Here is a 56716-nt window from a genome sequence, read left to right on the forward strand (position 1 = left end):
TCGACTTCTTATTGCTAAGAAATCGTCTTGGTCACTTCACCAGACATTGAAAATCAAAAATTGTTTTTGATGTTCGATGCTGTGAGTGCCCACACAGATTGCTTGATTCAAATTGTTAAAGAGCGACGCAACACTTCGTTGCTGCGGGAGTGGCATTCTACTCAACCGCCTTCTCGAGTCAAGCCTTATTTGCAAAGGCTTTTCGAGGTTATCGACGAGGTTGTTTGCGTTGCCGCTTGCCCTGTCGATGGAGGCGCATTATAGGGAACAGATTCTTTCTGGCAAGGCTAAATTGCATGTTTTTTTGATAAAACCTCACAACCGTTCAAACAACAAACAAAAAGAAGAAAGTTCGAGCTAAATCACACATTCTGGAGGCGGATGACAGGCAAGCCCCCTCTCAACTCATATAAGCCATTTCGGATTGTTGACGCGCCAGCCAAAGCTCCTCCATCTCCAACAAGGTCTGATAGATTTTCTCCGCCTGCTCCGGTCGGCTGAACAGATAGCCCTGTCCATACAAGTGGATATCGGTCAGGGATCGCAGCACATCCAACTGGGCCTGTGTCTCAATCCCTTCACACACCAGACTCTTGCCCAACATCGACCCCATCCGGCAAATATTGGCGACCAGTTCGGATGCCTCCAGTGAAGTGTCAATGCCCTGTATAAAGGAGCGGTCGATCTTCACCTTGCTGACCGGTAACTTTTGCAGATAACTCAAAGATGAATAGCCAGTCCCAAAATCGTCTAATGCCAGCAGTACCCCCTGCTGATTGAGATCCTGCATCAGTTGCAGCGAGTTCTTCACTTCCCGCATGGTGGTATCTTCCGTGACCTCCAAGACCAGGCTACGGGCAGGCAGGTGGTGCTCCATCAATGCCTTGGCCACCAGTTTGAGCAAATTACGTTGGTACATGCCTGGCGAGATATTCACACACATTTGCAGATCAACCATACCAAGCTGGTGCCACTGATAGAGCTGCTCACAAGCGGTGTTCAGCACCCAGCTGCCAACCCGTTCGGCAAGCTGGAACTCCTCAGCCACCATAATCACTTCGTTTGGCGGAATGAAACCGAGCTCAGGATGCCGCCAGCGCAGCAGAGCCTCGACAGCTTCGCAGCGGCCACTCTCGAGATTGACGATGGGTTGGTAATAAAGTTCCAGCGCATTGTGTTCCAGCGCCATGATCATGTCCGACGCCAGATGTTTGCGCCGCGCCGTCTCGTTGAGCAAGGAGTTATCGTAAATCACATAGGGGACATGGGTCTTGCGACTATGGAACAGGGCCTGTTCCGCACGACTCAACAACTCCTGAGTCTTGTCGCTGTCCATCGGATAGAAGGCAATCCCGATCCCGACTTCAAGCCGGAAGGGATAGTTGTCATAGACGATATCTTGCTTCAGCGCATGCAGCAATCGAGCTACCAGCTCCCTGACCTGACGCAGATCGCTGCTGCCACGCTGAATAATGGCAAATTGATCTCCCCCCAGACGTCCACTCCACTCCCCCTCTTCACAGAGCACTCTGATCCGGGTGGCAAACTCACAAAGCAGATAATCACCGGTGTCATAGCCAAACTTGCTGTTGATATCCCTGAAGTCGTTGATATCGACCAGCACCAGTCCAAACGGCACTTCCTGTGTGGCGTACAGCTCCATCCGTTCCAGTAGGGCAACCCGATTGGACAACCCGGTCAGCGGATCCCGTCTGGCCGCTCTGAAATGACGACGCCCTTCATATATAAGCAGCATGCTGAGCAGCAACACTGACATGACCAGACCGGAGACCATCAGCAACAAGGCATTGCGCAATTGGCCAAAATGGCGATCGTTCTCGGAATAGACGTTAATGTTCTTCTGCATCACAGAAGCGAGGGAGTAGGAGAGCGGCTCTTGCAGCGGGGCAAGGCGCATCATGATCTGCTGATAGTCAGATGCCCCGCTTTGCAACTTGGTGATGTCGGGCTCTATTTGGCGAATATTGGTTTCAATCAGCTGCACCAGACGCAAGGTTTTCTGCTTGTCCTGCATGCTCTTGCGCAGCTGGCCGCTCAACAGGATGGGCGTTCTGCTCCAGAGAATGTCATAACGCAACATCAAGGTGTCATGATCAATCCCGCCATAGTGATAGACCTCTACCGCATTGAGGAAACGCCCGAGCTCCAGCTGCAACTGCATCAGCGCCCAGGAGACATCATAGGTGTATTTCTCCATCGCTCTGGTCGCATTCTGGATCTGCATCAGGCAATAGAGGGTGCTCCCGGTAAACAACAGGATGGATACATACAGAATGACGAGCAGTGGCCACGCCCTGGTCTTTCCTTTCACCCCATGCTCCCGTGCTGTTTTTATCAGTGCTGAATGTCTATCAAATCCAGCTGCCAGATCATCATGTCGGTATATTCGGATCGCTTCAATTCCGGATATTGATCAAGAGGCAGCATAAACCAGACCGGCCCCTTGTCACGCACCCGCATGACAGCGCCGTTGTCTTCCCATGCAAGGATGGGCTCGTATTTGGCAACCTTGTCCCATTCAATGCGGACTTGGAAACTATTCAGCGCCGTCAACGTAATGGTCTTGCCATCCGCACCGACTGCAGCCAACACATCTGCCAGTTTTGGGCCTCTGTAGGTGTGTGGCTTATCCACCCACGGGTTGCCGGTCACTATCTCATGTTGCGGCAGAGCCTGCAGTTTGGCCAGATCAAACAACACCTTGCCATCAACTTCGTCTGCCGACCTGATGTTACCACCCACTTTCAGGATCACCGGCCCAGTCAGCGCCTCAGCAGCCATCACCGGCATGATGACCAATGAACACAGTAGTGTCAGCCAACCAAACATTTTCATATCGCCCCCAGATTTGCTGTCTCAACAGACTCAGTTTAGCCAGATATAAAAAAACGGCTCGCCTTGAGCGAGCCGTTTGTCAAACAGAGCAAGGGGGGATGATTACATCATGCCCATGCCACCCATGCCGCCCATGTCAGGCATTGCAGGGGTATCTTTCTTCGGCAGTTCGGTGACCATGCACTCGGTGGTGATCATCAGACCGGCGATGGAAGAGGCAAACTGCAGGGCGGAACGGGTTACCTTGGTCGGATCCAGGATGCCCATGGCCAGCATGTCGCCATACTGTTCGCTGTAAGCGTTGTAACCGAAGTTGCCTTCGCCGTTCTTCACTGCGTTGGCAATGACGGAGGCTTCCTCACCGGCGTTGATGACGATTTGACGCAGCGGGGCTTCCATGGCGCGCAGGGCAACCTTGATACCGACGTTCTGGTCTTCGTTGTCACCGCGCAGACCCGCCAGTTTGGCAGCAACGCGAACCAGCGCAACACCACCACCGGCAACCACGCCTTCTTCAACCGCGGCGCGGGTAGCGTGCAGGGCATCTTCAACGCGTGCTTTCTTCTCTTTCATCTCGACTTCGGTGGCTGCGCCAACCTTGATCACGGCAACACCGCCAGCCAGCTTGGCTACGCGCTCTTGCAGCTTCTCACGATCGTAGTCGGAAGAGGTCTCTTCGATCTGCTGACGGATCTGGGCAACACGGCCTTCGATCACACCGGCATCACCCACGCCATCGATGATGGTGGTGTTCTCTTTGGTGATGACGATACGCTTGGCACGACCCAGATCTTCCAGAGTCGCTTTTTCCAGCTCCATGCCCACTTCTTCGGAGATGACAGTACCGCCAGTCAGTACGGCGATATCCTGCAGCATGGCCTTGCGACGGTCACCGAAGCCAGGCGCCTTGACGGCAGCCACTTTCACGATACCGCGCATGGTGTTAACCACCAGAGTCGCCAGGGCTTCGCCTTCTACGTCTTCAGCAACAATCAGCAGCGGCTTGCCAGCTTTGGCAACGCCTTCCAGCACCGGCAGCATTTCGCGGATGTTGGAGACTTTCTTGTCAACCAGCAGGATGAACGGGTCGTCCAGTTCAACAGAACCGGTCTCTTGCTTGTTGATGAAGTAGGGGGACAGGTAGCCGCGGTCGAACTGCATACCTTCAACAACTGCCAGCTCATCTTCCAGACCCTGACCATCTTCAACGGTGATGACGCCATCGCGACCCACTTTGTCCATGGCTTCGGCAATCAGCTTGCCCACTTTCTCGTCGGAGTTGGCGGAGATGGTGCCCACCTGAGCGATGGCATTGCTGTCGGCACACGGCTGAGACAGCGCTTGCAGCTCGGCAACAGCAGCCACAACGGCCTTGTCGATACCGCGCTTCAGATCCATCGGGTTCATACCGGCGGCAACGGCTTTCAGACCTTCGTTGACGATAGCCTGAGCCAGAACGGTTGCAGTAGTGGTACCGTCACCGGCGGCATCGTTCGCCTTGGAAGCCACTTCCTTGACCATCTGGGCGCCCATGTTCTGGAACTTGTCTTCCAGCTCGATTTCGCGCGCAACAGACACACCATCTTTAGTGATGGTCGGGGCGCCGAAGGACTTGTCCAGCACCACGTTGCGGCCTTTCGGGCCCAGAGTCACCTTGACGGCATCAGCCAGGATGTTTACGCCTTCCAGCATCTTGATGCGGGCTTCGTTACCAAACTTAACGTCTTTAGCTGCCATTTTTCTTCAATCCTTAAATCAATTCGGGGAAAAGGAGGATGGATTACTCTTCGACAATCGCCAGGATGTCGGTTTCGGAGAGGATCAGGACGTCCTGACCATCCAGCTTCTCGGTCTTAACACCGTAGCCTTCGTTGAAGATAACCTTGTCACCAACCTTCACGGCCAGCGCTTTGACTTCGCCATTATCCAGGATGCGACCAGTCCCCACGGCAAGCACTTCACCACGGGTGGACTTCTGGGCCGCAGTACCAGTCAAGACGATACCGCCGGCAGATTTGGCTTCAGCTTCGATGCGCTTGATGATGACGCGGTCGTGCAGTGGACGAATTTTCATCGATAACTCTCCCAAAATGAGTCTCATTGTTGCTTTGAGGAATGGCCGTTCCAGGCCAAATTAGATATGTCCCTGATGTGGGGCAGAGTTGCTAACCCTTCAAGGGCAAATACAAAAAAAAATTTTTCACGTACTATAAACATCTTCGATGGTTCAACCATGTCCGCCCCCTGGAGCAAGCTCGCTTCAAGCCGCCCGGTTTCCATGCCAGAACCTTCAAAGCCAGCTGTAGAGACGAGCCCTTGACCCGCACCAACCCCATGCTGACAGCCCCTATTCCGGTCGTACTGCGCCAGATGACGGGCCCCATGATCTTCGGCATCATCGCCATTCTGGCCTTCAATCTGGTCGATACCTTTTTTATCGGTATGCTGGGAACCGAAGCTCTGGCCGCCATCAGTTTTACCTTTCCCGTCACTTTTGTGGTTACCTCGCTGGCGATGGGATTGGGCGCCGGATTGTCAGCGGTGATCGGTCATACCCTGGGGCAGGGCAAACACGATGAGGCGGCCCATCTCGCCACCGACAGCCTGTTTCTGGCGGTGATCATGGTGGCCCTGCTCTCCGCGGGGGGCGCTCTCACCATCAAACCCCTGTTTACTCTGCTGGGGGCCAGTGCCGAGCTTATCTCCCTCATCCATGACTACATGCTGATCTGGTATCTCACAGTCCCCATGCTGGTGCTGCCCATGGTGGGCAATGCCGCCATCCGGGCGACCGGCGATACCAAAACCCCCAGTCTGGTGATGGCCGTAGCCGGGTTGGTCAACGGAGTACTGGATCCTCTGTTGATCTTCGGCATCGGCCCCTTTCCCGAATGGGGGATCCGCGGGGCCGCCATCGCGACTTCTCTCTCCTGGTTGATGGCGATGCTTGTCAGCCTCTATATCCTGCGTCATCGGGAGGGCTTGCTGCTGTGGCGCCTCTCGCCGCGGGCTCGGTTGCTGACCCACTGGCGGGCCTTGCTCCATGTCGCCGTCCCCGCCTCTTTTACCAATATGCTCAACCCCTTGGCCAATGCGGTGCTGATGACGATCTTTGCAGGACTGGGTACCGAGGTGGTAGCCGCTTACGGCGCCGCATCGCGGGTTGAGGCGCTGCTGCTGATCGTGATGATGGCCCTCGCCTCCGTACTGGCCCCTTTCATCTCGCAAAACTGCGGCGCTGGCAATCCGGCCCGGGCCAAAGCTGCACTGCAGAGCTGCATGAGGTTTGCGTTGCTGTTCCAACTCGCCATCTATGGCCTGACCTGGCTACTGGCGCCACTCATCGCCAACCTGTTCAGCGATCATCCGCAGGTCATTCGCCTCATCATTCTCTATCTGCATCTGGTGCCGATCGGTTATGGCTTTCAGGGCATGGTGATGCTGCTGGCCTCGGCGCTAAATGGCGTGCGAGCATCCAGTATTTCGTTCTTGTTCAACGGATTGCGACTGTTTGGTTTTCTGTTGCCAGGAGCCTGGCTGGGGGCAAAGCTAGGGGGAGAACAGGGGATATATCTGGGAATACTGCTGGCCAATCTGGCGGCGGGCACCCTCGCATGGTGGTATGCCCGACACCGCTTCGAGGCCTTGTGCCATCAGGGCAAACCCTGATTCAGTCACTCGCCTCGGGTTTTCGTCTCGTCGATTACTCTTTACGCTCAAATTCGCCTTCGATAGTGGTGCCGCCCTGCTTGGCGTTCTCCAGATGATCATCGGACGGTGCGTTGCCAAACGGCGATTGAGTACGCTGGAAACCACCCATCTGCATCCGGAACTGGCTGCTGCCGATCAGCTTGTCAGCCAGTTTGTTGCGCAGCCAAGGTTGCAGCAACAGCACACCGAAAATGTCGGTCACGAAACCCGGGATAATCAGCAGCAAGCCAGCCAATGCCAGCATCATGCCCCCCATCACCTCACGGCCCGGCATCTCGCCCATCTGCATCTTTTGCTGGGCGCTGAACAGGGTCTTGATCCCTTCGCTGCGCACCAGCGAGGAGCCCAATACCGCAGTCAGAATGAGCAAGCCGACAGTCGGCAGCGCCCCGATTACCGAGCCGACCTCGATCATCACGGTAAGCTCCAGCACAACCAGACCCACCAACAACAAAAACAACTTGCCCATATCTACTCCAGCACCGGTAAATTGAGAAAAAGTGGCGCCCATCCAACGATGGTCAGAGGCGATTTTGCCGCCCCGTCATCACCACTTTCTGCCCTGAATAAATGGGGGCGGCCCCCCTCTTTTCAAGTTGGTCAACTGACTCCTACGTCATCAGCAATCTAAAAAATCAGCAAAAAGTCACAAAAACTTATAAAAATCATCATGATAAAAACTTCATAACATATGTGTACTTTCCTCAAAGTAATTTGAAAATGTCGCAAATTTAGTGATCCACCTCTAATAACCGATACCTCAATTGGAGTAGTATATTGATTAGTTTTTCGGGAGGTCATTCTCCCAACCGCCCCACTCGATGTGTGGTGCTTCAGGATGAGCTGTGCGCAAGGAACTCGCGACCACTCGGTGAGGATTTTTCCATTTATCTGATTTCTGAGGCATTACAATGAGCGACATCAAGAACGTCCGCATTGAAGAAGACCTGCTGGGCACCAAAGAAGTTTCCAATGATCTCTACTACGGTGTGCACACCCTGCGCGCTGTCGAGAACTTCAAGATCAGCTCTCAGAAGATTTCTGACGTTCCGGAATTCGTCCGCGGTATGGTGCTGACCAAGAAGGCCGCTGCGCTGGCAAACGGTGAACTGGGTACCATCCGTCCTGAAATTGCTGACAAGATCGTAGAAGCCTGCGACCTGATGCTGAACACCGGCAAATGCTTCGACCAGTTCCCGGTCGACGTTTACCAGGGTGGTGCCGGCACCTCCGTCAACATGAACACCAACGAAGTACTGGCCAACATCGCCCTGGAAATCATGGGTCTGGAGAAAGGCCGTTACGACGTCATCAACCCGAACGACCACGTCAACAAGTGCCAATCCACCAACGATGCCTACCCGACCGGTTTCCGCGTTGCTGTGGTCAACAGCACTGACGTGACCCTGCATGCGCTGGAGCACCTGATCGCGGCATTCGATGCCAAAGCGAAAGAGTTCAAAAACATCCTGAAGATGGGCCGTACCCAGCTGCAAGATGCGGTTCCGATGACCCTGGGTCAGGAGTTCCACGCGTTCGCCGTGACCCTGCGTGAAGAGATCAAGTCCATCAAGCGTTGCCAGGAGCTGCTGCTGGAAGTGAACCTGGGCGCGACCGCCATCGGTACCGGTCTGAACACTCCGCCCGAGTACTCTGCACTGGCCATCAAGCGTCTGGCCGAGATCACCGGACGTGCCTATGTGCCGGCAGAAGATCTGATCGAAGCGACCTCAGACTGTGGTGCCTACGTCATGCTGCACGGCGCCATCAAGCGTCTGGCCATGAAGCTGTCCAAGATCTGTAACGACCTGCGTCTGCTCTCCTCCGGCCCGCGCACTGCACTGAAAGAGATCAACCTGCCGGAAATGCAGGCGGGTTCCTCCATCATGCCGGCCAAGGTCAACCCGGTTATCCCGGAAGTGGTCAACCAATCCTGCTTCAAGGTATTCGGTAACGACATCACCATCACCTTCGCCGCCGAAGCCGGTCAGCTGCAACTGAACGTCATGGAGCCGGTGATTGGTCAGGCGATGTTCGAATCCCTGAGCCTGATGGAAAAAGCCTGTATTTCCCTGCGCGAGAAGTGCGTGGAAGGTATCACCGCCAACCCGGAAATCTGCATGAATCACGTGCTGAACTCCATCGGTATCGTGACCTACCTGAACCCCTTCATCGGCCACCACGAAGGGGATATCGTCGGCAAGATCTGTGCCCAGACCGGCAAGAACGTCCGCGAAGTCGTTCTTGAGCGCGGCCTGCTGAGCGCCGAGCAGCTGGACGAAATTCTCTCCATCGAGAACCTGATGAACCCGCAATACAAAGCCAAGCGTTTCACCCGCGAAGCTGCCGTATAAGCGAGTGTGGGCCGGGATCTTCCCGGCCCATAAAGTCAGTTCCCGATTGGTCTTTATCCCCAGCCCGATCGGGAATTGGCTTTTTGCCAAATAAAAACCAAAAACTAAAAAATGGAGTTATCGCTATGATTGGAATCGAGTTACTTGTCGTGCTCGCCGCTATCTATCTGGGGGCCCGGATAGGCAGCATCGGCATCGGCTTTGCCGGTGGTCTGGGGGTACTGGTCTTGACGTGGGGTCTGGGCATGCCCATCCCGAGCGATCAACTGGTCAGCTACATCCCTTGGGATGTGATCATGATCATCGCATCCGTCATCTGTGCCATCGCCTGTATGCAACTGGCTGGCGGGATGGACTACCTGGTCTTCCTGGCAGAAAAAGCGCTGCGCAAGAACCCCAAATACATCACCTTCGCCGCCCCGGTGGTCACCTACCTGATGACCATGCTGGCCGGTACCGGTCATACCGCCTTCTCCACCCTGCCGGTGATCGCTGAAGTGGCCAAAGAGCAAGGGATCCGCCCATCCCGTCCTCTCTCCATCGCGGTTGTCGCTTCCCAGATCGCCATCACAGCCTCCCCAATTTCTGCCGCTGTGGTTGCCTTCTCCGGCATGCTCGAGCCGTTCGGTGTTGACTACCTGACCCTGCTGGCCATCTGCATCCCCTCTACCTTCCTGGCCTGTATCCTGGGCGCCTTCATTGCCAACATGATGGGCAAGCCGCTGGAGCAGGACGAAGTCTATCTGGAGCGCAAAGCCAAGGGCCTGATCAAACTGCGTGGTACTACCAAGCTCGAGATCAAACCGTACGCCAAGCTGTCGGTCTGGATCTTCATCGCCGCCATCGTTGCTGTCATGGCTTATGCCACTGCCATCTCCGGTAAAGTTGGCCTGATCACCAACCCGCCGATCCCCCGTGACGGTGCCATCATGGGTATCATGCTGGCCGCGGCCACCATCATGACTCTGGTGTGCAAACTGGACGCTACCCAGGTCACCAACATGCCGACCTTCAAGTCCGGTATGTCCGCCTGTATCTGCGTACTGGGTGTGGCCTGGCTGGGTAACGTCTTCGTGAAAGGCAACATGGACACCATCCAGCTGATCGCTGGCGACCTGCTGAACCAGTACTCCTGGCTGCTTGCCGTGGTGCTGTTCTTCGCCGCCATGCTGCTCTATTCACAAGGTGCCACCACCAAAGCACTGATGCCTGCCGCACTGGCACTGGGTGTCAGCCCGCTGACTGCGATTGCCTCTTTCGCAGCCGTAAGCGCCCTGTTTGTACTGCCGACCTACCCGACCCTGCTGGCCGCGGTAGAGATGGACGACACCGGCTCCACCCGTATCGGTAAGGCGGTCTTCAACCACCCCTTCTTCGTACCGGGCACCGCCACCATCGCCATCGCCGTGGCGCTGGGCTTCTTCTTCGGCGGCATCCTGCTGTAATCCTATCGCCTGCCGATGACCAAACAAAAATCCCCGCCAGTTGGCGGGGATTTTTTTATCTCTTTACTCTGTACTTGGCTTGGCTGTCTGGCAGCGAGAGACCTGACGTATTATCCGGATGGCTCAACCACGGCGACAGCAGACACCACAACAGCGTGCCTGCGGCGGTATAACCACCGCTGCCTGATTGCAGGAGCTGTAGGCCACCATGGTACTCACCACCACGCCAGAAGGCGGGATCCGTCGGATCAGACCGGATCCAGGGTATCCAGCGGCCAGCGCGGCACGGCTTTGACCGCCAGCGGTTCGAACACGCCCGCTTTCAGGCGCTGCATACCGGCATAGGCAATCATGGCGCCGTTATCGGTGCAATATTCAGTGCGTGGATAGAACACCTCGCCCTTGAGGCTCTCCATCAGCTCGGCCAGCTGGGCACGCAGATGACGGTTGGCACTGACGCCACCGGCAACCACCAGACGCTTAAGACCGGTCTCTTTCAAGGCACGACGGCACTTGATGGCCAGGGTATCGACCACCGCATCTTCAAACGCCCGAGCGATATCGGCACGGGTCTGCTCATCATCACCATTGGCGGCGATGGTGTTGGCAGTGAAGGTCTTGAGGCCGGAGAAGCTCATGTCGAGCCCTGGGCGATCAGTCATGGGACGGGGGAAGTGGAAGCGCCCAGTGGTGCCCTTCTCGGCCAGACGGGAGAGCAGCGGACCACCCGGATAGTCCAGCCCCATCAGCTTGGCGGTCTTGTCGAACGCTTCGCCAGCGGCATCATCAATGGATTCCCCCAACAGCTGATAACTGCCGATGCCATCAACCCGTACCAACATGGAGTGACCACCGGAGACCAGCAGCGCCACGAAGGGGAACTCGGGAGCTTTCTCTTCCAGCATGGGAGCCAGCAGGTGCCCTTCCATATGGTGGACAGCGATAGCAGGCTTGTTCCATGCCATCGCCAGCGAACGACCAATAGTGGCGCCTACCAGAATGGCGCCAACCAGACCCGGACCCGCGGTATACGCGATGCCGTCGATGTCATCTTTGCCCAGTCCCGCCTCTTGCAATGCGGCCTGGATCAACGGGATCGTCTTGCGAACATGATCCCGGCTGGCGAGTTCGGGGACGACGCCACCGTAGTCCGCATGCAGCTTGACCTGGCTGTATAACTGATGGGAAAGGATCCCTTTTTGATCGTCGAAGATCGCGATCCCGGTTTCGTCACAGGATGTCTCTATGCCCAATACACGCATTGCTAAAAAATTTCACTGCTAAAATGAGACGGCTATGGTAACCTTCGCGGGTTTTTTAAACCAGAGCGATCTCTGCGGGTTTACTTTCATTCCCTGTCCAGAGTATAATTTCGCACCATTTTAAGACATGCTGATCGATTGAAGGTCAGCTAACAATTTATCACTGAGGTGAAAGGCACATGCCAGTAATCAAAGTCCGTGAAAATGAGCCGTTTGACGTTGCTCTGCGTCGTTTCAAGCGTTCTTGCGAAAAAGCCGGTATCCTGTCCGAAGTTCGTAGCCGTGAGTTCTACGAGAAGCCGACTACCATTCGTAAGCGCGCCAAAGCGTCTGCAGTCAAGCGTCACGCCAAGAAGCTGTCTCGCGAAAACGCACGTCGTATCCGCCTGTACTAATCGGGAGATATTGCCGTGTCTCTGAAGGATCAACTCAAGGATCAGCAAAAGCTCGCCATGCTTGCCAAAGATAAGGCACGTCTGGGAGCGATCCGCTTGTTGATGGCAGAAATCAAGCAACGTGAAGTCGATACCCGTATCGAGCTGAATGATGAGGATATCCTCGCTGTCGTGACCAAAATGGTCAAACAGCGCCGCGATTCCATCAGCCAATTTGAAGCTGCCGGTCGCCAGGATCTCGCCGACAAAGAGTCCGCCGAGATCGTTGTGTTGCAGGAATTCCTGCCGCAACAGCTGACCGCAGATGAAATTGCTGCCCTGATCGAGCAAGCCATCACTGAAAGTGGTGCTGCCGTCATGGCTGATATGGGCAAGGTCATGGCTGTCTTGAAGCCGAAAATTCAGGGGCGTGCCGATGTCGGCGCCGTCAGTGCTCAGGTGAAAACCCGCTTGGCGTAACAGGCAACTCTCTTGTTTGGTCGAAGAAGCCGTGCTTCCCTTGGAATGCGCGGCTTTTTTATTTTCTCCGCAATGAAACAGGACGGTTATGGCAGGCAGGATCCCACAATCCTTTATCGACGATCTGCTCGTACGCACAGACATAGTCGAGCTGATCGACTCGCGAGTGCGGCTGAAAAAAGCCGGTAAGAACTACCAGGCTTGCTGCCCTTTTCATAACGAAAAAAGCCCCTCTTTTACCGTCAGCCAAGAGAAGCAGTTCTACCACTGTTTCGGTTGTGGCGCCCACGGTAACGCCATCGGCTTTGTCATGGAGTACGACGGTCTCGAATTTCCCGATGCCATCGAAGAGCTCGCCAGCATGCAGGGCATGCAGGTACCTCGCGAGCAGAGCATCGGCGGCTCGGCCAATAGCCAACCCGCCGTCAGCAAGGATCTGTTCGAGCTGATGAACCAGATCGCCCGCTTCTACGAGAGCAACCTCAAGAGTGCCCCTCATGCGGTGGAGTACCTCAAAGGCCGCGGTCTGACCGGTGAAGTGGTCAAGCGATTCAACATTGGCTATGCACCCAGCGATTGGGATCAGGTGCGCCGCCGCTTTGGTACCAGCCGGGATCACGAACAGCTGCTTATCTCGGGCGGCATGCTGATCACCCGTGACAATGGCCCGGGCAGTTATGACCGTTTCCGCGATCGCATCATGTTCCCGATCCGCGACAAGCGTGGCCGGGTTATCGGTTTCGGTGGCCGGGTGCTGGGTGATGGCACCCCCAAGTACCTGAACTCGCCGGAAACTCCCATCTTCCATAAAGGGCGGGAGCTGTTCGGTCTCTACGAGGTGAAGCAGGCACACAAGGATCCACGCCGGATCCTGGTGGTGGAAGGCTACATGGATGTGGTGGCACTCGGTCAGTACGACATCGACTATGCGGTGGCGGCGCTGGGTACTGCAACGACCAGCGACCATATCCACACCCTGTTTCGCACCACCGCCGAGGTAGTCTGCTGCTACGACGGTGACAACGCCGGTCGTGAAGCCGCCTGGCGTGCGCTGGATAATGCCCTCCCTCATCTGCAGGATGGCCGCGAGCTGAAGTTCGTGTTCCTGCCCGATGGCGAGGATCCCGACTCGCTGGTACGCCAGATCGGCAAGGAGGGCTTCGAAGCCCTGCTCGATGAAGCCCAACCGTTCGCCGACTTCATGTTCGAGCGTCTCGGTCGCGATGCGGCGCTCTCCGGTGAGGCAGGCAAGTTCGAAGTGGCCAACAAGGCCGCCGAGCTTATTCGTCGCGTACCGGAAGGGTTTACCCGCGAAGGGCTGATCACCCGCCTCTCCAGCATGATGCGCTGGGGTGAGAACAAGCAGCGCATCGCCGAGCTCTTTGCCCGCAACAGTCAGCCCAAGGCCGAGGTCAACAAACCCAAGGCAGCCAAGCTGACGCCACTGCGGCGTGCGCTGGCACTGATGGTGCAATATCCGGCAGTAACGGCTGAGCTTCCCCCCATGCCGGAATTGGCCGGGCTACGCGTACAGGGCATCAAGTTCCTGCTGCAACTGCACCAGCAAATCCTGGCACAGCCCGGTATCACAACCGGTATCCTGCTGGAACACTGGCGTGGTACCAAGGAGGGAGAAATCCTTGCTCAGCTGGCCATGCACGACCTGTTCGAGGAGATCAAACTCGATCAGGAGCCAGATATTCTGGGAGAATTGCAGGACACCTTCGTCGGCTTCATCAACCAGTTTCTGAAACAGCGGATCGAAGAATTGCAGGCCAAAGTGGCTCAGGAAGGACTAAGCTCCGAAGAAACCCAAGAGCTGATGATGCTGATAAGAGAGGTGCAAATTGAGAAAAGAAATGAGAGTGGGGCTTGATATTTGAGTGATTAGTCCCAATATGGATAGCGTTGCCCGAATCGACGGGATGAAAAGCAAAAATTTTATAACCGCCTGGCCCCGACAATACTGCGGGCAGGGGTTTCTCATGACCGACGCCGCAACCAGACATAGCATGTCTGGCGGTTTTCTATTAGAATTGGCTATTTGCGCAGCAGCGCACTGTACGCGCAACCTAGCAACACCAACCGGATGAGTTCTATGGAGCAAACCCCGCAGTCTCAGCTTAAACTCCTCGTTGCCAAAGGTAAAGAACAGGGCTACCTGACCTATGCCGAGGTGAACGATCACCTCCCGCAAGACATTGTCGATTCAGACCAGATCGAAGACATCATTCAGATGATCAACGATATGGGCATTCAAGTGGTTGAAAACGCTCCGGATGCCGATGACCTTATCATGGCTGAAGGTGGTACCGCCGATGAGGACGCTGCCGAAGCAGCGGCCCAGGCTCTGGCATCTGTTGAATCTGAGATTGGTCGCACGACCGATCCCGTCCGCATGTACATGCGGGAAATGGGTACCGTCGAACTGCTGACCCGTGAAGGCGAAATCGACATCGCCAAGCGGATCGAAGACGGTATCAACCAGGTACAAAGCTCCGTAGCCGAGTACCCTGAAGCAATTACTTACCTGCTCGAACAGTACGACAAGTATGAAGCCGAGCAGCTGCGTCTCTCTGACATCATCTCTGGCTTTATTGACCCGAACGAAACTGAAGATATGGCGCCTACCGCCACGCATATCGGTTCCGAGCTCGGCGAAGACGATCTGGCCGACGAAGATGAAGAAGACGAAGAAGACGAAGACGAAGATGGCGACAGCTCTGACGACGACGGTGACGGTGGCCCGGATCCGGAAGTCGCTCGCGAGAAGTTCGGCGAACTGCGTGCCCAGTATGAAGTGACTCGCCTCTCCATTCAGAAGAATGGTCGCGCGCACGAAGATACCCAGGCCGCCATCGCCCAGCTGGCCGATGTATTCCGTCAATTCCGCCTGATGCCCAAGCAGTTCGATCGCTTGGTCAACAACATGCGTGAAATGATGGAGCGCGTCCGCGTGCAGGAACGCATCATCATGAAGCTCTGCGTTGAGCAGGCCAAGATGCCGAAGAAAACCTTCGTCGCGGCCTTCACCAACAACGAGTGTGAAACTGCCTGGTTCGAATACCAGAAGCAGGCTGGCAAAGCCTGGTCTCCCCGTCTGGTTGAAATGGACGAGGATATCCAGCGAGCCATCGGCAAGCTGCAGCAGATTGAAGAAGAGACAGGTCTGTCGATTGCCCAGATCAAGGATATCAACCGTCGCATGAGCATCGGTGAGGCCAAAGCCCGCCGTGCAAAGAAAGAGATGGTTGAGGCCAACTTGCGTCTGGTTATCTCTATCGCCAAGAAGTACACCAACCGTGGTCTGCAGTTCCTGGACCTGATCCAGGAGGGCAACATCGGTCTGATGAAGGCGGTAGACAAGTTTGAATACCGTCGTGGCTACAAGTTCTCGACCTATGCTACCTGGTGGATCCGTCAGGCCATTACCCGCTCCATCGCGGATCAGGCCCGTACCATCCGTATCCCGGTACACATGATCGAGACCATCAACAAGCTCAACCGTATCTCCCGTCAAATGCTGCAGGAGATGGGTCGTGAACCGAACCCGGAAGAGCTGGCCATGCGCATGGGCATGCCGGAAGACAAGATCCGCAAGGTACTGAAGATCGCCAAAGAGCCTATCTCCATGGAGACGCCCATCGGTGATGATGAAGATTCCCACTTGGGCGACTTTATCGAAGATACCACCCTGGCTCTGCCAGCGGATGCGGCGACCAGCGAAAGCCTGCGCAACGCCACCCGCGAAGTGCTGGCTGGCCTGACCGCCCGTGAAGCCAAGGTACTGCGGATGCGTTTCGGTATCGACATGAACACTGACCACACCCTAGAGGAAGTGGGCAAACAGTTCGACGTCACCCGTGAGCGTATTCGTCAAATTGAAGCCAAGGCACTGCGTAAACTGCGCCACCCGAGCCGCTCGGAAGTGCTGCGCAGCTTCCTGGACGAATAGTCCTGACCTGTGTCAAACTGCTCTGCCAAAGCCCCGCCATGCGGGGCTTTGTTTTGTCTGGCATTTACCCTTGCGACCCGCTTTGCACCCTCTATCGACCTGGACAATTAGTCGCCAAGTGGTTGATATGCCTATAGACTGCCCTTTCCTCTTCCCCTATAATCCACGCCGCTAAACGCACAATTTGGCCCCTTAGCTCAGTTGGTCAGAGCAGTCGACTCATAATCGATTGGTCGTGGGTTCAAGTCCCCCAGGGGCCACCAAATTGAAAAAGGCCGCTCATCATGAGCGGCCTTTTTGCATCTGCCGAACGGGCAATATCCAGTGATGAGCTCGAGGAGGCCATAGAAAAGACCCGCCATGGGCGGGTCTGGGCAGGGTCCGGATCAGGCGCCTCACTCAGAGACAAGGAGCCTAATGCTGAGCCTCAGGTTTGCTCGTTACTGCCGCTCTGGATGGATGATCGCCGCCCGGCGGGCAACATCCGGGTAACCAGATTGCTGCGCTGACGCCAGGAGGTGAAGACGATGGCCAGCAGGTGCAGACCTATCAGCCCCTGTAGCGCTACCACGCACCACTCATGCCACTCGTCAGCCCCCAGTTCAAATCCCGTCTCGGTATTTTGAAACCAGCCGCTGCCAGCAGTGGCCAGCACAACCAGCCAGAGCGCCCACACGGCCAGCTTGCCGCTACCGTGATGACCCGGTGCCGGAGGCTGCCGCTCACGCATCTCGCGCGCTTGCTGGCGAAAATCCTCACCGCTGGGGATGAGGGCACCAAGGCGGGCGTAGCCACGGGCAAAAGTGAGCCCCCAGAGCAGACGCAAGGAGACCAGCCCAATGGCGCCGTAACCCAGCCACTCGTGCCACTCCTCCCCCGCTTCGTTAACCCAGAGATTGCTGATGCAGACCGCCGCCAAGCCCCAGTGGGTCAGGCGAACCAGCGGATCCCAGCGAAAGGGCTCACCCTTTTTGCTTGGCATATTTGTGGTACTCCTTCTTCAGGTCGTTGACCTTGGCCAGATGTTCGCGCGCCTTGGCCTCATCACCCGCCTTGAGTGCGGCCAGGCTGGCGTCCAGCTCGGTCTGTACCTCGTTCATCCCTTCAAGGAATTTCTCTTTCTTGGCGGCCGGCATGTTCTTCTGCTTGGCCACATCAAGCTGGGCTTTCATCTCGTTGATGTGCTTCTCCATGGTGGCTGCATCATCAGCCTTGACGGCCTGCTTGTAGTTGAAGCCAATCTTCTTCATCGGCTGTTCCAGATCACCCGCCACGGCAGGCAGGGTCATCAGGCCAAACATCAGGGGCAGCAGCAGGGGGCGGACGGTTTTCAACATGGGATTTCCTTATATAACGACATGCTCGAATTGTTAGGGGTACTTATGAATCCAAACAAGAATTCATCACCAGCATGATGCCATGACTCATGGTGAAACGTTTGTGAAAAATGCTGTTTTTTGTGGCAAATAGTGACAGATATACCGCGCTTGTTTGCGCTTGGTAACTGATTGAACGCTGGTGACGCGCATCATGAGGATGGTTGAAAGCGGTAAACAGCGACAAAAAACCCCGCCGTAGCGGGGTCTGAATCAACTAGCCATTTGCTGGCGTCAGTTACTCCTGTTCGCGAGCAATGGCGCGCCAGCCGATATCCTTGCGGTAGAAGACGCCATCCCACTTGATGCGGCCAGCGAGCTGATAGGCACGCTGCTGAGCCTCTGCAACCGTATGGCCCAGCGCCGTGGCGCACAGTACACGACCGCCAGCGGTCAGGCTGGTATCGCCCTCCAGGCGGGTACCGGCATGGAACACCTTCTCTCCTGCCACTTCATCCACCGGCAAGCCGCTGATGGGGTGATTGGTACTGTAATCGCCGGGATAGCCTCCCGCCGCCAACACCACGCCGATGGCGGCGCGGGGATCATAGATGGCCTCTTTCTGATCCAGCTTGCCTTCGCAAGCGGCCAGGCAGAGCTCCACCAGATCGGATTGCATCCGCAGCATGATGGGCTGGGTCTCGGGATCACCAAAGCGGCAGTTGAACTCGATCACCTTGGGATTGCCTGCACCGTCGATCATCAGACCGGCGTAGAGGAAACCGGTGTAGACGTTGCCCTCGGCCGCCATGCCGCACACGGTCGGCATGATCACCTGCTCCATCACCTTCTGATGTACCTCGGCGGTCACTACAGGCGCCGGGGAATAAGCCCCCATACCGCCGGTGTTGAGGCCGGTATCACCGTCGCCAACCCGCTTGTGATCCTGACTGGTGGCCATCGGCAGCACGTGCTCGCCATCGACCATGACGATGAAGCTCGCCTCTTCCCCCTCCAGAAACTCCTCGATCACCACCCGGGAGCCCGCTTCGCCAAAGGCATTGCCGGAGAGCATGTCGCGCACCGCGTCTTCCGCTTCCTGCAAGGTCATGGCGACAATCACCCCCTTGCCCGCCGCCAGACCATCGGCCTTGATGACGATGGGGGCGCCTTTCTCACGCAAGTAAGCGAGTGCTGGCTCCACTTCGGTGAAGTTCTGGTACTCGGCGGTCGGAATGGCGTGACGGGCCAGGAAATCCTTGGTGAAAGCCTTGGAGCCTTCCAGCTGGGCAGCGGCAGCGGTCGGGCCAAAGATGGGCTGACCGGCGGCGCGGAAGGCATCCACCACCCCTTTCACCAGCGGCGCTTCCGGCCCGACGATGGTGAGGCCGACCTGCTTCTCTTTGGCAAAGACCAGCAACCCTTCGATATCGGTCGCCTCGATGGCGACGTTCTCGACACCCGGCTCAAGCTGGGTGCCTGCGTTGCCCGGCGCTACAAAAACGTGACGTACCAGTGGGGAGTGTTTGGCCTTCCAAGCCAGGGCGTGTTCGCGGCCACCGTTGCCAATGATCAGTACTTTCATCGTATCGCTCGCTTCTATTTGTGGTCACTGGACGGCCTCTCTGGCCGTTAGTCAGCGGAAATAGTCAGTTGAAAAGAGACAACAAAAGGGCCGCCATCGGCAGCCCCTGACCCATCAATGACGGAAATGGCGCATGTTGGTGAACACCATGCACATGCCGTGCTCGTCGGCGGCATCGATCACCTCCTGATCGCGCATCGAGCCACCCGGCTGGATCACGCAAGAGATACCGGCCTGCGCGGCAGCATCGATACCGTCGCGGAACGGGAAGAAGGCATCGGAGGCCATCACGGAGCCCGCCACGGTCAGCCCTTCATCCGCCGCCTTGATACCGGCGATTTTGGCCGAATAAACACGGCTCATCTGGCCTGCGCCGACGCCGATGGTCTGGCCATCTTTGGCGTAGACGATGGCGTTGGATTTGACGAACTTGGCCACTTTCCAGCAGAACAGCAGATCTTGCAGCTCGGCCTCGGTCGGCTGGCGCTTGCTGACCACGGTCAGGTCGCCCAGCGTCACCATGCCGAGATCCCGCTCCTGTACCAGCAGGCCGCCGTTGACGCGCTTGAGGTCAAAGCCTTGCGCCGGTGCCGTCCACTGACCGCATTCGAGCAGACGCACGTTCTGCTTGGCGGCGACCGCATCGCGGGCCTCCTGGCTGACGGTCGGGGCGATGATCACTTCGACAAACTGGCGGGCAACGATGGCAGCGGCAGTGGCACCATCCAGCTCGCGGTTGAAGGCGATGATGCCGCCAAAGGCGGAGGTGGGGTCGGTCTGGTAGGCGCGATCGTAGGCACTCAGCAGGTCACTACCAATAGCCACACCGCAGGGGTTGGCATGTTTGACGATGACGCAGGCCGGCTCGTCGAACTCCTTCACACACTCCAGCGCTGCATCGGTATCAGCGATGTTGTTGTAGGAGAGCGCCTTGCCCTGCAGCTGGACAGCGCTGGAGACGGAACCCGGCGCGGCATGCTCTTCGGCGTAGAAGGCGGCGGCCTGATGGCTGTTTTCGCCGTAACGCATGTCCTGCTTCTTGATGAACTGGCTGTTGAAGGTACGCGGGAAGCGGGACTCCTCGTCACCCTCCTTGTTGTCACCGTAAGAAGGAACCATGGTGCCGAAGTAGTTGGCGATCATGCCGTCGTAGGCGGCGGTGTGCTCGAAGGCTGCGATGGCAAGATCGAAACGGGTCGCCAGTTTCAGGCTGTTGCCGTTGGCATCCATCTCGCGAATAACCCGATCATAGTCAGCAGCTTTGACGACGATAGCGACATCTTTATGGTTTTTGGCGGCAGAGCGCACCATGGTCGGGCCGCCGATGTCGATGTTCTCGACCGCATCGGCCAGGGTGCAGCCCGCTTTGGCCACGGTTGCAGCAAAGGGGTAGAGGTTGACGACAACCATGTCGATGGGGGAGATAGCGTGCTGGGCCATGATGGCGTCATCCTGATCCCGACGGCCGAGGATGCCGCCATGAACCTTGGGATGCAGGGTCTTGACCCGGCCATCCATCATTTCAGGGAAACCCGTGTAGTCGGAGACCTCGGTCACCGGCAGACCCGCCTCGCCAAGCAGCTTGGCGGTACCGCCCGTGGAGAGCAGGGCAACACCACGCTCGTTGAGTGCCTTGGCAAATTCCAGAATGCCAGTTTTGTCAGACACACTCAGCAGTGCACGGCGAATGGGTCGAGCTTGTTCCATCACACTATCGTCCTCAACATAACGGGGACCGTTCCATGGGAGGCGAGGCTCAACACAGAGAGTCCCCAAATAAATGGAAGTGGGGGATTTCGCAAACCACTCTCGCCCCGATATCCGGCAAAAGCGTTTTAGGAAATGCCCGCTTGGTGCGGCGCTCTGTTATGGGCGCGTATTCTACACAAAAAATGTGACCTGTGGTGGATTTTTTGAAACAGCAAAGCCTTATTTGGCGCGGCGTTAAACGTTTTCCACTTGATTTTCTCGAAACGTTTGCACTTTCAGTGTTTTATGGGAAAAAGGGTCGCCAGGAGATGTTTATCTGCCCCTTTTATGCCCTTGGCTGGCAATCCATGGGCAAAGGGGTGATAGTGGATTCCGGTTTTTGTGGCGGCATACATTCAAGGGGAGAGAGAGCATGTATCGGATCGGTGAACTGGCCAAGGTGTGCGGGGTCAAGGCAGATACCCTGCGTTTTTACGAGAAGAACGGGCTTATCTCACCGGGGATCCGCAACGAATCCGGCTACCGCCTCTACAGTGAACAGGACAAGCGGCGGCTGGAGTTCATCATTCGCGCCAAGTCGGTGGGATTCTCGCTGGCCGATATTGGCGAGCTGCTCGACCTCGATACCAACAAGGCCAAAGTCACCTGTCAGGAGGTGAAAGCGGTGGCCGACACCAAGCTGGCCCAGGTGGAGCAGAAGATCATCGAACTGACCCGCTTTCGCGACAACCTGCGAGAGCTCTCCAATATCTGCTGCGGCGGGCCGCGCTCGGCGGAGCACTGCGCCATCCTCGAGACGCTGGAATCTGGTGCCCCGGCCCATCACGAGCATCATAGCCACGACCAGCATGACCCGGTTCACGGCTGACATGGTATGCCTGACTGAGCGTGCCTGGCTCAGTGTGACTGACTCGGCGCCGCCGACGCATTGCTCTGGCGGCAATTTGGTGACAAAATCGCCGCGTTTTTAACCGGTGCCAGTGCATCCGGTTGCCGGGCGCTCAGCTGAACAGGCGCTCGCAGCGAAAACCACCATCCAGACACAAGAATCAACACACCAAGAGAAAAGAAGAGGAGCCATCATGGCCAAGATCCGGGTCGACCAACCCGTCCTCCCCCGTGAGGAAGATGCGCAAGGGGGCCGCTATGCCCATCAGCGCGGCGAGATAAAGGATAACCATCTGCATGCCCTGCTTTCCGATCCGCTGTTTCGCAGCCGGGTCGAGCGCAACAAGAAGGGCAAGGGGAGTTACCAGCGCAAGGCCAAATTTGGCAAGCGGTGGGAGCCCGGCCAACAGCAGATGATCCGCGTCTGCTACTGAGCGGGTTTCTACCGACCATAAACAATCAGGGCACCATAGGTGCCCTGATTGTTTTTACTGAAAACGAGGTCTGGCAACGCCAACTCACCACCTCAAAGTTGCGCCTCAACAGGCCACTCACTCATCCATAAACAGTTCGAGCAACACGTTGAGATAACGGTGGCCGAGAGAAGTAAGCTGCCAGCTATCCCCCAGATCCTCGATAAGCTCCTTGCTTTGGGCGATGGCAAGCACCGTCTCCACCCGTTCCAGCGACAAGCCGGTATAGGCCTCGAACTCCGCCTTGGGGGCCGGTTCAAACAGGCGGAAGCGGTTCATAAAGTATTCGAGCGGCAGATCGTCTGCCGTCACCTGCCACTGCTCGTCCAGATAGGGACGGCTCTTGTCCAGATACCCTTTCGGATGCTTCACTTTGGCTGTGCGCAGGATCTGCTGATCCGCGAGATCAGTCACCTTGCCGTGGGCGCCACAGCCGATTCCCAGATAGTCACCAAAGCGCCAGTAGTTGAGATTGTGATGGCACTGGTAGCCCTCTTTGGCATAAGCCGAGATCTCGTACTGGCGATAACCGCTGGCGGTAAGCATGGCGTGGCCCTGCTCGTAGATGTCCCACAGGGTGTCATCTTCCGGCAGCTTGGGCGGTTTGGAGGCAAATGCCGTGTTCGGCTCTATGGTGAGCTGATACCAGGAGAGGTGCGGCGGGGCGCAGTCGATCGCCTGCTGCAGGTCATAAAGGGCGTCATCCAGACTCTGATCCGGCAGACCGTGCATCAGATCCAGATTGAAGGTAGGCAACTTGATGGCATGGGCCAGTGCCGCGGCCTTGCGCGCTTCTTGCGGGCCGTGAATGCGGCCGAGGCGGGTCAGCTTCTCCTGCTGGAAGCTCTGCACGCCGATGGAGATACGGTTGATGCCGGCGCGCTGGAAACCGGCAAACTTGTCCGCCTCCACCGTGCCCGGGTTGGCCTCCATGGTGATCTCGCAATCCGCGGTGAGCGGAATGCGGGCCCGCACCCCGTCCAGCAAGGTTTGCATCGCCTCCACCGTCAGCAGGCTGGGGGTGCCGCCGCCGATAAAGATGGAGGAGAGCGGCCGCCCTTGCGCCCACTTCAGATCCTGATCCAGATCCTCCAGCAGGGCGGCGACATATTCGAGGTGAGGCAACTCCCCCTTCTGGGCATGGGAGTTGAAGTCACAGTAAGGGCACTTCTGGACGCACCAGGGCACATGAATATAGAGAGAGAGCGGCGGCAGTTGCAGCATGGGGCTTCCAATAAAACGGGGGCTCAAGGCCCCCATTGTAGATGACTATGTGTAATTGACCGTGTGTAACCAACAAGGTGGCGAAGTGACTCAGTGCGCCGCAGCCAGCGCCGCTTTGAGCTTGGCCAGCGCCTGGCCGCGATGGCTCAGCTGGTTTTTCAGCTCGGCGGGCATCTGGGCGGCGGTGCAGTCGTGATCCGGCACAAAGAAGATGGGGTCATAGCCAAAACCGTGCTGACCGCGCGGCTCGTCGATGATCATCCCTTCCCAGCTCGCCTGACAGATGATGGGAGTGGGATCGTCGGCGTGGCGCATATAGACCAGCACACACCAGAAGCGGGCGCTCTTCAGATACTCGGGGGCACCTTGCAGCTCGCCGAGCAGCTTCTCGATGTTGGCCTTGTCGCCGGCACCCACACCGGCAAAGCGGGCGGAGTAAACGCCGGGGCGCCCTTGCAGCAGATCGACTTCCAGACCGGAGTCATCGGCCACGGCGGGCAGACCGGTAATGCGGGCGGCGTGGCGGGCCTTGATGATGGCATTCTCGACGAAGGTGGTGCCGGTCTCATCGGCATCGGAGACCGCAAACTCGCTCTGTGGGAACACCTGGATCTTCATATCGGCCAGCATGGCGGCCAATTCCTTCACCTTTTTCTGGTTACCTGTTGCCAGGACAAGCTTGTTCATCGAGCACCTCCGCAAAAATAATCTGCGCATTCTATGCGGCGCAAGCGTTTAGTAAAAGCGTCAATTACACCCGCTGTGATGGGGTTGCGGGGGATTTGCCGCCATCGAATAACCAGCTTTTTAATACATGTTTCCATAATGGAATAACCAAAGTGATTAAATACCATTTCTATTCATTACTGTGAGTCAGTAGACTCGCGCCCCAATTCATTAACCTGGCTGACTAAAGAGGTGACAGATGCCATTGATACTTTTACTCGTACTACTGGTGCTGTTCAGTCCGCTGGCTATCGACATCTACCTGCCCGCCATCCCGCAGATGGCCGAGCAGCTGGGCGCCGAAGTAACTCTGATGCAGGGCACCATCACCTGGTTCCTGTTCAGCATGGGGCTGGGGCAACTGCTTGTTGGCCCGCTCGCAGATCGCTACGGTCGCAAGCCCATCGCGCTGGGCGGCGTGCTGCTCTATGGCCTGAGCGCGCTGGGGGCCGGTTTTGCCGCCAGCCTCGGCGAGCTGATGCTGGCGCGAGTGCTGCAGGGCTTCGGCGCCTGCGCCACTTCGGTCGCCGCCTTCTCGGTGGTGCGTGACAGCTACGGCCCGAAAAAGAGCGGCCAGATGATCTCCTATCTCAATGGCGCCATCTGTTTTATTCCTGCGCTGGCCCCCCTGCTCGGTGGCTGGCTCACCGCCAAAGCGGGCTGGTCTGCCAACTTCTGGTTTATGGCCGGTTATGCGCTCATCGTCGGCAGCTGGCTGATGTGGCGGATGCCGGAGACCCGCCCGGAGGAGACCCGCAGCGAAGGGGCCCTCATCAGCTGGTCTCGCTACAGCCCGGTGCTGCGCTCCCCCAGCTTCCTGTTCAATGCGGCGCTGTGCATGCTGGCGATGGCGGTGATCCTCGCTTATGTCACCGCCGCACCGGTGCAGCTGATGGTGAAACTGGGGCTGGATATGAGCGGCTTTAGCTACTGGTTTACCGCCAACGCCGCGCTCAACATTCTGGCCTGCTTCATGGCGCCGCGCTTTATCGCCAAGGTGGGGCCAAGACGCACCCTGCGCATCGGCCTGCTGGTGTTGATGCTCTCGGCTATCATCCTGACTTTGGCCATGCACATCGAACATCCGCTGGCGATGATGGGGCCGGTATTCCTCTCCAGCATCGGCTTTGCCATGATTCTGGGCTCGGCCGCCGGGATGGCGCTGGCACCGTTCGGCCACTGCGCCGGTACCGCAGCGGCCCTGCTCGGCCTGTTCCAGATGAGCGGCTCCGGCGCGTTGGTTGGCCTGACCGGTGCCCTGATGCACGACCCGCTCAGCCAGCTGGCACTGCATATGTGGCTGCTGCTGCCGCCTCTGGTGATGCTGATGACCCGACGCGGTCGCCGCTTGTGTTTGCAATAAATCCTGTGCTCTGATGGGCACACTCAGGGGGCCATCGGCCCCCTTCTCGTTTGTATCGCCTTTACAGCATATGGCCATCCGGCAGATTGCCTGCGATGGCAACCCCACTCACTCGATGTCAGCGGAGAACTCCCGATGAGCCACACTCTCAACGCAGCCCTGGTGGGCTATGGCTTTGCAGGCAAGACCTTCCACGCCCCCTTCCTCTCCACCACGCCGGGCTTGTCCCTGAGTTGGGTAGTGAGCCGCGATGCCGCCAAGGTGCAGGCCGATCTGCCCGGCTGCCGGGTCGGCTCACTGGAGGAGGTACTGAGCGATGAGACCGTCGATCTGGTGGTGATTGCCACCCCCAACGACACCCATGCCCCCCTCGCCCGCCAGGCGCTGCTGGCAGGCAAACATGTGGTGATCGACAAGCCCTTTGCACTGGATCTGGCCGAGGCGCAAGCGCTGGTCGAGCTGGCCGAAAAGCAGCAGCGGCTGCTCAGTATCTTCCACAACCGTCGTTGGGACGGGGATTTCCTTACCATGCGCCGTTTGATTGCCGAAGGGACGCTGGGGCAGATCGCCCAGTTCGAATCCCACTTCGATCGCTATCGCCCCGAAGTGCGCCAGCGCTGGCGCGAAGCGGGTGGCCCGGGTTCCGGCCTCTGGTTCGATCTCGGCCCCCATGTACTGGATCAGGCGCTGCAGCTGTTCGGCCAGCCGGACTGGCTGCAGGCCGATCTGGCCGAGCAGCGCCCCGGCGCACTGGCGGACGACTACTTCCATGTGGTGCTGGGTTACGGTGCTCTGCGGGTTATTCTGCATGGCAGCTGTCTGGTCTCGGCCACCATGCCGCGCTTTGTCATTCACGGCAGCCAGGGATCGTTCGTGAAATTCGGTATGGATGTGCAGGAAGATCAGCTCAAGCAGGGCTTGCGGCCACCGGCGGCGGATTGGGGCATGGATAGTGAACCCGGTCAGCTCAGCCGCATTGTCGATGGCCAGTTACAGCAGCAGAGCGTGGTGGGTGAGGCGGGGGATTATGGCGCCTACTATCGCGGTGTCTGCGCCGCCATCAAGGGCGAGGGAAGCAACCCGGTGCCAGCAAGTGAAGCGCTGGCGGTGATGGCGCTGCTGGATCTGGCCCGTCAGAGCCACCTTGAGGGAAAACGGCTGCCCTGTCAGAAGCTGTCTGACTAAGGTGCGGGTCATCGGCCGCTATTGACCAACCTTGACCTTGTCAAACCGCCACAAGATGGCAGTAAAGTGGTGTTTTATTGTGCAATTAGTGCCATTTAACGGCATCTTGTATTGATATCAGTCGTTGCAGTGGAGCTTTTTATCCACGGCACGAAAAAATGTCATTGTGATATCCGTTTTCATCGGTAACTAATGGGGCTATATTGCGCCCGCCTGCTGCCTCCCGGCTTCTTGTTTCAATACCGGGCAACGGTGGGCGCTGTGATGGTTGCACAGACCATCTCTCCATCTTTTTTTGAGGGAATGCACATGAACAAAGTACTGGTAGCCGGTATCCTGGGTCTGATGTTGACTGCTTGCGGTCAGAAAGAAGAAAAAGCTGCCGCTCCTGCTGCTGCTCCGGCCGCCGAAGTTGCTGCCACTGTAGAAAAAGCCGCTAGCGAAGCCACCTCTACCGTAGAGAAGGCCACCTCCGAAGCGACTGCAACCGTAGAAAAAGCTGCTACCGAAGCCGCTACCAAGGTTGAAGCTGCAGTGAGCGATGCCAAGGCCAACTAAGCCTGCACCTCATTCGAAGACGGGTCCGAAGGCAACTTCGGGCCCGTTTTTTTATCTGACGATCAGGGAGCCGGATTAATCAGCGAGGTGAGGATGTGATCCTCCCAGCGGCCATTGATCATCAGATACGCCCGTGCAAACCCCTCCCGCTCGAAGCCGAGCCGCTCCAGCAAGGCGCCACTACGCTGATTGGCAGGCATATAGCAAGCCATGATGCGATGCAGATCGTGCTCCCGAAACAGGTAGTCGATGGCGGCTGACAGCACCTCTCTCATCACCCCCTGTCCCTGATGCTGCTGGTCGATGGCGTAGCCCAGATGACACGCCTTGAAGACCCCCATCAGGATATTGCTGAAGTTGCAGGTGGCGATCACCCGCTCGCCAGCCGGATCGAGGGCCACCAGATTGACGCCGGTGCCGTTGAAAAACTGGCTGTAGCTGTCCTGCAGCCGGGCATGCCAGTAAGAGAGGGTGTAAAAGTGCTCGTCCCGCAGCGGCTCCCAGGGGGCGAGATGGGCGCGGTTGCGCCGGTAGAAGTCGAGCATCATGGGGGCCTGATCCGGCGACAGTATGGTCAGGTGGGTGCGGGCCGTCTTGATATGTGGCAGCGCCATCAGGACTCCCTCTGTCTTAGCCACTCATCGCGCAGCAAGCTGTAGTGGGCATGGTCCACAATCCGGTTGCCCAACCGCTCTGCGCGCCGGGTCACCCCCTCCAGCTGCATCCCGAGCCGTTCACAAACAGCCCTGCTGGGCTCGTTATCGGTGGCGGCGCTGATCTCCACCTTCTCCATCCCCATCTCCTCGAAGGCGTGGTGGATCAGGGCCTGACAGGCACGGGTGATGATGCCGTTACCCTGCCAGCGCTCCGCCAGCCAGTAACCGATGACCACCTTGCCAAGGTCATGATCGATGCTGTTGTAACCTATGACCCCCACCACCTCCCCCTGATACTCGATGGCAGTGGTGAGCCCCTCACCCCGGGCGAACTTCTCGATGGCACTGCGAATGAAGAGGGCGCTGTCGACGGGGCGCTGGATCAGTGGCGGCCAGGGTAGCCACTGGGAGAGGTACTCCCGGTTGTCATTGCAGAGGGCAAACAGTTCGCTCGCCATATCGGGCTGCAAGAAGAGCAGCGCAAGCTCGTCGTCCAACTGCCATGAAAACATGGGATTCTCCTTTCAAATCAGTGATCAAATCGCGAACCAGCACCCAATGTAGCCAATCGTCACTGGCCGCGCCAGCCACTTTTACGCCTCCCCTCCGGCAGGTATCGCAGAGGGTCACAGCGTGCGTTCTCTCCTCCCTCAAAAGAGGAGGGTGGGTGTCTGAAACCGGATAATGCTCTCCACATGGCGCCGAAGAATGCCCCCAAACGGCACTTTGGCAGATCCTGCTACCCCTTTGTGCTGCGCTGTCACTTTTGACAGGGGGCACTTTCCCCCACCGGCACTAGCTTCAAAACGCCCGACCTTCGGTCGGTTTATCAACCTCATCGATTTAAGGAAAGAAGAGATGAATAAAATTTATCTGGCCGTTGCGCTGGCCTGCTGGGGAAGTGCCGCACTGGCGGCACAAGAGGTAGAGATCAACGTAACGGCAAACGGCATCCGGGCCATGACCGGCCTCAGTGCCGCGAGTGGTACCTTGCAGCTGGAAGATGGCGAGTTTCGTCAGGTGCGGGTGGTCAAGCTGCCCAACGGCCAGCAGCGGATCCGCTACGAGCAGGTCTGGAACGGCATCCCGGTAATGGGTCAGGTCATCGTGGCTGACAAGAGCCTGAACGGCCAGCTGCAACAGGCCAGCGGGCGCATGCTGCGCCAGATCGATCAGGATTTGGCAAGCCCGGCCGCCACCCTCTCGCCACAGGATGCAACCAGCAAGGCCAAGGCGGGCAGCAAGGGGAGTAACGAGCAGGTCAAACTCTATGTGATGCAGGATGAGAACGGGCTGGCCCGGCTGGTTTATCAGGTCTCCTTCATCGCCGAAGGTGACAAGCCAAGCCGCCCCTTTGTCATTCTTGATGCCCAGAGCGGTGAGGAGCTCAAACGCTGGGAGGGGATCAACCACAAGGACGCCACCGGCCCGGGGGGCAACATCAAGACCGGCAAATATTTCTACGGCACCGATTTTGGCCCACTCATCGTCGATGACAACTGCCGGATGACCAGCCCCAACGTCGATACCATCAACCTCAACCACGCCACCTCCGGCGGGGCCATCCACCAGTTCACCTGCCCGGAGAACCGGGTCAAGGAGATCAACGGTGCCTACTCGCCCCTCAACGACGCCCACTACTTCGGCAACGTGGTGTTCGACATGTACCGCAACTGGTACAACACGGCGCCCCTCACCTTCAAACTGAAGATGCGGGTTCACTACAGCAAGAATTACGAGAACGCCTTCTGGGATGGCAGCCAGATGACCTTCGGTGACGGCGCTACCACCTTCCACCCGCTGGTGAGCCTCGATGTGGCGGCCCACGAGGTGAGCCACGGCTTTACCGAGCAGAACTCCGGGCTGATCTATTCAGGACAATCCGGCGGCATCAACGAGGCCTTCTCCGATATGGCGGGGGAAGCGGCCGAGTTCTACATGAAGGGGAGCAACGACTGGCTGGTCGGGGCGCAGATATTCAAGGGCAACGGCTCCCTGCGTTACTTCGAGGATCCGACCCGGGATGGCAGATCCATCGGCCATGCCGCGGATTATCAGGAGGGGATGGATGTACACCACAGCTCCGGGGTCTACAACCGCGCCTTCTACCTGCTCGCCACCAGCAGCGGCTGGAACACCCGCAAGGCATTTGAAGTGTTCTTGCTGGCCAACCGCCTCTACTGGGGCGCCAACACCAACTACCAGCAAGGGGCCTGCGGCGTCAGCCGGGCGACCGCCGACCTGGGTTACAGTCAGGCGGATGTGGCACGGGCCTTCCAGACCGTCGGGGTCGATGCCAGCTGCGGCACCACGCCGCCACCAAGCGACAACGTGCTGCAAAACGGCGTGCCGGTGAGCAACCTCGCCGCCAGCAAGGGTGGCAAGCTCAACTACACCCTGAACGTACCGGCGGGCACCAGGTCGCTGCAGATCAGCAGCAGTGGCGGCACCGGAGATGCCGACCTCTACGTCCGCTTTGGCAGCGCCCCCACCAGCAGCAGTTACGACTGCCGCCCCTACAAGGGGGGCAATAACGAAAGCTGCTCGTTCACCAATCCCAAGGCGGGCACCTGGCATGTGCAGCTGTCAGGGTTTTCCGCGTTCAGTGGCGTGACCCTCAAGGCCAGCTACTGAGCCACCCGATGCGGGCCTTGTCCCGCATCGTTCTACTCATTGCGCCACCGTTTCGCCAGCGTGCGGGCGGTGGCCAACACGGTTTCCCGAGCCAGGTTGGGCCGCTTGCCACCGCGCCACGCCATCATCACATCCCAATGCTCCTGCGGCAGATTGCGCACATCGAGCCTGACCAACCGCCCCACCTCCAGATCCCGCTTGATGGCCAGCTCCGGCATCAAGGTGATAAACCCGTGTTCCAGCGCCAGATCCCGCGCTGCACTGGCGGGCTGCACCGCATGCAGGGGGCTGGCGTCCCGCCGCAGCCGCCGCAACTGCTGGATAAAGACGTCACACCCCGGCCCCCATACCTGAGGCGCCAGCCGCTGGTCGGCAATATCCTCCAGCGTGAGGCCGTGACAACCGGCCAGCGGATGCAATGGCGAGGCGATAGCGATGATAGGGGAGCAGCAGAGCAGCTCCATCTGCAGGCCAGCAACCGGCGGGCGCTTGAGCACAAAGCCGATATCGGCCTCCCCGGTCAGCAGCGACTGCATGATCTCGCCGGAGTGATCCGTGGTGCAGCGGATTTCGAACGGCTCATCCACCAGCTCCATCAATAGCGAGCCAAACACCACCGAAGTGAGGGATGGCAGGCTGGAGAGACGGATACAAGGCAGCGCTGGCGCCCCCTGTAGTGCCAGCCGCCCTTCGCTCAGAGTGGCCAGCGCCGAGCGGGCGGCAGGGAGAAACTCCTCGCAGGCACGGGTCGGCGTCACCCCGCGTCGATGACGCTGAAACAGCGGCGCCCCGAGGCTCTCCTCCAGCTGGGCAATCCGCTGGCTCACCAGCGGCTGTGACCAGCCACGAATGGCCGCCGCCTGACTGAAGCTGCCCAGCTCGGCCACATCCAGCAGCAGTTGCAGATCGTCCAGATCCATAGACATAAATAATCCTGATATGAAATATAGGTAGTTGTCGTCTACCACTATATCTAAACCCTCTCCAGAATGAAGGTATCTGTGAATGAGAGGGCGTTATGGTCGATAGGGCGAGGTTTTGGGGACGCTGGTTTCTGGCGCTGGATACCACACTGGTGATCCTGGGTTTCTTTGTGGTGATGCCGATGATCAGCCTGCGCTTCGTCGATCAACTCGGCTGGGCGGCCGGTCTGGTGGGGCTGGCCCTCGGCCTGCGCCAGCTGACCCAGCAGGGGCTGGGGATCTTCGGCGGCTCGCTGGCCGACCGCTTTGGCGCCCGCCCGCTCATTGTCACCGGCATGCTGCTGCGGGCGGTGGGCTTCGCCACCCTGGCCTGGGCCGACAGCGGCGCCATGCTGATCTTCTCCTGCTTCCTCTCCGGACTGGGCGGTTGCCTGTTCGACCCACCCCGGGCCGCACTGGTGATCAAGTTCACCCGTCCCCATGAACGGGGCCGCTTTATCTCCCTGCTGATGATGCTGGAGAGTGCGGGAGCCGTCACCGGTGCCCTGCTAGGCAGCTGGCTGCTGCGCTTTGACTTCACCTACGTCTGCCTGCTGGGTGCCGGGCTCTTCACCCTGGCGGCCCTGTGCAACTGGACCCTGCTGCCCGCCTACCGCCTCTCGGTCAAACCCACTCCGATGCGGGAAGGGTTGGGACAAGTACTGGCAGATCGCGCCTTCTGCCGACTGGTGCTGATCTTAAGCGGCTATTACATGCTGTGGGTACAGGTGATGCTGATTTTCCCCATTCTGGTCAAACAGCTCTCCGGCACCACCACGGCAGTGGGCTGGATGTACAGCCTGGAAACGGCGCTGTCACTGGCGCTGCTCTACCCTATCGCCCGTTTCAGCGAGCGGCGCTATCGGCTGGAGAGCCGGCTGATGGCGGGTATCCTGCTGATGACGGTAGGGATCGGGCTGGTCGCCTTCGTCAGCACCCTCTCCGGCATCTTCGTACTGCTGGCCTGCTTCTATCTGGGGATCATCATCTGTGAACCGGCCCGGGAGACCCTGATGACCCGGCTTGCCAACCCCACAGCCCGCGGCAGCTACATGGGCTTCAGCCGCCTCGGACTGGCGCTGGGAGGCATGACCGGCTACGTGGGCGGTGGCTCCCTCTATGACTTCTCGCTGCAACAGGGACAACCGGCCCTTCCCTGGCTGGTGCTGGGCACCATAGGTGTCGCCACCATGTTGCTGCTGGCCCGCTGCTTCTCCCGCCGCCCGGAGCTGGCTATCAGAGCCGCCGCCTGACGACCGCCCCACCTGCGGCAGCCCAATCAACGGGGCTGCCGCTCACCTCATATTCTGCAAGTCATCACAGCAAAAGGTTGCGAATTACAACTTTTACGCTATTTTAGTTGTCATGCACAACTAAAAAGGAACCCACGATATGGATCCCCGTCCCCTGCGCGCCCTGTCGCGCGATCTGGTTCGCGAACTCGGCATGCTCTCCCAGCAGTGCGGCAATCTGGCCCTCACCCCCATCGAGGCTCACCTGCTGATCGAGCTGGAAAACGCCCCGGCCACCAACCAGCAGCTGGCAGAAAAGCTGCACATCGACAAATCCAACGCCAGCCGTCCGCTGGCACGCCTCGCCGAGCGGGAGCTCATCAGCTGGCACCCGCACCCCTCCGACGGCCGCAGCAAGGAGGCCCGCCTCACCGTCAACGGTCAGGGGATGCTGCTGGAGTTGCACCGGGAGATGGACGGGGCGATGGAAGAGATGCTGGCGCAGTTGAGCCTGCCCGAGCGGGAGCAGTTGTGGCAAGGGCTGCGGCTCTATCGCAGCGCCCTCTCCCGCGCCCGCCGCCAGCGGGGTTACCAGATCCGCCCCATCACGGCGGCGGACAATGCCCAGATCGCCTTGGTGATCCGCGCCGTATCGGCCGAATATGGTCTCACCGCAGACAAGGGCTATGGGGTCTCGGATCCCAATCTCGATACCCTCTCCCAGAGCTATAAGGGGGAGAAGAGTCGCTACTGGGTCATCGAAGGACCTGACGGTTCCATCCTCGGCGGTGGCGGTATCGCGCCATTGGCGGGAGAAGAGGGAGTCTGCGAGCTGCAGAAGATGTACTTTATGCCCGCCCTGCGCGGACTGGGCCTTGGCAAGCGGCTGGTATTGCAGGCACTGGATGCCGCTCGTGACTTGGGCTATCAGCGCTGCTATCTGGAGACCACCGAAGTACTGCGCGAGGCCACCAGCCTCTACGAATCACTGGGCTTTGAACACCTGCCCAGCCCCCTTGGCTGCACCGGCCACGGGGATTGCGAGATCTGTATGGTGCTGACACTGGGGTAGCCCCCTCATCCCCAACCCTTCTCCCGCAAGGGGAGAAGGGGGTAAAAACACTTCCGCGATCTTTCAGGCTGACCTCTGATGGTTCCCTCTCCCTCTGGGAGAGGGCTAGGGTGAGGGCTGCTTGCGACTGGTATATGCTGAACCATTACCCCCTGCATCCCTCCTTAAACAGGCAAAACGGCACAAAACAAGAGACCCCGCCGAAGCGGGGTCTCTTTGATTATCTGCCAACAGGCAAACAAACCATTATCAGTGCTCGCGAGTCTGGCGGAACTCAACGTCCGGATGGCGCTCCTGGGCCAGGCGCAGGTTGACCATGGTCGGTGCGATATAGGTGAGGTTGTCACCGCCATCGAGGGCCAGGTTGACCTCGTTCTTGCGCTTGAACTCTTCGAACTTCTTGACGTCGGTCCCTTCCACCCAACGGGCGGTGGAGACGTTGACCGCCTCGTAGATGGCCTCGACGTTGTACTCGCTCTTGAGGCGCGAAACCACCACGTCAAACTGCAGCACACCGACCGCACCAACGATGAGATCGTTGCTAATCAGCGGACGGAACACCTGCACCGCGCCCTCTTCGGAGAGCTGGACCAGCCCCTTGAGCAGCTGCTTCTGCTTGAGCGGGTCGCGCAGGCGGATGCGGCGGAACAGTTCCGGTGCAAAGTTCGGGATACCGGTGAACTTGAGATCTTCACCCTGGGTGAAGGTGTCACCGATCTGGATGGTGCCGTGGTTGTGCAGACCGATAATGTCACCAGCGAAGGCGTCTTCCGCCTGCTCACGGTCACCGGCCATAAAGGTCACGGCGTCGGAGATGTTCACATCCTTGCCGATACGCACATGGCGCATCTTCATGCCCTTGGAGTAAGTTCCTGACACGATACGCATAAAGGCGATACGGTCGCGGTGCTTCGGATCCATGTTTGCCTGGATCTTGAACACGAAGCCGGAGAACTTCTCCTCGGTTGCCACCACTTCGCGGCTCTCGGCCTTGCGCGGCATGGGAGACGGCGCCCAGTCAGTCAGGCCATCCAGCATGTGGTCAACACCGAAGTTACCCAGTGCGGTACCGAAGAAGACCGGGGTCATCTCGCCAGCGATAAAGGCATCGTGATCGAACTCGGGAGAGGCGCCCTGCACCAGTTCCAGCTCGTCACGCAGCTGCCGGGCCAGATCTTCGCCGACGGCGGCATCCAGATCCGGGTTGTTCAGCCCCTTGACTACACGCTTCTCCTGGATGGTGTGGCCCTGACCGCTCTGATAGAGATAGGTCTCATCCTTGTAGAGGTGATAGACCCCCTTGAAGGATTTACCGCAGCCGATAGGCCAGGTGATGGGGGCGCACATGATCTTCAGCTCGCGCTCCACCTCGTCCATCACTTCCATCGGATCGCGCACTTCACGGTCCAGCTTGTTCATAAAGGTGAGGATGGGGGTATCACGTAGACGGGTCACTTCCATCAGCTTGCGGGTCCGGTCTTCAACACCCTTGGCGGCATCGATGACCATCAGGCAGCAGTCGACCGCGGTCAGGGTACGGTAGGTATCTTCGGAGAAGTCCTCGTGACCCGGGGTGTCGAGCAGGTTGACCAGACAATCGGCATAGGGGAACTGCATCACCGAGGTGGTGATGGAGATACCACGCTGCTTCTCCATCTCCATCCAGTCGGATTTGGCGTGCTGGCCCGAGCCACGGCCCTTGACGGTACCGGCGCGCTGAATGGCCTGTCCGAACAGCAGGACTTTCTCGGTGATGGTGGTTTTACCCGCATCCGGGTGCGAAATGATCGCAAAAGTGCGTCTCTTGGAGACTTCACTCAGAAATTCAGCTGACATAATTCAACGTTCTTCTATTGAGCGGTGGCATCAGCCACCGTGGGAATAAATCCGGAATGCCGCTCACGGCACATGTATACGCAACGAAAGCCACGCCAGCTGGCGTATTGCCAACCTGGTGGAGAGAGGGAGGAGGGTTGCGTTACATGGGTCTTCTCGCCTGAGTCAAAGCAAAATTGCGCGACATTATACCCGCGCGAGTGAAAAATACCCAGCCTGACAAGAGATGATAATTTGGCCGCTCATCCGTTCCACAGGTTCCAACTGAACAGAAAATCAAACACTCCGAATCGGATGGCAGCATCCGGACCACGTGGACTTGGCCCCCTCCCCATGCCAGCAACAACCACTCTTGATAAATTTTCATACTTGGACTTTCCCTATCCAGCTACAAATATGTAAATCGTATCTACATAATGGAGAGGTCATTACATGAAACATTCCACCCTGCACAATCAACAGATCGTCATTATCGGTGGTACCTCGGGTCTTGGCCTGGCCACCGCCCAACAAGCGATCGAGCAAGGCGCCAAGGTCATTATCGGCGGTTCCAGCCGTGAGCAGCTTGCCACTGCACTGGCTGAACTGGGCCCAAATGCCAGTGGCCATCAACTGGATATTCTCGACGTCGACTCCGTCAATCACTTTTTCAGCCAGCTGGATTCGCTGGATCATCTCGTCATCACCGCCGCCGTCATGCGACCAGGCAGCTTTCTCACCGCAGCCATCGAGGACTTGAAAATCAACATGGACAGCCGCTTCTGGGGAAGTGTTCATGCGATCCGCGCCGCAGCACCCAAACTGTCCGAACGCGGCTCCATCGTGCTCACGTCCGGGATGGTGACGCGCCGCCCACAACTAGGTAAGGCACTCCCTGCCGTTGCAGCTGGCGCGGTTGAAACGCTGGCTCACAGTCTGGTGACTGAGCTGACCCCCCGTCGGATCAACGTCATCAACCCGGGCCCCATGCGCACTCCCATGCTGCTTAAAGCGCTGGGCAATGACCCACAAAAAGTGGCGGCCGTGGCGCAAAGCCTGCCGTTGAAGCGCTTGGGAGAGGGAGAGGATTATGCACAGGCCGCGCTGTTCCTGATGAGCAACAACAACATGAATGGTGAGGTGCTTCACCTCAATGGCGGCAGCGCCTGGGCATAACGCCCTTCTAACTGTCTTCTGCGCTCGCGCTTGCCAATCTGCCATCTCAGGCAAGAACGAGCGCAGGGGACGAGCATCATCGCCGTATCAGTGTGCTCCCGAATAGCGATGACACCCTGGTGAATGACAATACCCAGCCCGTCAGTTATCTGTTTCCACCCGGTTGCGCCCCGCCTCTTTCGCACGATACAGCGCATTGTCGGCACGCTGGATCAGGGCCGCCAGATCCTGATCATCGTCTCGCAGAGATGCACATCCGATACTGATGGTTACCGGGTACGACATGCCGGGCAGCGCCCGGTTGGCGACCGAGTGACGGATCCGCTCTGCCACCCGGCACGCCTCTTCAAGGCTGGTATCCGGCAGCAGGATCAAGAACTCCTCTCCGCCGGTACGCCCCAATTGATCCTGGTGCCGCAGCTGTCGATCTGCCGCCCGAGAGACCCATTGCAGCACCCTGTCTCCTTGATGATGTCCCAGGGTATCGTTGATCCGCTTGAAGTGATCGATATCGAACACCAGCAGACAAAATGGCGTGCCCTGCCTGCGAGCCAGCGCCAACATATCACTGCCCTGCCGCAGCACCCGACGGCGGTTGTTGATGCCGGTCAGCTCATCGGTAAAGGCCAGACGACGCATCCGACGGTTGCGATCAAGCAGCCATCCCATCGTCAGCAGCGCCAGTACCCCGCAAAGCACCATCACCACCAGCAGCCAGAAACGACGCTCCTTGACCTGCTCCAGCTCCTGCTGCTGCAGTCGCTGCTCGACTCGCAGTCGCTCGTTCTCCCCCTCCTGACGGGCCAGCTCGAACTCGCCGCGAACCCAGGCCGTGCTCTGTTCCCGTAACAGCTGATCGAGCCGCTGCTCCTGCACCAGATGCTCCCGCAATGCGGCCAGCGCCGCCGGATAATCGCCTTGCAACTCGAGCGCCCGGCTGCGCACCCAGTAGAGCTCGAGCAAAAAGCGTACGTGCCCTTCTACCTTCAAAATCGGCTCAATCTTCTCAAGCGCACGCAAGGCTGGCGCCGGTTCCTGCTGTTCGACTCTCAGCCTCGCCCGCACCAGCTCGAGATGCGCATGGAGGATGGGGTCAACGTCGGGAGAGAGCACCTTCGCCGCTTGTGCCAGCAAGCGTCCCGCATCAGCGGGGCGATCCAGCCCGAGCAAAGCCTCGGCCTGCATCACCATGCGTTCGGCATGCTCAATTAGATATTGAGGCTGATTATAAAAGGCCGCACTGCGTTCAAGCTCGCCCAGCGCATCCTGATAACGCCTGGTCTGCAGATAGACCATAGCCAATTGATCACTTAACCTTGCCGAGCCAAACCCGTCGTGACTTCTGGCAAAATGCTCGCTCAACCGGTTGAGGGTGGCGAGCGCTTCGGCATAGAGGCCCATACGACGAAATGTGGCTGCAATCTCGAGCTGCGCCTGGTGATACCAGGTGGGCAACCCCAGCTGCTCATAGATATTGTGCGCCTTGGTGAGATCCATCAGCCCCTGGCCTGAGACCCCCTGAAACGACAGCATGGCCCCCCGGCGAGCCAGCGCCAGCGCCTCCAGCTTTGGCAAGGCGGCCTCTCTTGCCAGCCGCAGCCCCTCATCGTAATCGTGACGAGCCTTCGCTACCTCGCCGAGCAGCTGATTGAACCAGCCGCGGCAAATCGTCAGCTCCGCCACGGCGGCGTCATCACCCTGCTCGCGCGCAATGGCCAGCATCCGCTCCGCATTGGCGATGGCGGTACGGGACTCCTGCATGTCATCGGCCGATTGAGCCCAGCAAGCCAGACGACTGATCCGCATCTGCTGCGACGGCGGATAGGCGTTGCCGTCCCGCTGCAAACGGGCAAGGCGCTCCCGCAGCAACTCGATCGGCTGATAGACCCGCTCCATCCCTCCCAGTTCATTTTCCAACTGCTCGGGGGACAAGGGTTTGGCTGCCAGCCCGAACGCCGCCAGCAACAGCAGCAAGGCAAGTCGGCTCATACACACTCCGGATCAATGGGAAAGATCATCGGGCAAGCCGATGCCGGAAAATCACCATCTTTCCCCTGTAACAATGGTTGTAAAGGCTATCACCCGGACAGAGAGCCCGAATGGCAGGCTAGTCACATTTTACTGCGATATCATCGCGTTGGAATAAAAGCGGGGATGCACAGCGAAAAAGAGGAGGCGGGATAACAACCAAGAGGGGTTGCCCCCTCCCGGTCACTAGTGATGCTGCCAGCGCCGCAGCAGCCGGCCGCGCAGGCCGCAATCGAGCAGCCAGCTATTGTCAAAGACCCGCAGCAGCGCCTGCTTGGCGTGGCGGGACATGGCGACGGCGTGAAAACGGGTCTGGCGCTGGCGATAGCGGTTCATCTGATCGAGCAGGGGATGAGGCAGGCTCTGGGCGATAAAGTCGGAGATGACCAGCACATCCGCCTTGGCAAAGGCGGGATCATCGAGCTTGGCCAGCGCTTTTTCCAGGCAGGGCACCAGATCGGTACCGCCGTGAAAACTCATGGAGAGGAAGCGCTCCGCCTTGTCCAGACCGGTATCCGCAGTGATCTCGAGGGTCGCCACCTCGGTGGAGAAGAGCATCAGGTAGCAGCCGCGCTTCTCATCCATCGCCACCTTGAGCAACGCCAGAAACAGCGCCTTGGCACACTCCTCGGGATATCCCCCCATGGAGCCCGAAGTATCGACGCAGACGATAAAGGGGCCCCGTTGCTGCAACTGCTGCCCCCCCTGCTCCGGAGTGCGCAGCATGATGCGTTGACGCGGCAAGGTGCCACGTGACTGGTAGCTGAGCAGACGCCGCTCCAGATAGCGGCGGTAGAACTCCAGCTCCAGCTCCGGCAGCCCCAGCATCACCGCCTCGCTTGGCAGCAGCCGCATCAGATCGCTGGCCTGATGGATCCCCACCAGATCGTCCGGCACATCGTCGCTGGGGGCGGATTCCAGCTCCAGCACCTGAACCGGCGGCACAGGTTGCTCCTGCGCCCGCCGATCCCGCTCGCTGCGCCCGAGCAGACCGGCAATCTCCGCCAGCAAAGGCTCGCGCAGCAACATGCGGGCGTACTGCTTGACCAGCACCAGACTGCGCTTGTGCCAGTGTCCCTGCGCCAGATCCCACAAACCACCGGCGGAGATCTGGTTGGGGTCGAGGGCATCGGCCAGGGTGCGGCTCGCCAGCAGCTGATCTTCAATCTCCTGACGCTGCTTCTCCCGCTCCGCTTCGGCGATCTGCTGCTGCAGTTGCAGCAGGCTCCCCACCAGACTGGCGCGCCACTTGTCGATAAAGAGCTGGCGCAGCCCCTCGGTGGGGTGGGCCGTCAGCTGACGCACCAAGGATCTGGCCTCACCGGCGAAGGGGCTGTACTGTTCCAGCGACTCCAGCAAACCGGGCAGGCGACCAATCAGCTCGGTCATCGGCAGTTGCCGGTGCGCCTGATAGAGCAGGTACTCCTGCTCCAGCGCCACCGGCACCGGCTTGTGACGGATCTCCTCGCCAAGCTGCTCACCCCAGCTATGCAGGCGCTTTTTCAGCAGCTTGCCCTGTAGCGGGGAGCGTTTGATAAATTCGGAAATCTTGGGCGAGGCCGCCAGCAGGAGCGCCACCTCACCCGCAAGCTCCCCTTCGCCAATCAGGAGCCCCAGATCCAGCATGCCGATCTCAAGCATGAGCGCTCCTTACTCGTCCAGCCTTGGCAACCGCTCGCGCCACTGGGTCATCTCGCTGCGCAGCAGTTCGAGATCCCGGTTCAGCACGAAGAAGCTGTCTTCCACCTGCTGCAACCAGCGTGAGTCGATAAAGAGGTGTTGTTGGTGACGTTCGAACAGGCTGCGCTGCTGCTTGAGCATCTGCATCACCTTGCCGACCTGAACCAGCTGCTCGTCGAGCGACTGCAACCAGGGCGCCAGCACCACCTCGGGGATGGCATTGCGCTCCATCAACACCAACGGGATCTGCTGGCGCTGGATATCGAGCACCTGCAGCCGCAGCTCATCGTCCAGTACCAGCTCGTAATGGCCCTCTTTCGGGTTGCCAAACTCATAACCTACCAGTGCCTCACCGGTGGGATGCCAATGGGAGAGCAAGGTGCGATCGAACACCAGGGTGCGGGTGAGACGCTCGGGATCGCCGCCATCCAGCGGCGCCGGGGTGAGCAGATGGAAGTGCACTTGCTTGCCAAAGGGTCTGGCATTGGCAAGCGGGATCTCGATACCCCGGGCCCGCCGGCCAAACCACTGCTTGCGTTGCCGGGCCTTTGTGCAAAGGCGCTGGGCCACGCTCTGTTTGAGCTGTTTGAACTGATCCCGAAGGGCGAGAAGCTGACGGGTCATCGCCAGTTGCTGATAGCCGTAAAGGCGGGAAAACTCGGTCATCATCTCCAGCAGGGCGGTGCGGGACTCCTCGTCATGCCAGAGACAATCCTTGAACAGCAGCAGATCTACCGGTGCAACCTCATCGCGGCCATTGAAGAAGGCGCTCGCCTTGATGAGCCGTACCGCCTTCTTCCAGCGACGATCCGACACATAGCAGCGATGGGCCAGCTGGCTGTCTAGCTGCTGGCGCAGCTGATAGATAAGTTCGAAACAGGCATCCGGCAGGCGCACCTGTTCAATCTGGCTCTGCCACTGCTCGTACTCATCCCCCCGGATCTGCAGGGATTCCGGCAGATTCTGGTGGGCGTGACCATCGCTGGCCAGCATGGATTGAAAGTTGGCTTTCTCCTGCACCCGGTCCATCCAGATCCGCACCAACATCCGGTCGTAGAGCGCTTCCAGCCCGCTGTCCTGCGCCGGCAGCTCGTTGGAGGCGGTCACCAGCAAGCGCATCGGGATGGGGTGCTGGCTGTCGCCATTGCGAAACTGTCGCTCGTTGATAGCGGTGAGCAGGGTGTTGAGAATGGCGGGACCCGCCTTCCAGATCTCGTCGAGGAACACCACCTCAGCCTCCGGCAGATAGCCAGCAGTGAGGCGAAGGTATTTGCCATCCTCTTTCAGCGCCTGAATGGAGAGGGGGCCAAATACCTCCTCCGGTGTGCTGAAACGGGTCATCAGATATTCAAAGTGGCGGGCGTCGTGAAAGGCCAGCTTGAGGCGACGGGCAATCAGACTCTTGGCGATACCGGGTGGCCCCAGCAAGAAGACACTCTCACCGCTGAGGGCCGCCAGCAGACCGAGGCGCAAGGCATCCTGCCGTTCGTAGAGCCCCTCACCGAGGGCGGCCAGCAGCCGGGGCAGCCGCTCCTGGATGGGAATAAGACGCGCAGGATTCTGGGCTTGAGCTAAAGACGACATAGAGAGTGTTCCGAAGCTGGGATGATGTTAGCCCCAAGGCGCGATATCCATTTGCTCGACCTTGGGTTTTGTCTTGTTATGATGTTTATTCTGGTATCTCTTGCCGCACAATACCCGCCTCTGGCAGGAAAAAACGCAAGGGCAGTGCGATACCGTATCGGCAGCGTGCTGCGCTCATGCATAGCCAGTGTCGTGATGGCACCATGCCCGCATGCGCCAGATGATGCGTTGCAAAGGGTGCAGCAAAAGCGGTTCGAGTGTACCCTGCGCAACACAATTTTCCCCAATGCAGATCAAGAGTGAGTCGCCCCAGATGCAAGATCCCGTTCGTCAGAGCATGTTGGCCCGCATGGGCATTCAAAGCTGGCAACTGCGTCGTCCGGCATTGCTGGGCGCAGCACCCGCTCCCGAGCTTGAGCAAAACGCCACACAGCCGGGCCAGACGGCACCGGCCACCAGCGCTCCGCTGCCCAGCGGCAAACTCTGGCTGCTGGCGCCTCAGCTGCCTGCCACCACGCTGCTGGCGGATATCTGCCAGTTGCTCGGCATGACTCCCGACGAGGTCTCACTGCTCAGCGAGCTGCCGCCTGCCGATCTGCAAACGGCGGGCGCCTCCCCTCTGCTCTGGCTGACGGAGGCCAACCCCGCGCGGCCAAATGCGCTGATCTGCCCGCTCGCCCCCAGCGCCGCGCAAAAGCGCGCCCTGTGGCAACAGCTGCGCCAGCACCTTGCGGCCAGCGCGGCGTGATCCTGCATCATGCCGCCAAGTCCCACTGTGATGCCGCTCTTTTTACCTGATTTTACAAATGCCGCCTCTGCAACCTCTGCTAACCCCAGTGCCCAACATCTTGCCATCCGGAGCCCCCATGCCTGAGTTTCGTCCCCTGCTCGAGAGCGATTTCGACCTTGTCTACCCCATCGAGCAAGCCGCCCACAAGGAGCCGTGGAGTGAGGCCAACCTGCTCTCCTGCTTCGGTCCTCGCTATCTCAACGGCTTGATGCTGGTCGATGGTCGCCCGGCGGGCTTCTATATCTCGGATCTGGTGGCCGGTGACAGCTCGCTGATGAATATCTGCGTGCATCCGGCGTTTCAGGGCAAGGGGTTGGGACGGGCGCTGTTGCAGGCCTATCTGGCGCGCAGCAAGCAAGCCGGGGCAGAGGCCTGGTTTCTCGAGGTGCGGGCCGGTAACCAGACCGCCATCAACCTCTACGAGAGCGCCGGTTTTGCCGAATATTGCCGCCGTGCCGACTACTACGGCACCGGCAATGACAGGGAAGATGCGGTGTTGATGTCGCGACTGTTCGATTTCGGCTGATCCAGCCTGTTCGTCGCGCCCAAGCCTTTTGTCCCCCTCAATCGAGGGGGGCGTTGTCCAGCGCGGGATCCTGCAAGGCCAGGGTGGTATGCACCACCGCCTCGAATCCGGCACCGGAGAGCGGCATATAGAAGCCACGCTGCCAGGTTTTCCCCGGCATCCAGATCTGGTCGATATCCACCACTATCTTGATGGGTCTGAGGGGCTGGCCCGGCTGCTGGATATAGATGCCGGGCGGCGTGGCGACTTTGGGAAAGCGGCGCAGGATCTGCTCGCTGCCATCCCCCTTGCCCGGGTTGAGCCGCACCTTCACCAGCCGGGCAAGCGGGCCAGCCATCTCCTTGCTCTGCCAGAATTTCTTCTCCAGATCGCCGCAGCGGCGGCACTTGGGGGTCTCCAGCACATAGAGCAGCGGATAGCCCAACGCCAGCGCCTGTTGCTGCGCCTGCTGATACCCCTCGGCCCCCTGATACCAGGGATTGGCGGGCCCCTGTGATGACGTTCCGGCAAAGAACCAAAACGCAGCGCCCCCCACCACCATCAGCCCGACCGCGGCCAACGCCCCTTTCACCCACAGATTCATATCGTTAACCCTCTCTCTGCCTCCTAGCAGTATCGGCCAGTCTGCGCAAAGGGAGAGCTATTTGCGCTCTTTGTGATCCAAGACAAACAGCGAACACTTGTAAGCCGTAATGTTGGAGTTTAAACTCTAGCCCGATTTTTAGTGCCCTCGCGGGCGTACAACTGTAATTAAAGGATGTTTAACTGATGCCGAAGCTTCATCTGGTTCGACTGATGCGTGAACGTATTGCCCAGCTTGGCAACAAGGCTGCCCTGCGGGTTCAGCAAGATGGCCAGTGGCGCGCCATCGGCTGGCGTACTTTGGGCCAGGCCATGGACTACTGCGCACAGGCGCTGATCCGTGCCGGCCACCAGCCAACCGAAATGGTCGGCATCTATGCCCGCAACATGCCGGAGTGGACCCAGGCCGATCTCGGCATCCTTGCCGCCCGCGGTGTCAGCGTCCCTATCTACCCCACCAGCACGCTCGATCAGCTGCGCTACATCGTCAAAGATGCCGGCATCAAGGTGCTGTTCGTTGGCGAACAACCTCAGTTCGATCAGGCGCTGCAACTGATTGAAAGCGGCGAGATCCGCCAGCTCATCGCCCTCGACGGCAACGTCAACCTGCGCGGCTGCGAGCAGGCGAGCCACTTCCAGACATTTCTGGTCTCCGGCAACCATCAGCCCAGCGAGCAGGAGCTGCGCGAGCGGGAAACCCAGTACCGGATGGATGATCTGCTGACCCTGATCTACACCTCCGGCACCACCGGCGAGCCCAAGGGGGTCATGCTCGACTTCAGCAACATCGCCGCCTGTTTCGAGATGCACAACAGCCGCCTCGACCTCAATCAGCAGGATGTGTCGCTCTGCATGCTGCCGCTCAGCCACGTGTTCGAGCGGGCATGGAGCTACTACGTGCTCTATTGCGGCGCCGAGAACGTCTATATCCGCGATCCACAGAAGGTGATGGATGTGATTGGCGAGGTGCAGCCGACCGTGATGTGTGCCGTGCCGCGCCTCTACGAGAAGGCCTACGCCATGATCCAGGCCAAAGTTGCTCAGGCTCCGGCTCTGCGTCGCGCCCTGTTTGGCTGGGCGACCAAGGTAGGCAAGCAGATGGTTGCCACCCGTCAGGCTGGCAAGTCCGCCTCCCCGCTGCTCTACGGCCAGCTCTGGCTCGCCGAGCGACTGGTGTTTCGCAAGCTGCGCGCCCGCTTCGGCGGCCGCACCCGCTTCCTGCCGGTGGCGGGCGCCCGTCTGGCCGACGATGTGAACCTCTTCTTCCAGGCGATGGGGCTCAACCTCAAGTACGGCTACGGCATGACCGAGACCACCGCCACCGTCTGCTGCTACGAAGATCAGCAGTTCAAGCTCGGCTCCATCGGCACGGCACTGAACGGCATCGAGGTGAAGCTGGGTGAGAACAACGAGCTGCTGGTGCGCTCCCCCACCGTGATGCGCGGCTACTACAACAAGCCGGACGCGACCGCCGAGGTGATGACCGAGGATGGCTTCCTGCGTACCGGCGATGCCGGTGAGCTCGACAGCCAGGGCAATATCTACTTCACCGAGCGTCTCAAGGAGCTGATGAAGACCTCCAACGGCAAGTACGTGGCACCGCAGCTGGTGGAAGGGACCATCGGCAAGGATCGCTTTATCGAGCAGATCGCCATCGTCGCCGATGCCCGCCACTTCGTCTCTGCGCTGATCGTCCCCTGCTTCGAGTCGCTTGAGGAGTACGCCCGCTCCATCAACCTGCAGTACCAGTGCAAGACCGAGCTGCTGCGCCACTCCCGGGTGATGGAGTTCTTCGAAGCCCGCATCGCCGACTTGCAAAAAGAGCTGGCCAAGTTCGAGCAGGTGAAGAAGTTCACCCTGCTGCCGAGCGCCTTCTCCATGGAGCTGGGTGAGTTGACCCCCACTATGAAGCTGCGCCGCAAGATCATCGAGGCAAAATACCAGAGCGAAATCGAGGCGATGTATAACCACGTCTGATATCGCTCAGGTTCAGAGAAATAAAAAAGCCGCTCACTCGAGCGGCTTTTTGTTGGCACTTTGGTCGGTACGAACCCGCCTTCAGGCCGTGGTGGCACTGGTACCGAAGTAGTCGGCCAGGAAGTCATCGAACGACAGGCTGTCGCTGCGCTCGCGCTCGCGCTGCTTGGCCAGCGAATCCTTCGCCTCACCGGCAAAGTAGGCCTCATCCCAGTACTGCAGCTCCCCTGCCAGTAGCTCCTCGCGATAGCGGGTCGCCAGCTTGTCACCGTAGCAGCCGTTGTCCTTGCCGCTCTCCAGCAGCTCCTTGAGCATGCGGGCGGAGTAGGTGAGCTCGGGGTTGAGCAGCTTCTCGCGATGCATCGCCAGCGTCTCGCGATAGCGGTTGCGGCCACAGCAGCGATCCAGCAGGTCGGCCACCTGAGCCAGCTCGTCAAACAGTTTGAGGCCGTACTCTTTGAGGCCAATGGCATTGCCCTGCTCATCTTCCAGCGTCAGGCCGGGACGACGCCCTTCCAGCACTACCTTGTTCTGGTTGCGGCGGTTGCGGGCAATCTCCTCGTCACTCAGCACCGGAGAGGGGCGCAGCAGGCACCAGACCAGGAACAGGTCGAAGAAGCGGATCTGATCTGCGTCGATGCCGAGCGGGGTGAAAGGGTTGACGTCCACGGTGCGCAGCTCGATGTATTCGATGCCGCGCTGATCCAGCGCATCCGAGGGCTTCTCGCCGCTGCGCGGGGTGCGCTTGGGCCGGATCGGGGCGTAGAGCTCATTCTCCAGCTGCAACACGTTGTCGTTGAGCTGACGATACTCCCCATCCACCTTGACCCCAATCTTGGCAAAGTCGGGATTGTGGGTGTTGATGGCACGGCGCAGGCTGCTGACATAGGCCGGCAGATTGTCGTGGCTGATCTTGAGCCCAGCCTGGGCGCTGTTGGTATAGCCGAGATCGGAGAGACGCAGCGCGGTGGCGTAAGGCAGATAGAGGGTACCCTTGCCGGTCTTCTCGAACGGCAGGTTGCTCTTGCGCCCTTTGAGGAAGGATTCGCAGATGGCCGGGGAGGCGCCGAACAGATAGGGCACCAGCCAGCCGAAGCGGTAGACGTTGCGAATAAGCCCCATGTACTTGTCGGAGATAAAGCGCTGGCTGCAACACCCTTCGCACACCAGATCCTGCCACTCGCTCCAGAAGCTGTCTGGCATGGAGAAGTTGAAGTGCACCCCGGCGATCACCTGCATCAGGCTGCCATAGCGGTTCTTCAAACCCTGACGGTAGAGAGTCTTCATCTTGCCGATATTGGAGCTGCCGTACTGGGCCAGCCGGATGCTCTCTTCCCCACCGACGAAGCAGGGCATGGAGAGCGGCCAAATCCGCTCGTCACCCAGATGCTGAATCACATGGTGATGGATGTCGCCGAGCTGCTCCATCAGGCTGTCGATGGAGTCGGTGGCCGGGGTGATGAACTCCAGCAGGCTCTCCGAGTAGTCGGTGGTGATATTGGGATGGGTCAGGGCCGAGCCCAGCGCCCGGGGATGGTCACTCTGGGCGAGTCGGCCATCCGGCGTGATGCGCAGGCATTCACGTTCGATCCCGCGCCGGATCCCCTTGAGCGCGGTGAGGCGCTCCGGTGATCCCAACGCATTCAGCAACTCGGTGAGCGACAAGCTTGTTGTAGTCATATTCACGGCTCATGTGAGGCCGCCCCATCCGGGGCGGCTCTTGATTTTTATAAAGCGTCAGTTACGGCAACTGCAGCGGATAGATGGGAAGATGAAGCTCCTTCAGGGGTTTTTCAAGCTTTTGCTTGTCTCCCACCACCACGATCACCATGTCGGCCGGATTGAGCCAACGGGCCGCACTGGCCTTCAGCGCCTCGGGCGACACTGTTTTGATCAGGTTGTTCTGGGCCTGCACATAGTCCGGTTTCAGGTCATACATCACCATCTGCAGCAGGAAGCCCGCCTTCTGGCCCAAGGTCTCGTAAGAGAGGGCATCCTGCTGGGAGACCGCGCTGCGCATATAGGCCAGCTCCACCGGGGTCGGGCCGCTCTTGCGGTAGTTGTCCATCTCCTTGAGGAACTGGCGGATGGCATCCACAGTCGCATCGGCCCGCACATTGGCGCCGGTGGCGAAGGTGCCCACCTCGCGGTTGGCGGAGAAACCCGAGCTGGCGCCGTAGGTGTAACCCTTGTCTTCGCGCAGGTTGAGGTTGATGCGGCTGTTGAAGTTGCCACCCAGATTGAAGTTCATCAGCCCGGCGGTGAAGTAATCCCCCGTGGTATCGAACGGCATGGCGCGACGACCGATGCGGATCACCGACTGGGGCGCCCCCGGTTTGTCGACCAGATAGATGCCAGGCTTGGCCTGCTCACCATTGAGCTTGAGATCCCCCAGAGTCGGCGTGGCCCCCTTCCACTCGGTCAGGAAGCCAAGTTGCTCCTCGATCTGCTTCTGGCCCACATCACCGACCACCACCACTTTGGCGTTAGTGGGGTTGTAGTAGGCCTGATAGAAGTGCTTCACGTCCGCCAGGGTCAGCTTGGCCACATCGGCCGCTACCCCGTCGGTAGGTTGCCCGAGGCGGTTCTGCTTGCCGTAGACCAGCTCGCGGAACGCCTGCCCGGCCAGCCACTCGGGCTGTTGCTGGGCCTGTTGCATCCCTTGCAGCAGCTGCGCCTTGACCCGCTCGAAGTCCGCCTCCCGCATGCCAGGGCGCTCCAGCACCTCGCGCACCAGCGCCAGGGTCTGGGGCAACTTATCCGCCAGCGAGCTGATGGTGATCAGGTTGTTGTACTGGGCGCTGGAGACATCAATGCTTGAACCCAGCTTTTGCAGCTCATCGCTCAGCTGAGCCTCGGTCAGGCGCACCGTGCCCTGCCCCATCATGGCGGCGGTCAAATTGGCCAGTCCAAGCTGCCCCTTATCTTCGGCACGAATGCCGCCCGGCAGGGCGATCATGATGGAGACCGCGGGGATCTCGTCACTCTTGGTACCGATGATCTCGATGTTCTTGTCGAGCTTGCCGTGCCAGATGGCGGGCACCTTGACGCTCACCGCCTCGCCCGCCTTGGGCTGCACGCTGCGATCGAAATTGTCTTTTACCGGTCGTTCGGCCAGCGCTTCGTCATGCTTGCTGTAATCCGGCAGCTCGCGCTTGGCGGGGGTAAAGTTCGGGGTGGCAACCTGCCACTCGGTCTTGCCCTTGGGCACCACGCTCAGCACCACCGCAGGCTTGCCGGCGATGAACTTGTCGTAGGCGGCCTTCACCTGCTCAGGTGTCACCTTGCCGATGGCATCCAGCGTCTTGAACACATAGTTGGGATCCTGGGCAAACACCTGACCCATGGCGAGCTGGCTCACCTTGCCGGAGACGCTGTCCAGACCCCAGATGGCGGAGGCACGGTACTTGGCGATCGCCTTCTCCAGATCTTCCGGCTTGAGGCCGCGCTGGGCAAACTCGCCGATCACCTTGTCCACCTCCCCCTTGAGGGTCTTGAGGCTGCCATCCTGCGACGGATTGGGATAGGCGTAGACGGTGAGGGTACAGGCCAGCTCTTCGCAGTAGTGGGACGCCCCCACATCGATCGCCTTGCCGGTTTTCACCAGCGACTGGTAGAGCATGGAGCTGGCGGAACCGCCGAGTACGTCGGCAAACATGTCGAGCGCAGGCTCCTGCGGGTCACCAAGGGATACGGTGGGGTAGCTGATATAGAGCAGCGGCAGGTGCACCTTGTCCTGCAGCGTCACGTAACGGGTCTCGGGCAGAGTCACCGGCTTTGGCGTCGGCTCGGCCACGTCCGGGCCGCGCGGGATGGAGCCGAAGTACTTCTCGATCCACTCGAGAGCCTGCTTGCTGTCAAAGTCGCCGCCCAGAGTCAGGGTGGCGTTGTTGGGGCCATACCAACGCAGGAAGAACTGCTTGAGGTCGTTCACATCGACCCGGTCGAGATCTTCCACGTAACCGATAGGCTGCCAGGAGTAGGGGTGAGTACGCGGATAGAGCGCCTCCCCCACCTTCTCGCTCACCAGCCCGTACGGCTGGTTATCGACCCGCTGGGCCCGCTCGTTCTTGACAGTGGCGCGCTGGATCTCGAACTTCTTCTGGCTCACCGCATCGAGTAGGAAGCCCATCCGATCCGCCTCCAGCCAGAGCACTTTTTCCAGCTGGTTGGCAGGCACAGTCTCGTAGTAGTTGGTGCGATCCTTGTTGGTGGTGCCGTTCATGTCGCCACCGGCCTCGTTGATGATCCGCATGTGCTCCTGATCACCAACGTGCTTCGAGCCCTGGAACATCATGTGCTCGAAGAAGTGGGCGAAACCGGACTTGCCGACCGTCTCGCGGGATGAACCGACGTGATAGGTCACATCGAGGTGCACCAGCGGATCGGAGCGGTCGGGGGCCAGGATCACGGTCAGGCCGTTGTCCAGCTTGTACATCTGGTAGGGGATGGCGAGCTTGCCCTCCTCCTTGCCCTGTTCGGCGATCAGGGTCGGTGCCGCCAGCACCGGCAGGGTGAAGCCCAGCAGAATCGTTAAAGGTATGACTTTGTTCACGGTAACCTCGTGAGTGACAAAAACAGGCTAGAAAATGTGACTGGCCAGCAGAAAAACCAGGGCATAACGGAACAATTTGCCGAGCCCGATCAAAATGAGAGAGCGCCAGAAGGAGAGGCGCAGCCAACCGGCCAACAGACAGAGACCATCACCGACCACCGGCGTCCAGGCAAGCAGCAGACACCAGTGACCATGTTGTTTGAGCCAGCCTAAGGCTTTTTGTTCCCCACGGCCTTGAAAATCTTCCGGTTTTTTCTTGAAGGTGGCGAGCCAGCCGAGCCACCAGGTGGTCATGGAGCCGAGGGTATTGCCCAGCGTCGCCCACAGCAGCAGGCTCGCCATGCTCCACTCCCCCTTGGCCGCCATGGCCCCCAGCAGCACTTCGGAGCTGCCGGGCAGCAGGGTGGCGGAGGTAAAGGCGCTTAAAAAGAGCCACCCCAGCCCCATATCCATCATCTCGCTCATCCGGGTAGGCCATCGGCCGCAGGCATCCGCAGCAGCAGCTTGCCGCGCACATGGCCCCTTTCGATGGCCTGATGGGCCAGCGCCCCCTCGGCCAGGGGGAATTCACCGGCGAGGGTGACCTTCACCTCCCCCTGACGCAGCAGCATCAACATCTGACCCAGCTGCTTCTGGTCAGGGTGAACCAGCATGCCGACCACCTCGATACCCGCCGCAGCCCCAGCATCCTTGATCTGCTGGGCAGTGATGGTGGGTACCGTCACCAGACGGCCACCCGGCTTGACGCAAGCGAGCGCCGCCTTGCCACTCTCGCCACCCACCAGATCCAGCACCAGATCGACCTGACCGGCCTCTGCCACCACCCGTGCTGGCCAGTTCGCATCGTGGTAATCCACCATCCAGCGCGCCCCCAAAGCATGGAGGAAGCCATGGTTGTCGGGGCTGGCGGTGGCCACCACCTCGGCGCCATAAGCGCTGGCAAACTGCACCGCCAGATGGCCGACACCTCCGGCCCCGGCGAGGATCAATACCCGCTGACCGCTTTGGAGGCCGCCGTGCTCAAGCAGCCCCTGCCAGGCGGTGAGACCGGCCAGCGGCAGCGCCGCCCCCTGCTGCAGGCTCACCCCGTCGAGCTTGACCAGCTCGCTCTCGCTTGCCACCACAGACTCCCCGTAGCCACCGGCGGTGAGGGGAAAACCGACCATGCCGCACACCCGATCCCCCTCGACCAGCGAGGTCACGCCGGGGCCCACCTTCTCCACCACGCCGGAGATATCATAACCCGGTGTCCAGGGCAGCTTGTCCTTGTTCTGGGCCGCCGCCCAGCCAAGACCGGCGCGGGTTTTGGCATCGATGGGGTTCACCCCCGCAAAGCAGATGCGCACCCGTACTTCGCCATCGGCAGGCACCTTATCGAGGGAAGGGTTGAGCTTGAGTACCGAGGGGTCACCGAATGCGGTAATCTGTAGTTGCGTCATTGCACAATCCATCCTGTTGATTGATCAAGGGTCAACAGAATAACAGCGAGGACACCATGGCTCGAATGTTTCTTATTCCTCTGTTGCTGGCACTGGGGTGGTGGGCATTTCTGCTCTACTTCCGCATCCCGCTCAAACAGGGGGCCAAGGGGTTTTACTGGATCATCGGCATCGGTGGCGGACTGGCCGCTTTCCTCAGCCTGATGATGGTGCTGACCAACTAATGGTTACGCGTTTGATATCGGATAAAGGGAGCAACAATGCTGAGCGGATTGAATCATTTGACCTTGGCAACAAGAGATCTTGAAAAGAGCTTTACGTTTTACGTTGATTTACTCGGTTTTCGTCCCAAGGTGCGATGGGCTCGCGGGGCCTATTTAACTCTGGGGGAGCTGTGGCTCTGCCTTTCCAGTGACCCCGCTAAGCCCGCCGAAGACTATAGCCATGTCGCCCTAAGTATCGCTGCGGAACACTTCTCAGAGTTCTGTGCCCGTCTGCGCCAGGCGGGCATCGAAGAGTGGAAGACAAATAGCAGCGAAGGGGACTCATTCTATCTAAAAGACCCGGACGGCCATCAACTAGAGATCCATGTTGGCAACCTTGCCAGTCGCCTCGATTCACTCAAGACACGTCCTTATGATGGCCTAGTCTGGTTCGAATAAAACGGGTTCAATCGCTGTCAGTACGCAGATGATAATGGCGATTGCTCCCCTGCCCCAGCACCCCTTGCGACAGCAGATGGTGGAACACCCGATCCACCTCCTCCAGCGAGAGTGACAGCGCCTGTGCCACCGAGCGCTTGCTGCACTTGAGCTCACCGCTCACCAGCGCACCGCGCACCTGCGCCAGCACTTCGGGAGCGGGCTCGGGGGGCATGATGGGCTCAGGCTGGGCAGCCATCGCCAACGCTGCCTGTGCCTCTCTGCGAGCTTGCTCCTGCTGCCAGCGCCACATCCGGCGAAAGCGGTTCTCCTCGCCGATCAGGCTGACGAAGAAGGCGCCGAACACGTCGAGCAGCACCGAGAGGAAGCAGACCAGCAGGAACTGCACCTGACTGATGCTCATCCCCACCCCGTCCGCCAGACTGCTCATCAGCCCCAACATGGAGGATTGTTCGTTGACCGGCTTGGCATCGCGCTGCTGACGCAGCTCATCCTGCTGCAAGCGCAGCTTGGTATTGGCGTGCTGCAACGAGGAGACGCCACTGGAGATGCGCTCCAGCTCGATATATTTACGGGCCGCCTCCTCGTTGAGCTGGATCTGCCGCTCGATGCTGGCGATCTGCTCGTCGAAACGGGCAAGCTCCCGTTCGTGGCGCGCCTGCTGACTCAGTACCGTGTTGGTGGCGCTGTTGATGCCACCAATACTGCCGCCGATGGAGATGGCCGCCAGCACGCCGTAAAACAGCAGCGACCAGAAAGCACCACTTAAATCCCGCCGCGCCTTGCGCTCGCCGTACTCGTACCAGACGTAAAACTTGCCCAGCTCGAAGATGATGGCCAAGCCGCCGAACAGCCACTTCATCAGCGGGTTGTCATCGATGGAGAGGAACAGCAGCAGGGAGAAGATAATGGAAGCCAGAATGGCCAACCCGGTGAAACTGTATACCGTCGTCAGAGCAAACCACCCCTTGGGGTAGCGCAATGTGGAGGAGTCCTGTGTGGTCATGATGAAGGGGTGTGCTGTGCAGGAAAAGTTGGCTGCCGATTATAGTCGCCAGACTCGCCCAGAGAAGGGCAAATGACTGAATTCCTTCAGATTGGCAACCAGCTGCCCAGAGTGCGACCAAAACGGACAAATCGGCAGCAGAAAAGCGATACAATCCCTCCCTGACTTGATCATGTAGCGAGATGGGGAACAGTTCCGCCCGGGTTCAGCTCCGGTCTGTACACTCATCCACAGTTGCAATTATCCGAGGCCATCATGAACAGTAATACCACTTTGCTACTCTCCCTTCTTCTGGTTACCGGCAGCGCCGCAGCGACCCAGCAATATCAAGAGAGCAGTGGCTCCGAATTCTCCGTCGATGAGCTTAAATTCAATCTGGACTGGGATGACAAGCAGTTCGGCTGGACCCAGAACGACTGCCTCGACTTGGGGGTCGGCGAAACCGCCCCGGCCGACTGCAGGGCGGTCAAATTCAATCTGGAAGATGAAGAGAACCGCAACCAGCCACCGCAAACCAACCAGATCCCTGCCAACTCGCAGAGTGGCCAATAACGACAGGAGTACCCTTGCGATGACCCAAGCCAAACACAACCCTGTTATCCGGCGCGGCGCCCTGCTGCTCTCCCTGCTGATGGCACATGGCACCGCGGTTGCGGCGCCGCCAAGCAAAAATAGCGATGGCATCAAGATCTCCGGTGATAACATCAAGATCAATCTCGACTGGGATGACAAAGAGTACGACTGGTGGCAGGACAACTGCCTGGATCTTGGCATTGGCGACAGCCGGATCAAACTCAACTGCGACAAGATGGATGGCAAGTACCGGGATCACTACAACCGCAGCATCCACAGCGGCAATAACCCCGGGCAAGGTCACGACAAACAGAAAGATAAAAACAAGGGCAACGGCAAGAAGAACTGAACGCCCTCTCCTGATGCAACAGGGACCTGGCGCCCCTGTGCTGATTGTTTTACCAATAATTCTCCGCACTGATATTGCCCGGCGCCCGCCGCAGATTCTTGGCCAACCCCAGCGCCAGCAAGGTCTGCTGGGTCTCTTTCACCATCTCCGGATTGCCGCAGATCAGCACCTGACTCAGCTCGGGTGAGAACTCCAACCCCACTCGATCCTGCAACTGACCATTGGCAATCGCCGCCGGGATCCGCCCTGCCATTGCATCGGGCCAGGGCTCGCGGCTGACAAAGGGGACATAGCTAAAGCGCTCGCCATACTGCTCGGCAAAGCTGGCGATCAAATCCTGATAGCTCAGCTCTTCGCCTTTGCGCACCCCGTGCACCAGCACCAGATTCTCGAAACGGTTGAAGGCTTCCCCATCGGCCAGCATGGAGAGGAAGGGGCCGATGGCAGTACCGGTCGAGAGCAGCCAGAGATCGCGCCCGGCCGGTACCTCATCCAGCGTCAGAAAGCCGGTGGCCTGGGATTGCACCAGCAGGGTATCGCCCGCTTGCAGCGAGCCGAGCGAGGGAGTCAGCTCACCGCTCGGGATCTCGACCAGATAGAACTCGTGATATGGCGCAGAGGGGGGATTGACGAAAGAGTAGGCGCGCTGAATGCGGCGATCGCCCTGCTCGAGGGCCAGCTTGGTGAATTGGCCTGCCTTGTAGGGAGCCAGCTCGGCCGCTACCCGCAGGGAGAAAAGGGTGGGTGTCCATTCGATGCGTTCGATGACGCGGCCTTCTACCCAAGCCATAAGGATCTCCTCCAGTGGAACAGACCTTCACTCTACCCCCGGGCCGGAAAATAAAAAACCCGCGCAAAAGCGCGGGTTTTTTCTGCAAAAGCGAATCGCTATTACAGGGCAACAACCTGGATCTGTACGGTTGCTTTAACGTCAGCGTGCAGCTGAACAGCAACTTCGTAGTCACCGGTGTTACGCAGAACGTTGCCCATGCGGACTTCGCTCTTGGCAACGGCTACGCCGGCAGCAGTGATGGCTTCAGCCACGTCACGGGTACCGATGGAACCGAACAGCTTACCTTCGTCGCCAGACTTGGAAGCGATAACCACGGTAGCCAGTTCGGCCAGCTTGGCAGCACGCTCTTCAGCAGCAGCTTTGTTGGCAGCCAGTTTGGCTTCCAGCTCAGCGCGACGAGCACCGAAAGCTTCGATGTTGGCCTTGGTGGCCATAACAGCTTTGCCTTGCGGGATCAGGTAGTTACGGGCATAACCAGATTTCACGGAAACTTGGTCACCCAGACCGCCCAGTTTGGCGATTTTGTCGAGCAGGATAACTTGCATTACCTTTCCTCTATAAATTTCGTTGAGTTAGGCTTAAGTGCCGGGCCGATTCTTACTTGTTGTGCAGATCGGTGTACGGCAGCAGAGCCAGGTAACGAGCACGCTTGATGGCGCGTGCCAGCTGACGCTGATACTTGGCGCGGGTACCGGTGATACGGCTCGGTACGATCTTGCCAGATTCAGTGATGTAGTTTTTCAGAGTAACGATATCTTTGTAGTCGATCTCGGTAACGTTCTCGGCGGTGAAGCGGCAGAACTTACGACGACGGAAATAACGTGCCATGGCCTTTATCCTCTAGTCAGTGATCCAGAATTACTCTTCGGAAGCAGCTTCAGTAGCTTCTTCGCGGCGCTCGTCGTCACGACGGGTGAAGCGCTCTTCTTTGGCCTTGGCCATCGGAGAAACTTCAGTCACGGCGTGCTTGGTGCGCATGATCATGTTGCGGATAACGGCATCGTTGAAGCGGAAGTTGGTTTCCAGCTCATCGATAACGGCTTGCTCTGCTTCTACGTTCATCAGAACGTAGTGGGCTTTGTGCAGTTTGTCGATCGGGTAAGCCAGCTGACGACGGCCCCAATCTTCCAGGCGATGAATGGTACCACCGGAGGTGGTGA

The 56716-nt window shown here is 59.0% G+C and carries 52 protein-coding genes and 1 tRNA gene (1 of these 53 cut by a window edge); 24 read left to right on the forward strand and 29 right to left on the reverse strand.

The features are described 5' to 3' along the window. Nucleotides 1–400: 400 nt before the first annotated feature. The 4 genes from OKC43_RS11945 to OKC43_RS11960 form a co-directional block, all read right to left on the reverse strand. On the reverse strand, nt 401–2332 hold the full coding sequence (locus OKC43_RS11945) for a putative bifunctional diguanylate cyclase/phosphodiesterase (RefSeq protein ID WP_115523289.1): 1932 nt from the start codon (nt 2330–2332) through the stop codon (nt 401–403). A gap of 23 nt (nt 2333–2355) precedes the next feature. Continuing rightward, nucleotides 2356–2856: a molybdopterin-binding oxidoreductase gene (locus tag OKC43_RS11950; RefSeq protein ID WP_019444953.1), complete on the reverse strand. Its 501-nt coding sequence runs from the start codon at nt 2854–2856 to the stop codon at nt 2356–2358. A 102-nt stretch (nt 2857–2958) separates the two neighbouring features. Next, a complete protein-coding gene (gene groL / locus OKC43_RS11955) occupies nt 2959–4593 on the reverse strand; it encodes a chaperonin GroEL (RefSeq protein WP_005340575.1) in 1635 nt (544 codons plus the stop codon). Nucleotides 4594–4636: 43 nt separating this feature from the next. Then, a complete protein-coding gene (locus tag OKC43_RS11960) occupies nt 4637–4930 on the reverse strand; it encodes a co-chaperone GroES (protein WP_005340573.1) in 294 nt (97 codons plus the stop codon). A 260-nt stretch (nt 4931–5190) separates the two neighbouring features. Here OKC43_RS11960 and OKC43_RS11965 point away from each other — a divergent pair, with 260 nt between their 5' ends. After that, nucleotides 5191–6525, forward strand: a complete 1335-nt coding sequence (locus tag OKC43_RS11965; RefSeq protein WP_235655430.1) for an MATE family efflux transporter — start codon at nt 5191–5193, stop codon at nt 6523–6525. 34 nt (nt 6526–6559) lie between these two features. On the opposite strand, the gene OKC43_RS11970 is transcribed toward OKC43_RS11965, so the two are convergent. Continuing rightward, complete coding sequence (locus tag OKC43_RS11970) at nt 6560–7036, reverse strand: FxsA family protein (protein WP_216949647.1); 477 nt, start codon at nt 7034–7036, stop codon at nt 6560–6562. 442 nt (nt 7037–7478) lie between these two features. On the opposite strand from OKC43_RS11970, the gene aspA reads away from it, so the two are divergent. After that, entirely contained in the window at nt 7479–8921 is a 1443-nt protein-coding gene (gene aspA / locus OKC43_RS11975; RefSeq protein ID WP_005340569.1) for an aspartate ammonia-lyase, read from the forward strand. 125 nt (nt 8922–9046) lie between these two features. Further along, on the forward strand, nt 9047–10366 hold the full coding sequence (locus OKC43_RS11980) for an anaerobic C4-dicarboxylate transporter (RefSeq protein WP_021229055.1): 1320 nt from the start codon (nt 9047–9049) through the stop codon (nt 10364–10366). Nucleotides 10367–10614: 248 nt separating this feature from the next. Here the strand turns inward: OKC43_RS11980 and tsaD are convergent, their stop codons facing one another. Beyond that, nucleotides 10615–11628: a tRNA (adenosine(37)-N6)-threonylcarbamoyltransferase complex transferase subunit TsaD gene (gene tsaD / locus OKC43_RS11985; RefSeq protein ID WP_005349085.1), complete on the reverse strand. Its 1014-nt coding sequence runs from the start codon at nt 11626–11628 to the stop codon at nt 10615–10617. 179 nt (nt 11629–11807) lie between these two features. Here tsaD and rpsU point away from each other — a divergent pair, with 179 nt between their 5' ends. The 5 genes from rpsU to OKC43_RS12010 all read left to right on the forward strand — a co-directional run bounded on the left by rpsU (nt 11808) and on the right by OKC43_RS12010 (nt 16700). Beyond that, entirely contained in the window at nt 11808–12023 is a 216-nt protein-coding gene (gene rpsU / locus OKC43_RS11990) for a 30S ribosomal protein S21 (protein ID WP_005309452.1), read from the forward strand. 15 nt (nt 12024–12038) lie between these two features. Then, the gene (locus OKC43_RS11995; protein ID WP_005349081.1) at nt 12039–12482 is read left to right on the forward strand and encodes a GatB/YqeY domain-containing protein; all 444 of its coding nucleotides are present in this window, start codon (nt 12039–12041) and stop codon (nt 12480–12482) included. A gap of 88 nt (nt 12483–12570) precedes the next feature. Then, entirely contained in the window at nt 12571–14358 is a 1788-nt protein-coding gene (gene dnaG, locus OKC43_RS12000) for a DNA primase (protein ID WP_005340565.1), read from the forward strand. 183 nt (nt 14359–14541) lie between these two features. Further along, the gene (gene rpoD, locus OKC43_RS12005; RefSeq protein WP_263718854.1) at nt 14542–16437 is read left to right on the forward strand and encodes an RNA polymerase sigma factor RpoD; all 1896 of its coding nucleotides are present in this window, start codon (nt 14542–14544) and stop codon (nt 16435–16437) included. 186 nt (nt 16438–16623) lie between these two features. Next, nucleotides 16624–16700, forward strand: a tRNA-Ile gene (locus tag OKC43_RS12010). Between the two features lie 164 nt (nt 16701–16864). On the opposite strand, the gene OKC43_RS12015 is transcribed toward OKC43_RS12010, so the two are convergent. The 4 genes from OKC43_RS12015 to purH all read right to left on the reverse strand — a co-directional run bounded on the left by OKC43_RS12015 (nt 16865) and on the right by purH (nt 21045). Beyond that, nucleotides 16865–17419, reverse strand: a complete 555-nt coding sequence (locus OKC43_RS12015) for a cytochrome b/b6 domain-containing protein (RefSeq protein ID WP_201994812.1) — start codon at nt 17417–17419, stop codon at nt 16865–16867. After that, nucleotides 17400–17774, reverse strand: a complete 375-nt coding sequence (locus tag OKC43_RS12020) for a cytochrome b562 (RefSeq protein ID WP_005349056.1) — start codon at nt 17772–17774, stop codon at nt 17400–17402. The genes OKC43_RS12015 and OKC43_RS12020 overlap by 20 nt, the downstream gene beginning before the upstream one ends. 277 nt (nt 17775–18051) lie before the next feature. Next, the gene (purD, locus tag OKC43_RS12025; protein WP_236272798.1) at nt 18052–19338 is read right to left on the reverse strand and encodes a phosphoribosylamine--glycine ligase; all 1287 of its coding nucleotides are present in this window, start codon (nt 19336–19338) and stop codon (nt 18052–18054) included. Nucleotides 19339–19452: 114 nt separating this feature from the next. Next, nucleotides 19453–21045: a bifunctional phosphoribosylaminoimidazolecarboxamide formyltransferase/IMP cyclohydrolase gene (purH, locus tag OKC43_RS12030; protein ID WP_199427856.1), complete on the reverse strand. Its 1593-nt coding sequence runs from the start codon at nt 21043–21045 to the stop codon at nt 19453–19455. 415 nt (nt 21046–21460) lie between these two features. Between purH and zntR the strand changes: the two genes are divergently transcribed. Together zntR and OKC43_RS12040 are read left to right on the forward strand one after the other, a co-directional pair. Further along, nucleotides 21461–21916, forward strand: coding sequence for a Zn(2+)-responsive transcriptional regulator (gene zntR, locus OKC43_RS12035; protein WP_199427857.1), 456 nt, complete (start codon nt 21461–21463; stop codon nt 21914–21916). A 214-nt stretch (nt 21917–22130) separates the two neighbouring features. Next, nucleotides 22131–22370 (forward strand): alternative ribosome-rescue factor A, encoded by a 240-nt coding sequence (locus OKC43_RS12040; protein WP_199427858.1) that lies wholly within the window; start codon nt 22131–22133, stop codon nt 22368–22370. 117 nt (nt 22371–22487) lie between these two features. On the opposite strand, the gene hemW is transcribed toward OKC43_RS12040, so the two are convergent. Next, nucleotides 22488–23633: a radical SAM family heme chaperone HemW gene (gene hemW, locus OKC43_RS12045; RefSeq protein WP_236272799.1), complete on the reverse strand. Its 1146-nt coding sequence runs from the start codon at nt 23631–23633 to the stop codon at nt 22488–22490. 90 nt (nt 23634–23723) lie between these two features. After that, complete coding sequence (gene rdgB / locus OKC43_RS12050; protein ID WP_236272800.1) at nt 23724–24320, reverse strand: RdgB/HAM1 family non-canonical purine NTP pyrophosphatase; 597 nt, start codon at nt 24318–24320, stop codon at nt 23724–23726. A 238-nt stretch (nt 24321–24558) separates the two neighbouring features. On the opposite strand from rdgB, the gene OKC43_RS12055 reads away from it, so the two are divergent. The 3 genes from OKC43_RS12055 (at nt 24559) to OKC43_RS12065 (ending at nt 27465) form a co-directional block, all read left to right on the forward strand. Further along, nucleotides 24559–25722: a multidrug effflux MFS transporter gene (locus tag OKC43_RS12055; protein ID WP_162506388.1), complete on the forward strand. Its 1164-nt coding sequence runs from the start codon at nt 24559–24561 to the stop codon at nt 25720–25722. A gap of 135 nt (nt 25723–25857) precedes the next feature. Then, nucleotides 25858–26907 carry an oxidoreductase gene (locus OKC43_RS12060; protein ID WP_270659302.1) on the forward strand — a complete coding sequence of 350 codons (1050 nt, stop codon included), beginning with the start codon at nt 25858–25860 and terminating at the stop codon, nt 26905–26907. A gap of 309 nt (nt 26908–27216) precedes the next feature. Continuing rightward, a complete protein-coding gene (locus OKC43_RS12065; protein WP_005340533.1) occupies nt 27217–27465 on the forward strand; it encodes a hypothetical protein in 249 nt (82 codons plus the stop codon). Nucleotides 27466–27527: 62 nt separating this feature from the next. Here the strand turns inward: OKC43_RS12065 and rimJ are convergent, their stop codons facing one another. Both rimJ and OKC43_RS12075 read right to left on the reverse strand, forming a co-directional pair. Further along, a complete protein-coding gene (gene rimJ, locus OKC43_RS12070; protein WP_139436559.1) occupies nt 27528–28079 on the reverse strand; it encodes a ribosomal protein S5-alanine N-acetyltransferase in 552 nt (183 codons plus the stop codon). Further along, nucleotides 28079–28633 (reverse strand): GNAT family N-acetyltransferase, encoded by a 555-nt coding sequence (locus OKC43_RS12075; protein WP_005340529.1) that lies wholly within the window; start codon nt 28631–28633, stop codon nt 28079–28081. Before OKC43_RS12075 ends, rimJ begins: the two co-directional genes overlap by 1 nt. Nucleotides 28634–28979: 346 nt before the next feature. On the opposite strand from OKC43_RS12075, the gene OKC43_RS12080 reads away from it, so the two are divergent. Next, nucleotides 28980–30755 (forward strand): M4 family metallopeptidase, encoded by a 1776-nt coding sequence (locus OKC43_RS12080; protein ID WP_236271901.1) that lies wholly within the window; start codon nt 28980–28982, stop codon nt 30753–30755. 32 nt (nt 30756–30787) lie between these two features. Here the strand turns inward: OKC43_RS12080 and OKC43_RS12085 are convergent, their stop codons facing one another. Next, nucleotides 30788–31681: a LysR family transcriptional regulator gene (locus OKC43_RS12085; protein WP_236271902.1), complete on the reverse strand. Its 894-nt coding sequence runs from the start codon at nt 31679–31681 to the stop codon at nt 30788–30790. A 92-nt stretch (nt 31682–31773) separates the two neighbouring features. Between OKC43_RS12085 and mdtH the strand changes: the two genes are divergently transcribed. Together mdtH and OKC43_RS12095 are read left to right on the forward strand one after the other, a co-directional pair. Further along, a complete protein-coding gene (mdtH, locus tag OKC43_RS12090; protein WP_005340523.1) occupies nt 31774–32970 on the forward strand; it encodes a multidrug efflux MFS transporter MdtH in 1197 nt (398 codons plus the stop codon). A gap of 139 nt (nt 32971–33109) precedes the next feature. After that, complete coding sequence (locus tag OKC43_RS12095; protein ID WP_159158193.1) at nt 33110–34021, forward strand: bifunctional helix-turn-helix transcriptional regulator/GNAT family N-acetyltransferase; 912 nt, start codon at nt 33110–33112, stop codon at nt 34019–34021. A 249-nt stretch (nt 34022–34270) separates the two neighbouring features. On the opposite strand, the gene prfC is transcribed toward OKC43_RS12095, so the two are convergent. After that, on the reverse strand, nt 34271–35860 hold the full coding sequence (gene prfC / locus OKC43_RS12100; RefSeq protein WP_085942070.1) for a peptide chain release factor 3: 1590 nt from the start codon (nt 35858–35860) through the stop codon (nt 34271–34273). Nucleotides 35861–36289: 429 nt separating this feature from the next. On the opposite strand from prfC, the gene OKC43_RS12105 reads away from it, so the two are divergent. Further along, nucleotides 36290–37012 carry an SDR family oxidoreductase gene (locus OKC43_RS12105; RefSeq protein ID WP_139402495.1) on the forward strand — a complete coding sequence of 241 codons (723 nt, stop codon included), beginning with the start codon at nt 36290–36292 and terminating at the stop codon, nt 37010–37012. A 141-nt stretch (nt 37013–37153) separates the two neighbouring features. On the opposite strand, the gene OKC43_RS12110 is transcribed toward OKC43_RS12105, so the two are convergent. The 3 genes from OKC43_RS12110 to OKC43_RS12120 form a co-directional block, all read right to left on the reverse strand. Further along, on the reverse strand, nt 37154–39001 hold the full coding sequence (locus OKC43_RS12110) for a tetratricopeptide repeat-containing diguanylate cyclase (protein ID WP_236271903.1): 1848 nt from the start codon (nt 38999–39001) through the stop codon (nt 37154–37156). A gap of 225 nt (nt 39002–39226) precedes the next feature. Then, nucleotides 39227–40681 carry an ATPase RavA stimulator ViaA gene (gene viaA, locus OKC43_RS12115; RefSeq protein ID WP_236271904.1) on the reverse strand — a complete coding sequence of 485 codons (1455 nt, stop codon included), beginning with the start codon at nt 40679–40681 and terminating at the stop codon, nt 39227–39229. Nucleotides 40682–40690: 9 nt separating this feature from the next. After that, nucleotides 40691–42304, reverse strand: a complete 1614-nt coding sequence (locus tag OKC43_RS12120) for an ATPase RavA domain-containing protein (protein WP_236271905.1) — start codon at nt 42302–42304, stop codon at nt 40691–40693. Nucleotides 42305–42617: 313 nt separating this feature from the next. Between OKC43_RS12120 and OKC43_RS12125 the strand changes: the two genes are divergently transcribed. Both OKC43_RS12125 and rimI read left to right on the forward strand, forming a co-directional pair. Next, nucleotides 42618–43052: a DNA polymerase III subunit psi gene (locus OKC43_RS12125; protein WP_236271906.1), complete on the forward strand. Its 435-nt coding sequence runs from the start codon at nt 42618–42620 to the stop codon at nt 43050–43052. Nucleotides 43053–43170: 118 nt separating this feature from the next. Then, nucleotides 43171–43620, forward strand: coding sequence for a ribosomal protein S18-alanine N-acetyltransferase (gene rimI, locus OKC43_RS12130; RefSeq protein ID WP_005340505.1), 450 nt, complete (start codon nt 43171–43173; stop codon nt 43618–43620). Between the two features lie 37 nt (nt 43621–43657). Here rimI and OKC43_RS12135 read toward each other — a convergent pair whose 3' ends face one another. After that, complete coding sequence (locus OKC43_RS12135) at nt 43658–44161, reverse strand: hypothetical protein (protein ID WP_371155262.1); 504 nt, start codon at nt 44159–44161, stop codon at nt 43658–43660. A 227-nt stretch (nt 44162–44388) separates the two neighbouring features. On the opposite strand from OKC43_RS12135, the gene OKC43_RS12140 reads away from it, so the two are divergent. Beyond that, a complete protein-coding gene (locus tag OKC43_RS12140) occupies nt 44389–46179 on the forward strand; it encodes an AMP-dependent synthetase/ligase (protein WP_236271907.1) in 1791 nt (596 codons plus the stop codon). An 81-nt stretch (nt 46180–46260) separates the two neighbouring features. On the opposite strand, the gene gshA is transcribed toward OKC43_RS12140, so the two are convergent. From gshA to OKC43_RS12160, 4 genes are all read right to left on the reverse strand, one after another. Continuing rightward, nucleotides 46261–47859, reverse strand: coding sequence for a glutamate--cysteine ligase (gene gshA, locus OKC43_RS12145; protein ID WP_236271908.1), 1599 nt, complete (start codon nt 47857–47859; stop codon nt 46261–46263). 61 nt (nt 47860–47920) lie between these two features. Continuing rightward, nucleotides 47921–50734, reverse strand: a complete 2814-nt coding sequence (locus tag OKC43_RS12150) for a M16 family metallopeptidase (protein ID WP_236271909.1) — start codon at nt 50732–50734, stop codon at nt 47921–47923. A 27-nt stretch (nt 50735–50761) separates the two neighbouring features. Beyond that, on the reverse strand, nt 50762–51199 hold the full coding sequence (locus OKC43_RS12155) for a YqaA family protein (protein ID WP_058058683.1): 438 nt from the start codon (nt 51197–51199) through the stop codon (nt 50762–50764). Next, complete coding sequence (locus tag OKC43_RS12160; protein ID WP_236271910.1) at nt 51196–52173, reverse strand: NADP-dependent oxidoreductase; 978 nt, start codon at nt 52171–52173, stop codon at nt 51196–51198. Before OKC43_RS12160 ends, OKC43_RS12155 begins: the two co-directional genes overlap by 4 nt. Nucleotides 52174–52229: 56 nt before the next feature. On the opposite strand from OKC43_RS12160, the gene OKC43_RS12165 reads away from it, so the two are divergent. Together OKC43_RS12165 and fos are read left to right on the forward strand one after the other, a co-directional pair. Then, on the forward strand, nt 52230–52397 hold the full coding sequence (locus tag OKC43_RS12165; RefSeq protein ID WP_162516863.1) for a hypothetical protein: 168 nt from the start codon (nt 52230–52232) through the stop codon (nt 52395–52397). Between the two features lie 36 nt (nt 52398–52433). Then, nucleotides 52434–52835 (forward strand): fosfomycin resistance glutathione transferase, encoded by a 402-nt coding sequence (gene fos, locus OKC43_RS12170; RefSeq protein ID WP_201975390.1) that lies wholly within the window; start codon nt 52434–52436, stop codon nt 52833–52835. A 7-nt stretch (nt 52836–52842) separates the two neighbouring features. Here the strand turns inward: fos and OKC43_RS12175 are convergent, their stop codons facing one another. Further along, the gene (locus tag OKC43_RS12175) at nt 52843–53841 is read right to left on the reverse strand and encodes a Preprotein translocase subunit SecY (protein WP_236271911.1); all 999 of its coding nucleotides are present in this window, start codon (nt 53839–53841) and stop codon (nt 52843–52845) included. A 255-nt stretch (nt 53842–54096) separates the two neighbouring features. Here OKC43_RS12175 and OKC43_RS12180 point away from each other — a divergent pair, with 255 nt between their 5' ends. Together OKC43_RS12180 and OKC43_RS12185 are read left to right on the forward strand one after the other, a co-directional pair. Beyond that, complete coding sequence (locus tag OKC43_RS12180) at nt 54097–54393, forward strand: hypothetical protein (protein ID WP_236271912.1); 297 nt, start codon at nt 54097–54099, stop codon at nt 54391–54393. 19 nt (nt 54394–54412) lie between these two features. Then, nucleotides 54413–54763, forward strand: coding sequence for a hypothetical protein (locus tag OKC43_RS12185; protein WP_236271913.1), 351 nt, complete (start codon nt 54413–54415; stop codon nt 54761–54763). Between the two features lie 49 nt (nt 54764–54812). Here the strand turns inward: OKC43_RS12185 and OKC43_RS12190 are convergent, their stop codons facing one another. From OKC43_RS12190 to rpsF, 4 genes are all read right to left on the reverse strand, one after another. Continuing rightward, nucleotides 54813–55553, reverse strand: coding sequence for a ferredoxin--NADP reductase (locus OKC43_RS12190; RefSeq protein ID WP_150390255.1), 741 nt, complete (start codon nt 55551–55553; stop codon nt 54813–54815). 101 nt (nt 55554–55654) lie between these two features. Then, the gene (gene rplI / locus OKC43_RS12195) at nt 55655–56101 is read right to left on the reverse strand and encodes a 50S ribosomal protein L9 (RefSeq protein ID WP_005340490.1); all 447 of its coding nucleotides are present in this window, start codon (nt 56099–56101) and stop codon (nt 55655–55657) included. Between the two features lie 52 nt (nt 56102–56153). Beyond that, complete coding sequence (gene rpsR, locus OKC43_RS12200; protein ID WP_005308890.1) at nt 56154–56384, reverse strand: 30S ribosomal protein S18; 231 nt, start codon at nt 56382–56384, stop codon at nt 56154–56156. Nucleotides 56385–56414: 30 nt separating this feature from the next. Then, nucleotides 56415–56716, reverse strand: partial view of a 30S ribosomal protein S6 gene (gene rpsF / locus OKC43_RS12205; protein ID WP_005308887.1) — the 3' portion only. It continues 85 nt past the right edge of the window; 302 of the gene's 387 nt are visible here — the last part of the coding sequence; its start codon lies beyond the right edge, outside the window — the gene reads right to left on this strand; it ends in the stop codon at nt 56415–56417.

Origin of the sequence: Aeromonas sp. Y289-2 (assembly GCF_027705925.1) — a bacterium.
GTDB lineage: Bacteria > Pseudomonadota > Gammaproteobacteria > Enterobacterales > Aeromonadaceae > Aeromonas > Aeromonas veronii.

Excerpts from the sequence above, each read along its gene's own strand:
- OKC43_RS11950 (WP_019444953.1), bottom strand. The coding sequence starts at position 2,856 with ATGAAAATGTTTGGTTGGCTGACACTACTGTGTTCATTGGTCATCATG.
- groL (WP_005340575.1), bottom strand. The coding sequence starts at position 4,593 with ATGGCAGCTAAAGACGTTAAGTTTGGTAACGAAGCCCGCATCAAGATG.
- OKC43_RS11960 (WP_005340573.1), bottom strand. The coding sequence starts at position 4,930 with ATGAAAATTCGTCCACTGCACGACCGCGTCATCATCAAGCGCATCGAA.
- OKC43_RS11965 (WP_235655430.1), top strand. The coding sequence starts at position 5,191 with ATGCTGACAGCCCCTATTCCGGTCGTACTGCGCCAGATGACGGGCCCC.
- OKC43_RS11970 (WP_216949647.1), bottom strand. The coding sequence starts at position 7,036 with ATGGGCAAGTTGTTTTTGTTGTTGGTGGGTCTGGTTGTGCTGGAGCTT.
- aspA (WP_005340569.1), top strand. The coding sequence starts at position 7,479 with ATGAGCGACATCAAGAACGTCCGCATTGAAGAAGACCTGCTGGGCACC.
- OKC43_RS11980 (WP_021229055.1), top strand. The coding sequence starts at position 9,047 with ATGATTGGAATCGAGTTACTTGTCGTGCTCGCCGCTATCTATCTGGGG.
- tsaD (WP_005349085.1), bottom strand. The coding sequence starts at position 11,628 with ATGCGTGTATTGGGCATAGAGACATCCTGTGACGAAACCGGGATCGCG.
- rpsU (WP_005309452.1), top strand. The coding sequence starts at position 11,808 with ATGCCAGTAATCAAAGTCCGTGAAAATGAGCCGTTTGACGTTGCTCTG.
- dnaG (WP_005340565.1), top strand. The coding sequence starts at position 12,571 with ATGGCAGGCAGGATCCCACAATCCTTTATCGACGATCTGCTCGTACGC.
- OKC43_RS12015 (WP_201994812.1), bottom strand. The coding sequence starts at position 17,419 with ATGCCAAGCAAAAAGGGTGAGCCCTTTCGCTGGGATCCGCTGGTTCGC.
- OKC43_RS12020 (WP_005349056.1), bottom strand. The coding sequence starts at position 17,774 with ATGTTGAAAACCGTCCGCCCCCTGCTGCTGCCCCTGATGTTTGGCCTG.
- purD (WP_236272798.1), bottom strand. The coding sequence starts at position 19,338 with ATGAAAGTACTGATCATTGGCAACGGTGGCCGCGAACACGCCCTGGCT.
- purH (WP_199427856.1), bottom strand. The coding sequence starts at position 21,045 with ATGGAACAAGCTCGACCCATTCGCCGTGCACTGCTGAGTGTGTCTGAC.
- zntR (WP_199427857.1), top strand. The coding sequence starts at position 21,461 with ATGTATCGGATCGGTGAACTGGCCAAGGTGTGCGGGGTCAAGGCAGAT.
- OKC43_RS12040 (WP_199427858.1), top strand. The coding sequence starts at position 22,131 with ATGGCCAAGATCCGGGTCGACCAACCCGTCCTCCCCCGTGAGGAAGAT.
- hemW (WP_236272799.1), bottom strand. The coding sequence starts at position 23,633 with ATGCTGCAACTGCCGCCGCTCTCTCTCTATATTCATGTGCCCTGGTGC.
- rdgB (WP_236272800.1), bottom strand. The coding sequence starts at position 24,320 with ATGAACAAGCTTGTCCTGGCAACAGGTAACCAGAAAAAGGTGAAGGAA.
- OKC43_RS12055 (WP_162506388.1), top strand. The coding sequence starts at position 24,559 with ATGCCATTGATACTTTTACTCGTACTACTGGTGCTGTTCAGTCCGCTG.
- OKC43_RS12060 (WP_270659302.1), top strand. The coding sequence starts at position 25,858 with ATGAGCCACACTCTCAACGCAGCCCTGGTGGGCTATGGCTTTGCAGGC.
- OKC43_RS12065 (WP_005340533.1), top strand. The coding sequence starts at position 27,217 with ATGAACAAAGTACTGGTAGCCGGTATCCTGGGTCTGATGTTGACTGCT.
- rimJ (WP_139436559.1), bottom strand. The coding sequence starts at position 28,079 with ATGGCGCTGCCACATATCAAGACGGCCCGCACCCACCTGACCATACTG.
- OKC43_RS12075 (WP_005340529.1), bottom strand. The coding sequence starts at position 28,633 with ATGTTTTCATGGCAGTTGGACGACGAGCTTGCGCTGCTCTTCTTGCAG.
- OKC43_RS12080 (WP_236271901.1), top strand. The coding sequence starts at position 28,980 with ATGAATAAAATTTATCTGGCCGTTGCGCTGGCCTGCTGGGGAAGTGCC.
- OKC43_RS12085 (WP_236271902.1), bottom strand. The coding sequence starts at position 31,681 with ATGTCTATGGATCTGGACGATCTGCAACTGCTGCTGGATGTGGCCGAG.
- mdtH (WP_005340523.1), top strand. The coding sequence starts at position 31,774 with ATGGTCGATAGGGCGAGGTTTTGGGGACGCTGGTTTCTGGCGCTGGAT.
- OKC43_RS12095 (WP_159158193.1), top strand. The coding sequence starts at position 33,110 with ATGGATCCCCGTCCCCTGCGCGCCCTGTCGCGCGATCTGGTTCGCGAA.
- OKC43_RS12105 (WP_139402495.1), top strand. The coding sequence starts at position 36,290 with ATGAAACATTCCACCCTGCACAATCAACAGATCGTCATTATCGGTGGT.
- OKC43_RS12110 (WP_236271903.1), bottom strand. The coding sequence starts at position 39,001 with ATGAGCCGACTTGCCTTGCTGCTGTTGCTGGCGGCGTTCGGGCTGGCA.
- viaA (WP_236271904.1), bottom strand. The coding sequence starts at position 40,681 with ATGCTTGAGATCGGCATGCTGGATCTGGGGCTCCTGATTGGCGAAGGG.
- OKC43_RS12120 (WP_236271905.1), bottom strand. The coding sequence starts at position 42,304 with ATGTCGTCTTTAGCTCAAGCCCAGAATCCTGCGCGTCTTATTCCCATC.
- OKC43_RS12125 (WP_236271906.1), top strand. The coding sequence starts at position 42,618 with ATGCAAGATCCCGTTCGTCAGAGCATGTTGGCCCGCATGGGCATTCAA.
- rimI (WP_005340505.1), top strand. The coding sequence starts at position 43,171 with ATGCCTGAGTTTCGTCCCCTGCTCGAGAGCGATTTCGACCTTGTCTAC.
- OKC43_RS12135 (WP_371155262.1), bottom strand. The coding sequence starts at position 44,161 with ATGGTGGTGGGGGGCGCTGCGTTTTGGTTCTTTGCCGGAACGTCATCA.
- OKC43_RS12140 (WP_236271907.1), top strand. The coding sequence starts at position 44,389 with ATGCCGAAGCTTCATCTGGTTCGACTGATGCGTGAACGTATTGCCCAG.
- gshA (WP_236271908.1), bottom strand. The coding sequence starts at position 47,859 with ATGACTACAACAAGCTTGTCGCTCACCGAGTTGCTGAATGCGTTGGGA.
- OKC43_RS12155 (WP_058058683.1), bottom strand. The coding sequence starts at position 51,199 with ATGAGCGAGATGATGGATATGGGGCTGGGGTGGCTCTTTTTAAGCGCC.
- OKC43_RS12160 (WP_236271910.1), bottom strand. The coding sequence starts at position 52,173 with ATGACGCAACTACAGATTACCGCATTCGGTGACCCCTCGGTACTCAAG.
- OKC43_RS12165 (WP_162516863.1), top strand. The coding sequence starts at position 52,230 with ATGGCTCGAATGTTTCTTATTCCTCTGTTGCTGGCACTGGGGTGGTGG.
- fos (WP_201975390.1), top strand. The coding sequence starts at position 52,434 with ATGCTGAGCGGATTGAATCATTTGACCTTGGCAACAAGAGATCTTGAA.
- OKC43_RS12175 (WP_236271911.1), bottom strand. The coding sequence starts at position 53,841 with ATGACCACACAGGACTCCTCCACATTGCGCTACCCCAAGGGGTGGTTT.
- OKC43_RS12180 (WP_236271912.1), top strand. The coding sequence starts at position 54,097 with ATGAACAGTAATACCACTTTGCTACTCTCCCTTCTTCTGGTTACCGGC.
- OKC43_RS12185 (WP_236271913.1), top strand. The coding sequence starts at position 54,413 with ATGACCCAAGCCAAACACAACCCTGTTATCCGGCGCGGCGCCCTGCTG.
- OKC43_RS12190 (WP_150390255.1), bottom strand. The coding sequence starts at position 55,553 with ATGGCTTGGGTAGAAGGCCGCGTCATCGAACGCATCGAATGGACACCC.
- rplI (WP_005340490.1), bottom strand. The coding sequence starts at position 56,101 with ATGCAAGTTATCCTGCTCGACAAAATCGCCAAACTGGGCGGTCTGGGT.
- rpsR (WP_005308890.1), bottom strand. The coding sequence starts at position 56,384 with ATGGCACGTTATTTCCGTCGTCGTAAGTTCTGCCGCTTCACCGCCGAG.